Annotated in this window: 62 protein-coding genes and 2 pseudogenes (2 of these 64 cut by a window edge); 43 read left to right on the top strand and 21 right to left on the bottom strand. The window is 68.3% G+C overall.

Annotated features, from left to right (window positions below; all coding sequences use genetic code 11):
• Positions 1-610: the 3' portion of a deoxyribose-phosphate aldolase gene (gene deoC / locus PSR88_RS10590; RefSeq protein WP_009474772.1), read on the top strand. Its footprint begins 56 nt before the window's first position; 610 of the gene's 666 nt are visible here — the last part of the coding sequence; the start codon falls outside the window, past its left edge; it ends in the stop codon at positions 608-610.
• A gap of 12 nt (positions 611-622) precedes the next feature.
• On the opposite strand, the gene PSR88_RS10585 is transcribed toward deoC, so the two are convergent.
• A complete protein-coding gene (locus tag PSR88_RS10585; protein ID WP_016882743.1) occupies positions 623-1,390 on the bottom strand; it encodes a DUF2993 domain-containing protein in 768 nt (255 codons plus the stop codon).
• A 113-nt stretch (positions 1,391-1,503) separates the two neighbouring features.
• On the opposite strand from PSR88_RS10585, the gene PSR88_RS10580 reads away from it, so the two are divergent.
• A complete protein-coding gene (locus tag PSR88_RS10580; RefSeq protein WP_016882744.1) occupies positions 1,504-2,121 on the top strand; it encodes a hypothetical protein in 618 nt (205 codons plus the stop codon).
• A gap of 18 nt (positions 2,122-2,139) precedes the next feature.
• On the opposite strand, the gene PSR88_RS10575 is transcribed toward PSR88_RS10580, so the two are convergent.
• The 4 genes from PSR88_RS10575 to PSR88_RS10560 form a co-directional block, all read right to left on the bottom strand.
• Positions 2,140-3,687 carry a TROVE domain-containing protein gene (locus PSR88_RS10575; RefSeq protein WP_016882745.1) on the bottom strand — a complete coding sequence of 516 codons (1,548 nt, stop codon included), beginning with the start codon at positions 3,685-3,687 and terminating at the stop codon, positions 2,140-2,142.
• Positions 3,688-4,024: 337 nt separating this feature from the next.
• Positions 4,025-4,822: a hypothetical protein gene (locus tag PSR88_RS10570; RefSeq protein WP_009474768.1), complete on the bottom strand. Its 798-nt coding sequence runs from the start codon at positions 4,820-4,822 to the stop codon at positions 4,025-4,027.
• A 21-nt stretch (positions 4,823-4,843) separates the two neighbouring features.
• On the bottom strand, positions 4,844-5,344 hold the full coding sequence (locus PSR88_RS10565; protein ID WP_011594926.1) for a DUF2505 domain-containing protein: 501 nt from the start codon (positions 5,342-5,344) through the stop codon (positions 4,844-4,846).
• 51 nt (positions 5,345-5,395) lie between these two features.
• On the bottom strand, positions 5,396-5,893 hold the full coding sequence (locus PSR88_RS10560; protein ID WP_029539314.1) for a DUF2505 domain-containing protein: 498 nt from the start codon (positions 5,891-5,893) through the stop codon (positions 5,396-5,398).
• A 25-nt stretch (positions 5,894-5,918) separates the two neighbouring features.
• On the opposite strand from PSR88_RS10560, the gene PSR88_RS10555 reads away from it, so the two are divergent.
• Positions 5,919-7,010 (top strand): UDP-N-acetylmuramate dehydrogenase, encoded by a 1,092-nt coding sequence (locus PSR88_RS10555; protein WP_016882747.1) that lies wholly within the window; start codon positions 5,919-5,921, stop codon positions 7,008-7,010.
• 32 nt (positions 7,011-7,042) lie between these two features.
• Positions 7,043-8,227, top strand: a complete 1,185-nt coding sequence (locus tag PSR88_RS10550) for an Ig-like domain-containing protein (protein WP_011594923.1) — start codon at positions 7,043-7,045, stop codon at positions 8,225-8,227.
• 292 nt (positions 8,228-8,519) lie between these two features.
• Here PSR88_RS10550 and PSR88_RS10545 read toward each other — a convergent pair whose 3' ends face one another.
• The 4 genes and pseudogenes from PSR88_RS10545 to PSR88_RS10530 all read right to left on the bottom strand — a co-directional run.
• A complete protein-coding gene (locus PSR88_RS10545; RefSeq protein ID WP_016882748.1) occupies positions 8,520-9,266 on the bottom strand; it encodes an SDR family NAD(P)-dependent oxidoreductase in 747 nt (248 codons plus the stop codon).
• 9 nt (positions 9,267-9,275) lie between these two features.
• Positions 9,276-10,223, bottom strand: coding sequence for a TauD/TfdA dioxygenase family protein (locus tag PSR88_RS10540; protein WP_016882749.1), 948 nt, complete (start codon positions 10,221-10,223; stop codon positions 9,276-9,278).
• An 80-nt stretch (positions 10,224-10,303) separates the two neighbouring features.
• Entirely contained in the window at positions 10,304-10,432 is a 129-nt protein-coding gene (locus tag PSR88_RS10535) for a hypothetical protein (RefSeq protein ID WP_272942754.1), read from the bottom strand.
• A gap of 17 nt (positions 10,433-10,449) precedes the next feature.
• Positions 10,450-10,875: pseudogene (locus PSR88_RS10530) on the bottom strand (MFS transporter); the annotation flags it as partial.
• A gap of 40 nt (positions 10,876-10,915) precedes the next feature.
• On the opposite strand from PSR88_RS10530, the gene PSR88_RS10525 reads away from it, so the two are divergent.
• Together PSR88_RS10525 and PSR88_RS10520 are read left to right on the top strand one after the other, a co-directional pair.
• Positions 10,916-11,083, top strand: coding sequence for a hypothetical protein (locus PSR88_RS10525; RefSeq protein WP_237724094.1), 168 nt, complete (start codon positions 10,916-10,918; stop codon positions 11,081-11,083).
• 631 nt (positions 11,084-11,714) lie between these two features.
• Positions 11,715-12,989 carry an ROK family transcriptional regulator gene (locus tag PSR88_RS10520; RefSeq protein ID WP_009474758.1) on the top strand — a complete coding sequence of 425 codons (1,275 nt, stop codon included), beginning with the start codon at positions 11,715-11,717 and terminating at the stop codon, positions 12,987-12,989.
• 90 nt (positions 12,990-13,079) lie between these two features.
• On the opposite strand, the gene PSR88_RS10515 is transcribed toward PSR88_RS10520, so the two are convergent.
• The gene (locus PSR88_RS10515) at positions 13,080-13,667 is read right to left on the bottom strand and encodes a DUF742 domain-containing protein (RefSeq protein WP_016882754.1); all 588 of its coding nucleotides are present in this window, start codon (positions 13,665-13,667) and stop codon (positions 13,080-13,082) included.
• Between the two features lie 120 nt (positions 13,668-13,787).
• Between PSR88_RS10515 and PSR88_RS10510 the strand changes: the two genes are divergently transcribed.
• Complete coding sequence (locus PSR88_RS10510; protein ID WP_009474756.1) at positions 13,788-14,453, top strand: cysteine hydrolase family protein; 666 nt, start codon at positions 13,788-13,790, stop codon at positions 14,451-14,453.
• On the opposite strand, the pseudogene PSR88_RS10505 reads toward PSR88_RS10510, so the two are convergent.
• A pseudogene (locus PSR88_RS10505) lies at positions 14,446-15,478 on the bottom strand (tocopherol cyclase family protein). The gene PSR88_RS10510 and the pseudogene PSR88_RS10505 sit on opposite strands and share 8 nt — an antisense overlap.
• 3 nt (positions 15,479-15,481) lie before the next feature.
• Positions 15,482-15,886: a PaaI family thioesterase gene (locus PSR88_RS10500; protein ID WP_009474754.1), complete on the bottom strand. Its 405-nt coding sequence runs from the start codon at positions 15,884-15,886 to the stop codon at positions 15,482-15,484.
• A gap of 63 nt (positions 15,887-15,949) precedes the next feature.
• On the opposite strand from PSR88_RS10500, the gene PSR88_RS10495 reads away from it, so the two are divergent.
• The gene (locus PSR88_RS10495; protein WP_016882756.1) at positions 15,950-16,594 is read left to right on the top strand and encodes a hypothetical protein; all 645 of its coding nucleotides are present in this window, start codon (positions 15,950-15,952) and stop codon (positions 16,592-16,594) included.
• Here the strand turns inward: PSR88_RS10495 and PSR88_RS10490 are convergent.
• Entirely contained in the window at positions 16,531-17,304 is a 774-nt protein-coding gene (locus tag PSR88_RS10490) for a PIG-L family deacetylase (RefSeq protein WP_016882757.1), read from the bottom strand. The genes PSR88_RS10495 and PSR88_RS10490 overlap by 64 nt on opposite strands.
• 56 nt (positions 17,305-17,360) lie before the next feature.
• Here PSR88_RS10490 and PSR88_RS10485 point away from each other — a divergent pair, with 56 nt between their 5' ends.
• From PSR88_RS10485 to PSR88_RS10450, 8 genes are all read left to right on the top strand, one after another.
• A complete protein-coding gene (locus PSR88_RS10485; protein ID WP_029539317.1) occupies positions 17,361-18,563 on the top strand; it encodes an MFS transporter in 1,203 nt (400 codons plus the stop codon).
• The gene (locus PSR88_RS10480; RefSeq protein WP_037197065.1) at positions 18,509-19,336 is read left to right on the top strand and encodes an alpha/beta fold hydrolase; all 828 of its coding nucleotides are present in this window, start codon (positions 18,509-18,511) and stop codon (positions 19,334-19,336) included. The genes PSR88_RS10485 and PSR88_RS10480 overlap by 55 nt, the downstream gene beginning before the upstream one ends.
• A 12-nt stretch (positions 19,337-19,348) precedes the next feature.
• Positions 19,349-20,707, top strand: coding sequence for a D-inositol-3-phosphate glycosyltransferase (gene mshA, locus PSR88_RS10475; protein WP_011594914.1), 1,359 nt, complete (start codon positions 19,349-19,351; stop codon positions 20,705-20,707).
• A complete protein-coding gene (locus tag PSR88_RS10470) occupies positions 20,704-21,195 on the top strand; it encodes a YbjN domain-containing protein (RefSeq protein ID WP_009474749.1) in 492 nt (163 codons plus the stop codon). The genes mshA and PSR88_RS10470 overlap by 4 nt, the downstream gene beginning before the upstream one ends.
• Positions 21,196-21,345: 150 nt before the next feature.
• Positions 21,346-22,938 (top strand): AMP-binding protein, encoded by a 1,593-nt coding sequence (locus PSR88_RS10465; protein ID WP_016882759.1) that lies wholly within the window; start codon positions 21,346-21,348, stop codon positions 22,936-22,938.
• 43 nt (positions 22,939-22,981) lie between these two features.
• Positions 22,982-23,737: a phosphoglyceromutase gene (locus PSR88_RS10460; protein ID WP_009474747.1), complete on the top strand. Its 756-nt coding sequence runs from the start codon at positions 22,982-22,984 to the stop codon at positions 23,735-23,737.
• A gap of 149 nt (positions 23,738-23,886) precedes the next feature.
• Positions 23,887-25,080 (top strand): sensor histidine kinase, encoded by a 1,194-nt coding sequence (locus tag PSR88_RS10455; protein ID WP_009474746.1) that lies wholly within the window; start codon positions 23,887-23,889, stop codon positions 25,078-25,080.
• Positions 25,077-25,766 carry a response regulator transcription factor gene (locus PSR88_RS10450; protein WP_005251956.1) on the top strand — a complete coding sequence of 230 codons (690 nt, stop codon included), beginning with the start codon at positions 25,077-25,079 and terminating at the stop codon, positions 25,764-25,766. Before PSR88_RS10455 ends, PSR88_RS10450 begins: the two co-directional genes overlap by 4 nt.
• 86 nt (positions 25,767-25,852) lie before the next feature.
• Here PSR88_RS10450 and PSR88_RS10445 read toward each other — a convergent pair whose 3' ends face one another.
• Together PSR88_RS10445 and PSR88_RS10440 are read right to left on the bottom strand one after the other, a co-directional pair.
• The gene (locus tag PSR88_RS10445) at positions 25,853-26,188 is read right to left on the bottom strand and encodes a hypothetical protein (RefSeq protein WP_011594912.1); all 336 of its coding nucleotides are present in this window, start codon (positions 26,186-26,188) and stop codon (positions 25,853-25,855) included.
• Positions 26,189-26,257: 69 nt separating this feature from the next.
• Positions 26,258-27,043 (bottom strand): hypothetical protein, encoded by a 786-nt coding sequence (locus PSR88_RS10440; protein ID WP_009474744.1) that lies wholly within the window; start codon positions 27,041-27,043, stop codon positions 26,258-26,260.
• A gap of 66 nt (positions 27,044-27,109) precedes the next feature.
• On the opposite strand from PSR88_RS10440, the gene PSR88_RS10435 reads away from it, so the two are divergent.
• The 10 genes from PSR88_RS10435 to PSR88_RS10390 all read left to right on the top strand — a co-directional run bounded on the left by PSR88_RS10435 (position 27,110) and on the right by PSR88_RS10390 (position 35,637).
• Positions 27,110-28,063 carry a Ppx/GppA phosphatase family protein gene (locus PSR88_RS10435; RefSeq protein WP_009474743.1) on the top strand — a complete coding sequence of 318 codons (954 nt, stop codon included), beginning with the start codon at positions 27,110-27,112 and terminating at the stop codon, positions 28,061-28,063.
• The gene (locus PSR88_RS10430) at positions 28,060-29,310 is read left to right on the top strand and encodes a hypothetical protein (protein WP_016882761.1); all 1,251 of its coding nucleotides are present in this window, start codon (positions 28,060-28,062) and stop codon (positions 29,308-29,310) included. The genes PSR88_RS10435 and PSR88_RS10430 overlap by 4 nt, the downstream gene beginning before the upstream one ends.
• 7 nt (positions 29,311-29,317) lie before the next feature.
• Entirely contained in the window at positions 29,318-30,259 is a 942-nt protein-coding gene (locus tag PSR88_RS10425) for a sugar phosphate isomerase/epimerase family protein (RefSeq protein ID WP_011594910.1), read from the top strand.
• A gap of 108 nt (positions 30,260-30,367) precedes the next feature.
• Positions 30,368-31,003: a MerR family transcriptional regulator gene (locus PSR88_RS10420; RefSeq protein ID WP_009474740.1), complete on the top strand. Its 636-nt coding sequence runs from the start codon at positions 30,368-30,370 to the stop codon at positions 31,001-31,003.
• A complete protein-coding gene (locus PSR88_RS10415; RefSeq protein WP_016882762.1) occupies positions 31,000-31,842 on the top strand; it encodes a thioesterase family protein in 843 nt (280 codons plus the stop codon). The genes PSR88_RS10420 and PSR88_RS10415 overlap by 4 nt, the downstream gene beginning before the upstream one ends.
• A 36-nt stretch (positions 31,843-31,878) precedes the next feature.
• A complete protein-coding gene (gene proC, locus PSR88_RS10410; RefSeq protein WP_009474738.1) occupies positions 31,879-32,694 on the top strand; it encodes a pyrroline-5-carboxylate reductase in 816 nt (271 codons plus the stop codon).
• A gap of 125 nt (positions 32,695-32,819) precedes the next feature.
• Positions 32,820-33,056, top strand: coding sequence for a helix-turn-helix domain-containing protein (locus PSR88_RS10405; protein WP_005258384.1), 237 nt, complete (start codon positions 32,820-32,822; stop codon positions 33,054-33,056).
• 220 nt (positions 33,057-33,276) lie between these two features.
• Complete coding sequence (locus PSR88_RS10400; protein WP_003402602.1) at positions 33,277-33,378, top strand: 30S ribosomal protein bS22; 102 nt, start codon at positions 33,277-33,279, stop codon at positions 33,376-33,378.
• Positions 33,379-33,577: 199 nt separating this feature from the next.
• Positions 33,578-34,621 (top strand): NAD-dependent epimerase/dehydratase family protein, encoded by a 1,044-nt coding sequence (locus PSR88_RS10395; RefSeq protein WP_009474737.1) that lies wholly within the window; start codon positions 33,578-33,580, stop codon positions 34,619-34,621.
• Positions 34,618-35,637 carry a lysophospholipid acyltransferase family protein gene (locus PSR88_RS10390; protein ID WP_016882763.1) on the top strand — a complete coding sequence of 340 codons (1,020 nt, stop codon included), beginning with the start codon at positions 34,618-34,620 and terminating at the stop codon, positions 35,635-35,637. Before PSR88_RS10395 ends, PSR88_RS10390 begins: the two co-directional genes overlap by 4 nt.
• 20 nt (positions 35,638-35,657) lie before the next feature.
• Here PSR88_RS10390 and PSR88_RS10385 read toward each other — a convergent pair whose 3' ends face one another.
• Entirely contained in the window at positions 35,658-36,644 is a 987-nt protein-coding gene (locus tag PSR88_RS10385; RefSeq protein ID WP_009474735.1) for an HAD family hydrolase, read from the bottom strand.
• A gap of 178 nt (positions 36,645-36,822) precedes the next feature.
• On the opposite strand from PSR88_RS10385, the gene PSR88_RS10380 reads away from it, so the two are divergent.
• The 9 genes from PSR88_RS10380 to PSR88_RS10340 all read left to right on the top strand — a co-directional run bounded on the left by PSR88_RS10380 (position 36,823) and on the right by PSR88_RS10340 (position 44,874).
• On the top strand, positions 36,823-37,083 hold the full coding sequence (locus PSR88_RS10380) for a glutaredoxin family protein (RefSeq protein WP_016882765.1): 261 nt from the start codon (positions 36,823-36,825) through the stop codon (positions 37,081-37,083).
• 140 nt (positions 37,084-37,223) lie between these two features.
• Positions 37,224-38,078 (top strand): redox-sensing transcriptional repressor Rex, encoded by an 855-nt coding sequence (locus tag PSR88_RS10375; protein ID WP_029539322.1) that lies wholly within the window; start codon positions 37,224-37,226, stop codon positions 38,076-38,078.
• Positions 38,075-39,514, top strand: coding sequence for a glutamyl-tRNA reductase (locus tag PSR88_RS10370; protein WP_016882766.1), 1,440 nt, complete (start codon positions 38,075-38,077; stop codon positions 39,512-39,514). Before PSR88_RS10375 ends, PSR88_RS10370 begins: the two co-directional genes overlap by 4 nt.
• The gene (gene hemC, locus PSR88_RS10365) at positions 39,511-40,476 is read left to right on the top strand and encodes a hydroxymethylbilane synthase (RefSeq protein WP_007300748.1); all 966 of its coding nucleotides are present in this window, start codon (positions 39,511-39,513) and stop codon (positions 40,474-40,476) included. The genes PSR88_RS10370 and hemC overlap by 4 nt, the downstream gene beginning before the upstream one ends.
• A 75-nt stretch (positions 40,477-40,551) precedes the next feature.
• A complete protein-coding gene (locus tag PSR88_RS10360) occupies positions 40,552-42,117 on the top strand; it encodes a uroporphyrinogen-III synthase (protein ID WP_005251986.1) in 1,566 nt (521 codons plus the stop codon).
• Between the two features lie 78 nt (positions 42,118-42,195).
• A complete protein-coding gene (hemB, locus tag PSR88_RS10355) occupies positions 42,196-43,170 on the top strand; it encodes a porphobilinogen synthase (RefSeq protein WP_029539323.1) in 975 nt (324 codons plus the stop codon).
• A gap of 28 nt (positions 43,171-43,198) precedes the next feature.
• Positions 43,199-43,804: a hypothetical protein gene (locus tag PSR88_RS10350; RefSeq protein ID WP_009474729.1), complete on the top strand. Its 606-nt coding sequence runs from the start codon at positions 43,199-43,201 to the stop codon at positions 43,802-43,804.
• Positions 43,805-44,059: 255 nt separating this feature from the next.
• On the top strand, positions 44,060-44,542 hold the full coding sequence (locus PSR88_RS10345; RefSeq protein ID WP_016882767.1) for a hypothetical protein: 483 nt from the start codon (positions 44,060-44,062) through the stop codon (positions 44,540-44,542).
• On the top strand, positions 44,539-44,874 hold the full coding sequence (locus PSR88_RS10340; RefSeq protein ID WP_016882768.1) for a hypothetical protein: 336 nt from the start codon (positions 44,539-44,541) through the stop codon (positions 44,872-44,874). The genes PSR88_RS10345 and PSR88_RS10340 overlap by 4 nt, the downstream gene beginning before the upstream one ends.
• Here PSR88_RS10340 and PSR88_RS10335 read toward each other — a convergent pair.
• On the bottom strand, positions 44,806-46,752 hold the full coding sequence (locus PSR88_RS10335; protein WP_009474726.1) for an acyl-CoA dehydrogenase: 1,947 nt from the start codon (positions 46,750-46,752) through the stop codon (positions 44,806-44,808). The genes PSR88_RS10340 and PSR88_RS10335 overlap by 69 nt on opposite strands.
• Before the next feature lie 60 nt (positions 46,753-46,812).
• Positions 46,813-47,316 carry a hypothetical protein gene (locus PSR88_RS10330; protein WP_011594900.1) on the bottom strand — a complete coding sequence of 168 codons (504 nt, stop codon included), beginning with the start codon at positions 47,314-47,316 and terminating at the stop codon, positions 46,813-46,815.
• 79 nt (positions 47,317-47,395) lie between these two features.
• Here PSR88_RS10330 and PSR88_RS10325 point away from each other — a divergent pair, with 79 nt between their 5' ends.
• A complete protein-coding gene (locus tag PSR88_RS10325; RefSeq protein ID WP_237724095.1) occupies positions 47,396-47,722 on the top strand; it encodes a DUF3099 domain-containing protein in 327 nt (108 codons plus the stop codon).
• A 54-nt stretch (positions 47,723-47,776) separates the two neighbouring features.
• Here the strand turns inward: PSR88_RS10325 and PSR88_RS10320 are convergent, their stop codons facing one another.
• Together PSR88_RS10320 and PSR88_RS10315 are read right to left on the bottom strand one after the other, a co-directional pair.
• Positions 47,777-47,962, bottom strand: coding sequence for a hypothetical protein (locus PSR88_RS10320; protein ID WP_016882770.1), 186 nt, complete (start codon positions 47,960-47,962; stop codon positions 47,777-47,779).
• A gap of 67 nt (positions 47,963-48,029) precedes the next feature.
• Positions 48,030-48,884 carry an alpha/beta fold hydrolase gene (locus PSR88_RS10315; protein ID WP_016882771.1) on the bottom strand — a complete coding sequence of 285 codons (855 nt, stop codon included), beginning with the start codon at positions 48,882-48,884 and terminating at the stop codon, positions 48,030-48,032.
• A 76-nt stretch (positions 48,885-48,960) separates the two neighbouring features.
• Between PSR88_RS10315 and PSR88_RS10310 the strand changes: the two genes are divergently transcribed.
• Positions 48,961-49,419, top strand: a complete 459-nt coding sequence (locus tag PSR88_RS10310; RefSeq protein ID WP_029539324.1) for a MarR family winged helix-turn-helix transcriptional regulator — start codon at positions 48,961-48,963, stop codon at positions 49,417-49,419.
• Here PSR88_RS10310 and PSR88_RS10305 read toward each other — a convergent pair.
• Positions 49,379-49,894 carry an Lrp/AsnC family transcriptional regulator gene (locus PSR88_RS10305; protein WP_009474720.1) on the bottom strand — a complete coding sequence of 172 codons (516 nt, stop codon included), beginning with the start codon at positions 49,892-49,894 and terminating at the stop codon, positions 49,379-49,381. The genes PSR88_RS10310 and PSR88_RS10305 overlap by 41 nt on opposite strands.
• 115 nt (positions 49,895-50,009) lie before the next feature.
• Between PSR88_RS10305 and hppD the strand changes: the two genes are divergently transcribed.
• The 6 genes from hppD to PSR88_RS10275 form a co-directional block, all read left to right on the top strand.
• Positions 50,010-51,218 carry a 4-hydroxyphenylpyruvate dioxygenase gene (gene hppD / locus PSR88_RS10300; RefSeq protein WP_009474719.1) on the top strand — a complete coding sequence of 403 codons (1,209 nt, stop codon included), beginning with the start codon at positions 50,010-50,012 and terminating at the stop codon, positions 51,216-51,218.
• A 33-nt stretch (positions 51,219-51,251) separates the two neighbouring features.
• Positions 51,252-52,016, top strand: a complete 765-nt coding sequence (locus PSR88_RS10295) for an SDR family NAD(P)-dependent oxidoreductase (protein ID WP_016882774.1) — start codon at positions 51,252-51,254, stop codon at positions 52,014-52,016.
• Positions 52,013-52,525, top strand: coding sequence for a VOC family protein (locus tag PSR88_RS10290; RefSeq protein WP_009474717.1), 513 nt, complete (start codon positions 52,013-52,015; stop codon positions 52,523-52,525). Before PSR88_RS10295 ends, PSR88_RS10290 begins: the two co-directional genes overlap by 4 nt.
• A 61-nt stretch (positions 52,526-52,586) precedes the next feature.
• Positions 52,587-53,912, top strand: a complete 1,326-nt coding sequence (hemL, locus tag PSR88_RS10285; RefSeq protein WP_011594894.1) for a glutamate-1-semialdehyde 2,1-aminomutase — start codon at positions 52,587-52,589, stop codon at positions 53,910-53,912.
• A gap of 79 nt (positions 53,913-53,991) precedes the next feature.
• On the top strand, positions 53,992-54,651 hold the full coding sequence (locus PSR88_RS10280; RefSeq protein WP_009474715.1) for a histidine phosphatase family protein: 660 nt from the start codon (positions 53,992-53,994) through the stop codon (positions 54,649-54,651).
• Positions 54,648-55,146: the 5' portion of a TlpA disulfide reductase family protein gene (locus PSR88_RS10275; protein ID WP_016882776.1), read on the top strand. Its footprint extends 101 nt past the window's final position; the window shows 499 of its 600 coding nt (coding positions 1-499); it begins with the start codon at positions 54,648-54,650; its stop codon lies beyond the right edge, outside the window. Before PSR88_RS10280 ends, PSR88_RS10275 begins: the two co-directional genes overlap by 4 nt.

Genomic DNA, 55,146 nt, shown 5'->3' with positions numbered 1-55,146 from the left:
CCTCAAGCCCGAGGCCACCACCGACGACGTGACGGCGCTGATTGCCGAGGCGCGCTCGCTCGGTGTGCTCGCCGTCTGCGTGTCGCCGTCGATGCTGCCGGTCAAGGCGCCGGGTCTGGTGACTGCGGCGGTGGTCGGGTTCCCGTCGGGCAAGCACCACTCGCTGGTCAAGGGGGCCGAGGCCCGGCTCGCCGTGGACCAGGGCGCGCAGGAGATCGACATGGTGATCGACATCGGGGCCGCCGTGGCCGGCGACTTCAACGCGGTGCTGGCCGACGTCCTCACCGTCCGCGAGGCAGTCGGCGACCACACGGTCCTGAAGGTGATCCTCGAGACCGCCGCGCTCAGCGACGAGGCGATCGTGGAAGCGTGCCGGGCCGCCGAGCGGGCCGGGGCGAACTTCGTGAAGACGTCCACCGGATTCCATCCTGCCGGGGGAGCGACCGTGGAGGCGGTGCGGCTGATGGCGCAGACCGTCGGCGGGCGGATCGGCGTGAAGGCGAGCGGCGGGATCCGCACCGCACAGGCCGCGCTCGACATGATCGCGGCCGGTGCGACGCGGCTGGGACTGTCGGGTACCCGTGCCGTCCTGGACGGGCTGCCCGACTGACCCGACGGTCGATCAGACCAGGAGGCCGCAGCTGCTCTGCTGTTCCTGCTGCTGTTGCTGGCTGCCGGCGGCAGGCATCGTGTAGGCGCCACCCTCGAGGGTGATCTCGATGGCGTCGTCGGTGACCTTCAACGACGTCGGCTGCATGCCCAGCGGGTAGGTCTGCAGGCTCGAGGTCAGGGTCTGGACGACCCCGTCCACCAGGTCGGTGGGAAGACCGAAACCGAGGATCTCCGCACCCACCGTCTCCACCTTCACGGTCCCGTTCACGACCTCCGGTTTGACGGTCAGGTCCGCGAGCCCGGCCGGGCCGACGGAGAACCTCAGGGTTCCCGCGCTCGAATCGGCGGTGACACCGCTGATGAGCGAGCCGAACGCCTGCTGCTGCAGCGTCGCGAGGATTCCCGCGGTGGACCAGGTGATGTCCGCGTCGGAACTGCCGATGGTGCCGCTGCTGTCCGCGGTGTTCTCGATCCGGATGTCGTTGACCTGAGCGTGGACCTGCATTCCCTGGGCGGGGCCGAACTTGGTGTCGTCGCTGTCGATGGTGATGTACGGGACGTTCTTGTCGACCGACTGGAGCAGGACCGGCTTCCAGCTCAGGCCCACGTCCACCTGCGAGCCGAGTTGGCTCTCGAACTGGTCTGCCATGCAGGTCTTCACTCTGTTGCGCACGTAGAGTTCGCCGCCGACGAGGACGGCCACGAGCGCGGCGATGACGACAAGAGAGATGACGAGCACACGGTTACTTCGGGGTGCGGAGTTCGTTCGGGCTGCCATTGCAGCGATTCTTCCCGACAACTCTGAACAAATTCTGTGAATGCGCCCGCGGCGGGTCGCCGAGATCCGCAGAAATTGTGATGCGTGCCACAAACGCCCAGTAATCTAGGGGAATGTCCGGATGGTTGGCTCCACGTCCCGGTGACCCGGAGCGCGAAGGTGTCGGTGAAGAGCTGACACGCGTCGCGACGGCTCAGGCGGGTTTTTTCACCACTGCGCAAGTGCTGCGCCTCGGTTTCGCCTCCGACGAGATCGATGAGCGCGTCGCCGACGGCTCGTGGGTCAAGGTCGAGCGAGATCTGTTCCGCTTGAACGATTGCCCGCACTCCGATCTCGAGGAGTTCGCGAAGTGGTGCACCTGGTTCGGTGCCGCCGCCGCGGTCTCCCACCAGAGTGCCGCCGAACTTCACGGCCTCGGGCACCTGTACCCGCGGTTCATCCACCTCTCGACGGTGCTGTCACCGCCTTCGCCGACGCAGCAGCTGGCGCTGCACCGGCGTTCGCTCCGCCCGGAGGACTGCGAGCAGGTCGGCCCCCTGCGCATCACCACGCCGCTGTGCACGGCACTCGACCTCGCGGCGAGCGGCATCTCGCAGGAACTGCTCGACGAGGTGGTCGCCGACGGCGTTGCGATCGGGCGGCTGAATGCGCGCGCATTGCACGGGGAGTGCGGATCCCTGCCGGCGCAGGTGGCGCAGCGCGTCGAACACGCACTGGCCACCTGCACCTGACGGATCACCGCTCCGGGATCAAAACGGCCACTCGCCGTTCCGGGTGCCCTCCAGGAGCGGGATCATCGAGAATCCCGCGTCCGACAGTCCGCCGAACGTGTGGCGGTTCGCGGACCCCGTCGGCCCGTGTCCGTGGCGGTAGCCCGCCACGTTCCACGTGTACACGGGGACGTCGGCCGGGACGTGCCGCGTCGGATCGCCCCACGCCGCCTGCTCGTCGGTGACGATGACGACGCGATCGTGGTCGCGGTAGTGCTTGCGCACCGCCGACGCCGTGTCCGTGCCGCCCAGATCCCCGAAACTGTCGACGACCCGCAGCACCGGCTGGTGCTTGAACGGCACGAACCGGCTGTCCGAGCCGAACTCGACCAGGTTGGCCCGCTCGGCGCGCGCCGCCAGTACGGTGCCGAACACCGCGGCCGCGTCCGCCCGCGTCAGTTCCGACCGCGCCGAGACGCGGCTGTAGAACATCGATCCGGACCGGTCGACGAGCACCAGGGTGCGGCCGGGCAGCGAGGGGACCGCCGACAGCGAAGCCCCGAGTGCACGCTCGAGTGCATGTCCCCACCGCAGGCTCGGCGCGTTCCGGTAGGCCGCGAGGAACCGCATCGGGAGCTGCCGCGACTTCGCGACCTCCCCCGGATCAGCGATCCGGGCCGCTACCTGTTCCGCGACGTGGTCGGGGATCCCGGCCTCGTCGAAGTTCCTCAGGTTGCGAAGAAGCGCCATGTATCCCATGGACGGGATCACCGCCTGCCACGCCGCCGCATCCATCGGTCCCTGCAGCCAGCCGGCGAGCGACTCCCACGTCATGCCGGCCGCGGACAGCCGCTCCGGAGTCCGGAGGACGGCACGCCGGTCCTCCGGCGGGAGTGCCGCCAGCGCCGCCCGTTCCGTGAGCATCCGCAGGCCGATGGGGATCGTGTTCTCGTGTCCCTGCCGGCGGTCGATCGCGTGCCGGAACAGCTCGCCCTGCCACGTCGCCGACGGCGAGGCGTGGGTGAGCTCGAGGACGTCGCCGAAGCGGACGTCCCTCGAGTCGGAATCCCACTTCAGCAGTGAGCGTTCCGAGTACAGGCGGACAGCGGCGTCGGCGACACCGCGCTTGACCGGCTTCGGGATCGAACGACCGTGGTGCGCAATCCAGTAGGCGAGGATCTCACCCGGCTCGTCGGCCCGCTCCAGCGCCGACGAGATCACGGCGCGGTTGCCGCCGTGCAGACCGGCGCCCAGCCGGGCCCGGACGAACTCGGCCGCGGCCACCACCGACGCCGAACGCAGATGTGCGTCGCGGCGCAGCCACCCGATCAGTCGGGCGGTCCACTCCGGGTCCGACAGCGTGACCTCGTGGACGAGCTGGACGAACCGGCCGTCGCGGTCCGGAGCCGACTCGTAGAACGTGTGCTCACCCACCATGTTGGTGACGGCGAGGAGGAACAGCTCGCTCTTCGCGTCGCGGGCGTAGCCGCTGCCGCCCTCGAACGTGCGGCCGGCCGGTTGCGTTTCCGACGTGACGGGGCTCTGTACCTTGGTGCGGCGCAGCGTCTTCAGGTTGAACTTGCTCATGGGTGTTCCTCCTTCCGGGAGGTGTCGGTGCTCGTGGAGTGCGCGCCACCCGAGATCGAGGCGACGACGGGGTGCGGAGTCGAACCGCGTGCTTGCGCACTTCGCCAGAGAAGTATCCGTCGTCTACGCACCGGGTGGCGCGCACGCATGTCGTGCCGAGTTCGGAGTCGGCGGAGGCACGGACGCGCTCTACCACTGAGCTACAGGGACCTGCGTCCCTGACCGGATTCGAACCGGCGACCACGCGATCCACAGTCGAAGTAGCCCTCGCCTGCGCACCGGCACAACATGTTTCGTGACGTGACTCTACGGCGCGCTGTGGGGGATGTCGCGTGAATTAATTCGTGCCGGAACCGGGCGCCACCAGGTGCCACGGAACGGTGAGGATGTTGTCGCGGAGCCGGCGGCGCTGGGGTTGCACGGGAAGTCCCTGCGCGCGCAGCAGTTCGAGGGCGGCCCGCCACCGCACCCGCGGTCCGAACGAGCCGTGCGGCGCCGCGGTGGCCCACGCACGATCCGCTGCCGCGAGGAGGGCGTGGACCGGTTCACCCGGGACGTTGCGATGGATCAGCGCCTTGGGTAGCCGTTCGGCGATGTCCGACGGCTTCTCCACGGCGAACGGATCCCACGCCAGCGTCAGCGACAGCGGGCGGGTGGCGTCGAGCAGCACCCACGCGCAGCGGCGGCCCAACTCGTCACATGTGCCGTCGACGATCAGCCCGCCCGGTGCGAGCCCGGACTGCATCCGCGCCCAGGCAGGCCCGACCGCATCCTCGGGATACTGCCGAAGCACGTTGAACGCGCGGACCAGGACGGGTCGCAGTCCGGAGAGCTCGAACCCGCCGCGGGCGAAACTCACTCCGTTCCTGCTCTCGACCACACGCTCGGGATCGATCTCGAGCCCGACCACCCGGCGGTCGCCGCGCACGGCGGTCAACCGGTCGGCGAGCTCGAACGTGGTGTGCGGCCGTGCGCCGTACCCGAGGTCGACGACGAGCGGGTCGGCGGACGCGTGCAGCGTGCGGCGCACCAGCGCGTCGTGGACGAGCCAGCGGTCGCTGCGTCGCAGCCGATTGATGCCTGTCGTACCCCGGGTGATGACACCGTGAGGCCGCTTCAGCGTCGCTGAAGTCATGGGAAATCCGTGCGGTGGTTGCTAGTGCTGCGACAACCACGTTTCGGTGATCTCGGCCTCGGCGCGGAAGAGGTCGATCAGGTTGACGAGCATTAGCTGTTCGAGCTTCCCGCCGATGAACGGCAGATACACCTTGGCCTCGGACGAGGTGCGGAACGTGCAGCCCGTCTCGGTGGCGAACAGTTTCATGGTGCCCGTGAGGCTGCCCGGGCCTGCGGGGATCGACGCCTCGTACGTGCCCGTGGTCGGCTCACCGAAGGGCGTGTACGACTCCTTGCGCGTGATGACCATGTCCTTCTTCATCACGGTCTGCGCGATCTCGGGAAGTTCCGACCGCGGCAGGATGTGGTGCAGGACGATGTCGATCCCGTCGTCGTTCACCTCGAAGTGCTCGATGTGATTCTCGGAGTACTTCCGCATCTCCTCGATGCGCGCATCCCAGTAGTCACGGTTGGTGAACGCGTTGTACACCTCTTTCGGGGTGTGCTTGTAGCGGGCTGAGTAGTCGATGCGGCGAGCCATGATCGCCAAGGTTACCGGCTGTGACGGAACGCAATGGACACCCGCCCCAGGTCAGCCCTGGAGCCACTGCTCCGTGAACTCCTGCTCCTTCGCGATCAGCCGGAGGACCTCGTCCGCGATCGCGCTCTCGATCTTGCCGCCGATCAGGGGGATCCTGACGTCGGCCTTGCCTTCGACCTGCACTTTCGACCGGGAACCGTCCTCTGTCAGCGTCTGGGTCCCGGAGATCGTCGCAGGCGCACCCACGACCTCGGCCGTGAACGTGCCCTCGGCGTGATCGCCGTCGAGCGTGCCCCACGTCTCCGTGCGCTTGATCACGAGATCGCCGGAACGGACCTTCGAGACGATGCTGGGCAGGTGCTCGGCGGGGATCGACTGCGACATGGCCACCGAGATGGTGCCGGGGCCGGTCGTGACCTCGTCCAGGGTTGCCCCCGGTCCTCCCACCCGGTCGAGACGGTCGCGCCAGTACTGCTCGGTGATCAGGCCCGCATGGACCTGGGCGACGGGAAACGCATAGGACGACGAATGCTCGATGCGGCGACTCACGATCCGCAGGCTACCGTTTGCGGTTGTGTGGGACGTGAGCATTGTCAGTCAACTCGTCGATTCGGGCGCACACGCGACCGAGAACCTCGAACTGTCGGGGATGACCACGCTGCGCGTGGGCGGGCCGGCGCGGATCGTGGCGGAATGCCCGACCACGCAGGTCCTCGTCGACGTGGTGCGTCTCCTCGACGCCGCGCACATCCCGACACTGATCCTCGCCGGCGGCTCCAATCTGGTGGTCGGGGACGACGGATTCGACGGTGTGGTCGTGCGTGTGTGCAACACCACCGTCGGACTGGAGGAGGGATTCGTCACTGCCGAGGCGGGCGCCGAGTGGGATCAGGTGGTCGCGCAGACCGTCGCCGCCGAGCTGGGCGGGCTCGAATGCCTGTCGGGGATTCCCGGGTCGACCGGTGCCACCCCGGTGCAGAACGTGGGCGCGTACGGCGTCGAGGTGGGGTCGATGCTGCGGCGGGTCCACCTCCTCGATCGACGCACCGGTGAGGCGCGCTGGGTCGAACCCGACGCCCTCGGTCTCGGTTACCGCACGAGCGTCCTCAAGCACTCCGACGCCGCCCTGGTGCTGGCCGTGGAACTGACCGTGCACCCCGACGGACTCGGCGAGCCGCTGCGCTACCGCGAACTGGTCTCCGCGCTCGATAGTGCCGAGGGCGACAGGTTGCCGTCGACGCAGGTCCGCGACGCCGTGCTGGACCTGCGGCGGGGCAAGGGCATGGTCCTGGATCCCGACGATCACGACACCTGGAGCGCGGGCTCCTTCTTCACCAACCCCGTCGTGCCCGACGGGGAGTTGGTGAATGTTCTCGCAGCAATCGAGACCCGCCTCGGCGACGTCGCCGTTCCCCGGTACCCGGCCGACGGCGGAACCAAGTTGTCTGCGGGGTGGCTGATCGAGCGGGCCGGCTTCTCGAAGGGGTATCCCGGCGAGAACGCTGTCGCGCGGCTGTCGACCAAGCACACCCTTGCGTTGACCAATCGAGGTGCTGCGAAGAGCGAGGACCTGCTGGCATTGGCTCGCGATGTACGGGACGGCGTCCAGTCGGCGTTCGGTGTCCGGCTCGAACCCGAACCGGTGACGGTGGGCTGCGCGATCTGAGACAGGTCCGTAGCGCAGGTAACCTGTTAGCTGTGCATGAACTGGGTTCTCGGACAAGTCGGTCGCGCGTCGCGTTGATCGCGACGGCGCTGATCGCGTTTCTCGTTGTGCTGACCGGATGCACGGTCGGCTCCGAGTCGGGAACCGCCACCGCGCCGCCCGAACCGGCAGTCGAGGTCACCCAGAATCCGGCGTCGGGCACCGAGGACGTCAATCCGGTGGCGCCGATCTCCGCGACCGCGTCGCAGGGCACGTTCACCGACATCTCCCTCGTCAACGCCGAGGGGCGTGCCGTGCAGGGTGTGCTGTCACCCGACCGGACCACGTTCACCGTCGGGGAGGCGCTGGGCTACGGCGCCACGTACACGTGGAAGGGCACGGCGCTCGGCACGGACGGCAAGTCCGTCGCCGTCGACGGCAGCTTCACCACGGTCGAGCCCGACGAGACGATCGGCGCCACACTCAACATCGCCGACGGTCAGGAAGTCGGCATCGCCGCCCCGATCATCGTCCAGTTCCACGAGTCCGTCGAGGACAAGGCGGCGGTCGAGAAGGCGATGACCGTCACGACCAACCCGCCCACACCCGGCTCGTGGGCGTGGCTGCCCGACGACAACGGGTCGCGCGCGCACTGGCGTCCGCAGAACTACTGGGCACCCGGCACCACCGTGAGCCTCGACGCCCGGCTGTACGGACTGGACTTCGGCGGCGGCGCGTACGGCGCGGAGGATCTGTCGCTGAACTTCACCGTCGGTCGCAGCCAGATCGTGATCGCGAACGCGCCCAGCCACCGCATGCAGGTGGTGCGCGGCGGCGAGACCATCATGGACATCCCCGTCAGCTACGGCGAAGGCAACGAGGCCCGCAACGTCACTCGCAGCGGCATCCATATGGTGACCGAGAAGCACGAGGACTTCCTCATGTCCAACCCGCCGTTCTACGAGAACGTGCGCGAGCGCTGGGCGGTCCGCATCTCCAACAACGGCGAGTTCATCCACGCGAATCCCGAGACCATCGGCGTCCAGGGTTCGTCGAACGTCACCAACGGCTGCATCAACCTGTCCCTCGGGGACGCCCAGCAGTACTTCGGCACCGCGATGTACGGCGATCCCGTCGAGGTGACCGGAACGTCCATCGACCTCTCGGCCGCTGACGGCGACATCTACGACTGGGCCCTCAGCTGGCCCGAATGGCAGTCCATGTCGGCCCTCGCATAGGCGAGCGAACTTTCTTCACAGCCGGTGGAACCGAAACCGGGGCCGCTGCGTCTACCTGAATGAGGACGCGTCGACGGCGCCGTGTTCTCGGTTCACACAACTGTGGGGAGTCGTCCGCTGTCGAGGGGTCGACGGACGACCCCGACAGTCCGTTTCGATCGAAAGTCGCTGATCGGCAGGGGGGGCTGTGGGATGGGATGGATGTTGCTGGGGGTCGTGACGATCGTGGCGGGGCTGTGGACCGTGGTCCTGGTGCTCGAGCACCAGGACCGGCGGACCGCCGCGAACGCGCCTACGTCGTGCGGTGAAAACGCCCGGACGAAGCCTGATCTCGTGGCTTGACGACGATCTGGTCGATATTCACGTGGGAGGGCCGCGACGCGACGAACCCGACGACGTCCGCGATATCCGCGGCGACGAGCGGGGTGATGCCCTCGTAGACCTTGTCGGCACGCTCCTGGTCGCCTTCGAAACGCACCAGCGAGAATTCGGTTTCCACTGCGCCCGGCGCAATTTCGGTGAGACGGACCGGCTTGCCGAGCAGTTCTCCGCGCAGCGTGCGGTGCAGGACGGCCTCCGCGTGCTTGGCGGTCGTGTATCCGGAACCGTTGTCGTACGCCTCGAGCGCGGCCAGCGACGTGATGGTGACGATCAGACCGTCACCCGACTCGATCAACTTCGGCAGCAGCGCCTTGGTGATTCGAAGGGTGCCCAGGACATTGGTCTCCCACATCCACCGCCAGTCGTCGAGATCGGCCTCGGCGACGGTGGCCAGTCCCTTGGCGCCGCCCGCATTGTTCACGAGCACGTCGACCCTCGGCAGTACCGCGCTGAACGCGTCCACGGAATCCTGGTCCGTGACGTCGAGTTCGAGCGCGGTACCGCCGATGTCTTCGGCGATCTTCTCCAGACGATCCAGTCGCCGGGCCCCGATGACCACATGAAATCCCTGCGCGGCCAGGGTGCGGGCGGTGGCTTCTCCGATTCCGGAGCTCGCCCCGGTGACGACGGCGATGCGGGTGTCAGGTGAAAAGGTCATGCCGACATGTTAGGGCTCGTCGATGACGGAGTAGGCACTTGCGTCGCCGGCGACGCTGCGGCTGCGCTCGCCCCGGATGTTGACGGGGACGTCGCCGGCCAGGGTGATGCGGTTGAGTCGCCGGTACTGATCGTCGTAGTCGGCGACGGCGTAGTGCTGAGTGGCACGGTTGTCCCAGATCGCCACGTCGCCCGACTGCCAGTTCCACCGGGTCGTGAACTCGAGCGAGATCGCGTGATCCTGCAGAACCCGGAAGAGCGCCTGCGACTGGGTGCTGCTCAGACCGACCAGGCTCTTGACGAAGTGACCGAGCAGCAGCGTGCGCTCGCCGGTCTCGGGGTGCACCCGCACCACCGGATGCTCCGTCTCGAAGTACGTGGACTGGAACTCGGCGCGGTACTCCTTCGACTTCTCGTCCTGCGTGCGTTCCGCGCTGGTCGCCGCGTAGTCGTAGACGTTGGTGTGCGTCGCCCACAAGTTGTCGGCGAGGACCTTCAGCGGCTCGGGCAGCGCGTTGTAGGCGGCGACACCCGACGCCCAGGTGGTGGATCCGCCGTACGTGGGGAGTTGCACGGCGCGCAGGATCGACGCCTTCGGGATGCGATCGACGAACGTGACGTCGGTGTGCCAGCTGTTGGCCTTGCCGTAGTCGGAGTCGATGGGCAGCACCTTGGTGCCGCGCGACGTGACGGTCGGATGCGCCGTGGTGGGGGAACCCAGAAGCTCCGCGAACTCGTACTGCGAGTCGTCGGTCAGATGTTCCTGGCCACGGAAGAAGATCACCTTGTGCTCGAGCAGGGCCTGGCGGATGAGCGACACGGTGGCGGGGTCGAGGTTGCCGCCGAGCCGGACGCCGTCGATCCGGGCGCCGATGTGGGCACCGAGCTTGACGACGCTCGCCGCGTTCGGGGAACCCTCGGCGTCTGTCACGTGCTCGGGCGCGAAATCGATGGACATGGTGAGCCTTTCGGATACCGGAGACGGTGTGGAGTCCCGTAACCGAACCATCGGGCGGTGTGTCGCCGGAAGGCTTTGCGTCACCCTGATCGCAACGGGCCGCGGACCTTCCGCGTGATCGCGACGACGCAGAGCAGGCTGAGCAGTGTGACCGCGGTGAGGTAGACCGGTCCGACAGCATCGACGCGACGGGGATGACGATCAGCCATACGAACGAGGCGATCAGGGTGAAGACGAGCACGAGTGTCTTGCTCATGCCCAGGACCTTCGTCGAGTAGGACAGCAGGTACGCCATGAAGATGTATCCGACGGTGTTGATGCCGATGAACGCGCCCGCGGCGAGCAGCACTTCGCGCCGGTTCTCCCGCAGGACGGTGACGATCGGCAGTCGTTGATCGCGGTGGGTGCTCTTGACCTTCTCGAAGTGGGGGCTCTCGGTGACGGTGAACCGGATGACGAGCCCCATCAGCACCATCGCGGCGCTGGCCAGGAACGGGACCCGCCAGCCCCAGGAGAGGAATGCGTCCTCGCTGAGGCTCGTCGAGACCCCCAGGAACACGAGGTTGGCCAGGATCAGGCCGCCGGGCACGCCCATCTGCGGGAAGCTCCCGTAGAAGCCTTTCTTGTCGGCGGGGGCGTGCTCGACGGCCATCAGTACCGCGCCGCCCATCAGCATCAGGGACAGCACGAGCATGGATTTGCGTCCGATGCGGTCACCGAAGTGGCCCACCACGACGCCGCCGATCGGCCGTGCGATGAAGCCGACGGAGAACGTCGCGAACGCGGCCAGCGTCCCGGCGATGGAGGAGAAGGACGGGAAGAACAACGGGCCGAACACGATTGCCGCGGCCATGCCGTAGATGAAGTAGTCGTACCACTCGAAGGCGGTCCCGATGAGGCTGGCGCCGGCCACCTTCAGTGGCCGGACGGTGGCCCGGGGTGTCACGGAGATCTGGGTGGAGGTCATGTCGATTTCCTCCGATGGTGCGAACGACTGTTCGGTCAGGATGGCGGTCTCTGCCGTCTGATCAGCGTCATCGCGGAGCCGACCACATCGGCATCCCGCTCCTATAACCGTACGTTCGGTTGGTATCTCGGCGTATTGTGTCGTGAAACACTGTTGCCATCAAGAGTGGTGATGCTCTCCGATGTGCGCCGCAGGCGGCGCCTCGCAATGGCGGGAACTGCGGAAGTGGCGCGGCGCGGAGCCACACGCCGACGCGCCCTCCGATTGGTGAAACCGACCGAAGCTGCTAGTTTCGTGTCATGTCTTCAGGCCAGTCGACCGCTCCGCGGGTCACCTATGTGACGTCCGCGCTGGGCTCGCGGCTGCCCTTGGCGCGGGAACTGTGTTGTCGCTGTCTCAGCATCTGCAGCTAATTCGCGCAGTCTTCTCCTGATCGATCGTCCTCGGTCGTCCCACTCTCGGCCCGGGACGGATGCAGCGTTCGGACGAAGGTGCGCACCGCCTCCGCTTGCAAGGACTGCCACGTGTCTACCCCCACTCTTTCCAGCCCCACCCGGACCGGCTCCGCATCTCGATTCCAGCGGCCCGTGTCCCGTCCCCGTCTCCACATCGTTCCCCCTGAGCTGCGGATCAGCGACGGCCCGGCCGCCGGTGTTCTGCGGGTGGCCCGGTCTCGCGGGCCGCTGTCCAGGGACGTCGCCGCGAAAGCGACCGGCCTGAGCATCGCCACCGTCAACCGTCAGGTGTCGGCGCTCCTCGACCTCGGGCTGCTGCGCGAACGTGGCGACCTCACGCCGTCCGGCGCCATCGGTCGTCCGCGGGTTCCGTTCGAGGTCAACCACGAGCCCTACCTGACAGTGGGCATCCACATCGGCGCGGTCGTGACCAGCATCATCGCCAGTGACCTGCGCGGGAAGGTCCTCGGCGCGGTCGAGGTACCCACCCCGCAGGGAGCGTCCGCCGACGCACTCGCCGGCATCGCACGCAGCGCGCGGGCCTTCGCCTCCCGCTGGCATCGGCGTCGCCCGCTGTGGGCGGGTGTCGCACTCGGCGGTCGCGTCGATCCGCAGACCGGTGTCGTCGACCATCCCCGGCTGGGATGGAAGTCCGCCCAGGTCGGCGCCATCATCGCAACCGGACTCGGGTTGCCCGTCTCCGTCGCGGCGCACGTCGAGGCGATGGCCGCATCCGAACTGCTGCTGAGCCCGGACAGCGAAGACGGTGTCGCGCAAGGCGAAACGGGCCTGTACTTCTACGCCCGCGAGACGGCAGGCATCGCGATCACCATCGACGGCCGCGTTCACACTCCGTCGAGCGGTCCCGGATCGATCGCGCACTTGCCGACGGGCTCGTCGGCGCAGTGCTCGTGCGGTTCACGCGGGTGCCTCGAGGCGACGATCAGCGATCGCGCGGTCATCTCCGCCGCCCTCGATGCGGGCATCCTGGCTGAGTCGAACCAGCGGCCGACGATGAGTGCGCTCTACAAGGCGGCGTCGTCGGGTTCCGTTCCCGCGCACGAACTTCTGGTGGAACGTGCTCAGGTGCTCGGGAAGACGGTCGCCATGCTGCGGGACCTGTTCAACCCGGACCGGGTGATCCTCGGAGGCCAGGCGTTCACCGAGTACCCGGCCGGTATCCCGCACGTCGCCGAGGCCTTCGCGCAGGCATCGTCGCTGGAGCGCAGGGACATTCGCATTTCCGGATTCGGCAACCGGGTGCAGGAGTACGCCTCGACGGTGGTGTCGCTGAGCACCATCTACTCCGATCCGGTCGGAGCGATGCGCCGGACGTCGATCTAGCTCACAGTACTTCGTCAGCCGCACAGGTAATAACCTGTGCGGCTGACGAATTCGTGTGCGTCCGTCCGGGTGCTCGCTCCCCGGCAGGTCTCAGAGTTTGCGCAGCCCGTCGAGGACGCGTTCCATCAGTTTCCGGTCCGGGCCGGTGGACCCGGCCGTCTCGTTCACGGTGACCGCCCCGACCGCCGCGAGGTCGCCGACAAGTACGCGCGCGACCCCGAGCGGGATCGACGCGAGCGACGCGATCTCGGCCACCGACCGCGGTTCGGCGCACAGCGCGAAGACGCGGCGCAGTTCGTCCGGTGCAAGCATTCCGTCTACCACGGTGTCGCCGTCCGCGCGGGCGACGATGACCGCCTCCAGTGGCAGATCGACCCCGGACTCGGTCCGCCCGCCCGTGAGAATGAACGGCCGGACGATGGAGACGGTGCCCTCGGGCGCCACCCACTCGGTGGACTCGACAGCAGGACTGTCGGCCACCTCGGGAGTCCGATCCGCGGGTTCGGACACGGGGCCGACCTGCTCGGGAGCGTCCTCGGCCGGGGCGGGTTCCACCCATTCGGCCGACTGCGGTGGGCTCGGGTCCTGCTCTTTCCTGGCGCTGCGGCGCCGGCCGGCTGATCCGAAGCGCGCCCCTGTCGCGCCGATCAACGGCCAGTTCTCATCGCTCACAGTCATCGGTTGGGACCCTTCTCGCACTACCCCACCCACTCCATGGTCCCAAACTCGCGTTTCGTGTGAACGAACCGGTCCCTGTGATTCCCGCTACAGGGTGTGCGCGAGCGTTAGATTTGCTGCGTGACCCACTGGCGGCAGAACTCGGATCCGTTCCTCGCTCCCGATCTCGGCCGGTCCGCGCTGCTCGTCGTCGACACGCAGGTGGACTTCGTGGACGGCGGGACGGCGCCGATTCCCGGCACGTCGGCGGTGTTGCCCGCGATCGCGCGTCTCGTGGACGCCTACCGGGAGGCCTCGGCCCCGATCGTGCACGTCGTCCGGTTGTACGAGGGCGACGACGTGGACCTGTGCCGGCGCCGCATGATCGCGGCCGGACTCGTCATCGCCAGACCGGGCACCGCGGGCTCCCAGGTGGCGCCGGAGCTGGGGGTGCCACCGCTCGACCCCGAGTCGCTCCTCGGCGGCAGGCTCCAGACCGTATCGCCCACCGAGCACATCCTGTTCAAACCCCGGTGGAGTTCGTTCTACCGCACCGAACTCGACGACCGCCTGCGCCAGTGGCGGGTCGACACCGTGGTGATCGCGGGATGCAACTATCCCAACTGCCCGCGCGCCACGATCTTCGACGCCAGCGAACGCGACTACAAGGTGCTCGTCGCCGCCGATGCGATCTCGGGCGTCGACGCGCGTCACCTGGAGGAGGCTGGGCGAATAGGGGTTCTCCACGCGGAGACCGACGAGATCGTCGAGGCATTGCAGCCACCCGAGCTCGAGGTGATCAGCTGAGCGGCGGCGCCGATGTCGCGTCCGGTGGCGCACCCCGCCTGCGCAGCTCGGCGCGGGCCCGCTCGATACTCGCCGTGTTCCAACGCGGCGAGTGGTGATTCGTCGGCCCAGACGAGCTCACCGCGACGGCGGACCGTCACACTCATCGAGCCGGCGAGGTGCTCGAGGGCTCCGGGGATGTTGCGACGCTCGGCGGGAAGTGGAACCGGCAGCACGTGTGCCGAGCTCAGCGGGGAACCGCCCTCGATTTCGACGCTCCACGTGCGATTGCGGCCCCGCAGCGACCACCGATCGTCCGTGACGTGCGCCCGGACGGGGGAGGTGACCGGGTTGCCGAGGCGGAACACGGTGCCGTCGGGCAGCGCGACGACGACGGCCGTGACCTCGGTGTGCAGCCCGCCCGCGGTGATCTCGCCGCCCGCGAACGCGACACATGCCTGCCGGTCGGCGAAACCCTGAGCCTGGCCCCACCACCAGGATTCGGGGAATCCGCCCTTGCCCCAATTCTTTTCGCCGTAGACCTGGGCACCGTCGAGGTCGATCTCGGTGCCGCCCAGCACGGCCGTTCCCTCGGCCCGGCCGCCGAGTAGCCACGGGTGCCAGTACTGGTTCAGTGCGGGCACGGTCTGGAACACACTCGACCCGCCGAGCCTGCGCCGCGGCCACGGAACCTGGGCGCCGACCCGGACGTCGAGGCGGGCGTCCGGCCCGAGATCCACCCACACGCGGTCGACGGACCCGCGGAACGCGTCGCCTGCGAACGCGCCGAGTCCGGCCGGGTTGGCGTAGCCCTCCGGATGCGCGGCGGTCCGCAGGAACCGGGTGGGATGACCGGCGAGACCGAGCGTCGCCCAGTGCCCGTCCGCGGCCCGGTTGATACCCGCCAGCGCGATGACGACCTGTCCCGTCGCGGGCTGGGTGAACCGCCAGAAATAGCCTTCCATCGCGACGTCGTGCGCGGCGAGGAGGTTGCCGAACGGCAGATCCGCTCCCGTGGCGCGGTACGTCCGCAGCAGTCGCGACATCGGTCAGCTTCCCGGCTGGGGGTGCAGCACCGCCTGCGACTGCGTCACCTGCGCCACGAGATGGTCCTCGTCGTCCCGCAGTTCGGTGACGACGGCGACCGTGGTTCGTCCGGCGTGCAGCGGACGCGCGGTCGCGGTGACGGTGCCCTTGCGGACGCCGCGGGTGAACACCGTGCTCGAACTCGTGGTCGAGGTGGACGCTCCCGCCGGGAGATTGAGAAACGCGCAGACGGCTCCGACGCTGTCGGCAAGCGTCATCAGCGCCCCGCCGTGCATGCCGTTTCCCGCGGTCGTGCGGTGCTGTTCCCACTCGAGGTGCCCGACGACCTCCTCGGGGGCGGCCTTGGTGAGGCGAACCCCGGTGTGCACGGCGAACGGCATGGTCGCGACGAGATCAGGGGGATTCATACCCGTGGATGCTAGGCGCGGAACCAAACCCGCGCAGGCGGTTCGCGGGGCTGGATTGGCGGGATGTCCAGTCTGTCGGAAGCTGCCCGCCGGTCGGGCCGGGCGCGGGGGAGCGCCGCCGCGGTGGTCGGATTCTTCGCCGCAGCCTGGTTCGGCTGGGCCATGGCCGTCAACCTTCCCCGCCCCCTCACCGTGCTCCTCGACGCCGCCATCGTGGTGGCGCTCGTCGTCGCCATGCTGGGAGCGGTACTCGCCGTGCGTAGTCCCGCCGAGAGTTCCGCGTTGGCGGACCGGGAGGTCCGGCGGCGGTACACCCTCGTGGTGGTGGTCGAGTTCGCGGTGATCTGGGCAGGCGCCGCCGTTCTCGGAAACACGAGTCTGTCGGCGTGGATACCGGTCTGGGTGTGCTTCACCGTCGGCGTCCACTTCGTGCCGTTGCCCGGCGTACTCGGCGAGTCGTCGCTGACCGTGCTCGGTGCGCTGCTCGTCGTGGTCGCCGCGGCCGGGCTCGTCGTGGGTCTGACGACCACCGTGGCACCCGGCACGGTGACCGGGATCGGGGCGGGCGGATGCCTCCTCGCCGCAGCCGTCCTCACCTTGGCGGGGAAGAGGTTCTCCGGCAGGAGGACACCCGGCCCGGTCGATCAGAGGGGCAGCGAAGACTCCGCGAGCCCGGCCGGTGCCCCGCGACGGCGGAACCATTCCTGACCGAACGCCGCGCGCAACTGCTCCTCGGGCATCTGCAGGAACGGGCCGAAGTCCCCGATCTGGGTGGCGTGCGCGTGCATCGCGGCGCGCTTGGCGTCCATGGCCGACGTGACGTCCACGACCGTGGTGATCTCGGAGTCCGGCAGACCGAACGTGTCGAGGTCCGGTGGCTGGGTGTTCTCGGACCATTCCGGATTCGCGGCCATGAGTCGCCGGATGTGGTCGCGGCTGACGGCGGCCTCGTAGACGTGCGGCACACCGGCCAGTTCGGCGGCCCGGATGCCCACGTGGTGGACCTGCACATGATCGGGATGGCCGTAGCCGCCGTTGGGGTCGTAGATGGTGATCACGTCGGCGGATTCCTCGACGAGGATCGCGGCCAGCCTGGCGGCGGCCTCCTCGACGTCGACGTTGCAGAACGCCGCGGGGTTCTCGTTCTCCGGCGTTCCCGCCATCCCGGAATCCGCGTAGTGCAGCAGCACCACACGCTGGGCGCCGAGCAGCGACGTCGACTCCTCCAGCTCGCGGCGCCGGCGCTCGGCGAGTGATTCGCCGTCGGTCAGGATCCCGTCGGGGGCCTCGCCGAGCGCCCCGTCCGTCGCGGTGACCACGACGACGCGATGACCGGCGTCGGCGGCCTGACGCATCACGCCGCCCGTCGTGAACACTTCGTCGTCGGGATGGGCGTGGAAACACACCAGGACACTCATGAGCGCAATACTTGCACGTGCTGGAAGTCGCGGCCACGATCTGTGAGGCTCGACGCGTGCTCGGTACCTATTGTCAGATCTTCGCCGCCCCCGGCTCCGCAGCGTTCTCGGCCGCAGGATTCGTTGCGCGCGTACCGATCGCCATGGTCGGCATCGGCATCGTCACGATGCTGTCAGAACTGCGCGGCGACTACGCACTCGCCGGTGCCCTCGCCGCGGTGTTCGCGCTGACCTACGCGTTCATCACCCCGGTCGTGTCCCGGGCGGTCGACCGGTACGGGCAGTCGCGAGTCCTTCCCGTCGCGTCGGGGATCAGCGCGACGTCCATCGCTGCGATGCTGCTGTGTGTCCGGTTCGGGACGCCCGACTGGGTGCTGTTCGTGTGGGCCGTCCCCGCCGGCTGCATGCCCACGATCGGTGCGATGGTGCGCGCCCGCTGGACCGAGCTGTACCGCGGCACGCCACTGCTGCGGACGGCGTTCGCGTTCGAGGCGGTGGTGGACGAACTGTGCTTCATCGCGGGACCCGTGGTCTCTGTCGGATTGTCCGTCACGGTGTTCCCCGAGGCGGGACCGCTCGCGGGCCTCGTCCTGCTGGTGGTCGGCACCCTCGCGCTCGTGGCGCAGCGCGGCACCGAACCGCCCGTGCATTCGGCAACGCACGATGGACGCCCGTCCGTCGTCCGGACGCCCGCCGTGTGGATCCTCGTGGCGGTCATGGTGTCGATGGGCACGATCTTCGGCGTCATCGACGTCGGTGCCATCGCCTTCACCCGAAGCCACGACGCACCCGCCTCCGCCACCGTGGTGCTGGCCCTGTTCGCGGCCGGTTCCGCGGTGGCGGGCATCGTGTTCGGCGCGATCCGGGTGTCGGCGTCGCTCCGGAAACAGCTGATGGTCGCAGTCCTCGCGGTGGCGGTTCTGACGGTTCCGCTGCTTCTCGCCGACAGCATTCCGGCGCTCGCCGTCGCCTACGCGGTGGCGGGGATGACGGTGGCGCCGATCATGATCGTCACGACCGGTCTCGTCGAGCAGATCGTGCCCGCGGCCGCGCTGACCGAGGGCATCACCTGGATCGTCACCGGGCTGGGTGTCGGCGTCGCGGTGGGGTCGGCGCTCGCGGGCCGGATGATCGACGAATTCGGCACGACCGCGGGTTACGCGGTGGCGGCGGTCGCCGCGCTGCTGGCCTCTATGGTGACCCCATGGCTATTCGTGAAACAGTCGGCGTCGACGGAACGCCCCTCGTCTACTCGGTGACCGGTGCCCCCGACGCGCGGACCCTGGTCCTCCTGCACGGTTGGGCGCAATCCTCGAAGTGCTGGGGCCCCGGGGTACTCGACGAACTCGCGGCCCGCCACCGCGTCATCGCCGTCGACCTGCGCGGACACGGCTACTCGGGTGCGCCCGACGCCGGCTACGACGATTCCGCGATCTGGGCCGGGGACGTCGACGCGGTGCTCACGGCCGAAGGCGTCACGTCCGGCGCCGTGCTTCTCGGCTGGTCCTACGGCGGCCTCGTGATCTGCGACTACCTGGCGTCGCACGGCACGTCCGCCGTCGACGGCGTTGTCCTCGTGGGAGCCATCACCAGCATCGGTCGCGGGGAGGCAGGCGGCAAGGTCGGCGCGGCGATGCGCGCGGCGATCCCCGGCGCGATGTCCGAGGAGCCGCGCGAGGCGATCCGCGCGCTGGGCGCCTTCGGCAACGCGCTCACCGGACCGCCGGAAGGCAAGGGCGCACAGTCGCAGGCGCTGTTCGGAGCCAGCCTCGCCACCCCGCCCCGGGTGCGGGCCGCCCTCTTCAACCGCTCCGCGAGTCACGACGACCTGCTCCGGTCGCTCGACGTGCCGGTGCTCGTCCTGCACGGCACCGAGGACTCCGTCGTCGACGTCTCGGCTGGTAGGCACGCTGCAGAACTGATCCCGCAGGCGCGGGCGTCGTTCTGGGAAGGCTGCGATCACGGGCCGTTCGTGGAGGATCCCGACAGGTTCGTGAAGGAGGTCGGCGAGTTCGTCGACAACCTCGGTTAAAGGGGCCGATCGGTGAGGGAGCACTATGGAGTGGTGACGCCCATGCACAACTCGCGCCCCCGCAGGGTGGCCGTCCTCTCGGTCCACACCTCACCGCTGGCGCAGCCCGGTACCGGCGATGCGGGCGGCATGAACGTCTACGTGCTGCAGTCCGCCATCCAGATGGCGCGGCGCGGCGTCGAGGTGGAAATCTTCACCCGGGCCACGTCGTCCGCCGACGCACCGGTCCAGGAAGCGGCGCCGGGGGTCCTCGTCCGCAACGTGGTGGCCGGCCCGTTCGAGGGGCTGGACAAGCAGGATCTGCCCACGCAGCTCTGTGCGTTCGTCGCGGGGGTGCTCCGCGAGGAGGCCCGCCACGAACCGGGTTACTACAACCTGGTGCACTCGCACTACTGGTTGTCGGGGCAGGTCGGCTGGCTCGCCCGCGACCGCTGGGGTGTGCCGCTCGTGCACACCGCGCACACGCTCGCTGCGGTCAAGAATCTGTCGCTGGCCGACGGTGACACTCCCGAACCGGCCGCCCGCCAGATCGGCGAGCAGCAGGTGGTGGCCGAGTCCGACCGGCTCGTGGCCAACACCACCGAGGAATCCGATCAGCTGGTCCGCCACTACGGCGCCGACCCGAACCGGATCGACGTGGTGGCGCCGGGCGCCGATCTGACGCGATACCGGCCGGGCGACCGGGCCGCCGCCCGGGCGAAGCTGGGGCTCGACCCGCGCGAGACCGTCGTGACGTTCGTCGGACGAATCCAGCCGCTCAAGGCGCCCGACGTCCTGCTCCGCGCCGCCGCCGAACTGATCGCCCGAGATCCCGAATCGACACTGCGGGTGCTCGTGGTCGGCGGCCCGTCCGGCTCCGGGCTGGCCCGGCCGGACGCCTTGATCGAACTCGCGTCCTCGCTCGGCATCGCCGCGCGGGTGACGTTCCTCCCGCCGCAGGCGCCCGACCGGCTCGTCGACGTGTACCGGGCTTCAGATCTCGTTGCGGTGCCGAGTTATTCGGAGTCGTTCGGGCTGGTGGCCATCGAGGCGCAAGCCTGCGGCACGCCGGTGATCGCCGCGAACGTGGGGGGTCTCGGTGTCGCCGTCCGGAACGGCGAAACCGGGCTTCTCGTGGACGGGCACCGCACCGAGGACTGGGCGACGGCGCTGCAGTCGCTGGTGTCCGAGCCCGGCAGGCTCGCCGCGCTGGCCGCCGAGGCTCCGCGTCATGCCGAGAATTTCTCCTGGGAACACACCGCCGACGGTCTCCTCGAGAGCTATCGGATGGCGACCGTCAACTACAACTACGGACACGGCCCCAGCGAATTCGCCCCGCGACGTGCGGGCGGATTGTGGAAGCTGCGCAGGGCCGGGGGAGTGCGCGCATGAGCGAGCTGGCCGACGTGATCGAGTCCGCCCTGACCGAACGTGAGATGGACTTCACCAGGAAGGACTCGACGCATTTCATCGTGGAGTTGCCCGGCGAGCGCAAGCTCAAGACCACCACGCTCCTGACCGTCGGCAAGCACGGTCTGCGCGTCGAGGCGTTCGTCTGCCGCAAACCCGACGAGAACTTCGAAGGCGTCTACAAGTACCTGCTGCGGCGCAATCGCCGGCTGTACTCGGTGGCGTACACGATCGACAAGATCGGCGACATCTACCTGGTCGGTCAGATCGCCGAGCACGCGGTGACCGCGGACGAACTGGACCGGATTCTCGGGCAGGTGCTCGAGGCGGCCGACGGCGACTTCAACACCCTCCTCGAGCTCGGATTCGCCGAGTCCATCAAGCGTGAGTGGGAGTGGCGCGTCTCACGCGGGGAGTCGCTGGCGAACCTGAAACCGTTCGAGCATCTCATTGAGGACTCGCAGCCCTGACTGCTGGTCGACCGCCCGCGGACGGGAAATACGCGCGGGTAGAGTTGCGGCGAGCTTGTGACTGTTGTCACAGGTTAGGTACATGTGTCTGATGTTCACAGAAACTTGTACCGACAACTGCTGCTGCAACACTTCGAGGGAGAGGCCCCAGTGAGCTTCAAGAGCCCGTTTCCGGACGTCGAGATTCCGAACCTCAGTGTCTACGATTTCCTCTTCGGCCAGGTCGACCCGGCCGACCTGGACCGGCCCGCGCTGATCGACGGTGCCTCCGGCGCGGTCACCACGTACCGGTCGCTGGTCGCCCAGATCAACGGGGTGGCCGGGGCGCTGGCCGCGCGCGGTCTCGCCGTCGGCGAGGTGGTGGGTCTGCACTCGCCGAACGTTCCGGCGTTCGCGTCGGTGTTCCACGGGATCCTGCGGGCCGGTGGTGTCGCGACCACCATCAACGCCCTCTACACCGCGGAGGACATCGCCAAGCAGCTCACCGACTCGAAGGCGAAGTTCCTGTTCACCGTCTCCCCGCTGCTGCCGCAGGCCAAGGATGCGGCGGCCCGCGTCGGGATCCCGGTGGAGAACGTGATCGTCCTCGACGGCGCCGACGGGCACCCGTCACTGACCGATCTGCTGGCCGAGCGCGCCCCCGCCCCGGAGGTGTCGTTCGATCCGGTCACCCAGCTGGCGGTGCTGCCGTACTCGTCCGGGACCACCGGCCGGCCGAAGGGGGTGATGCTCACCCACCGCAACCTGGTGGCCAACGTGTGTCAGATCAACCCGCGGATGGGCATCGGCGCCGACGACAAGCTCCTGGCGGTGCTGCCGTTCTTCCACATCTACGGCATGACGGTGCTGCTGAACGCCGCCCTGTACAACCGGGCGAGCTTGGTCACGATGCCGAAGTTCGACCTCGTCGAATTCCTGTCGATCGTCTCCGGCCAGAAGTGCACGTATGTGTTCATCGCCCCGCCGGTCGCGGTGGCGTTGGCCAAGCATCCGCTGGTCGACGATTACGACCTGTCGAGTGTGCATTCGATCTTCTCCGGCGCCGCCCCGCTGGATCAGGAACTGGGCAAGGCCGTCGCGAACCGGCTCGGCTGCCGGGTGCGGCAGGGCTACGGGATGTCGGAGATGAGCCCGGTCTCGCATGCGATTCCATTCGACCGTGACGACATCGCCCTGGACTCGGTGGGTCCGTCGATCGCGAACATGGAATGCAAGCTGGTCGACCCGGCCACCGGCGAGGAGGTCGCCTACCCGGCCGACGGGGTCAGCGCACCGGGTGAGTTGTGGTGCAAGGGCCCGAACATCATGGCCGGGTACCTCGGCAACGACGAGGCCACCGCGGAGACCCTGGACGGGGACGGGTACCTGCACACCGGCGACATCGCGACCGTCGACTCCGAGGGGGTGGTGACGATCGTGGACCGGATGAAGGAGCTGATCAAGTACAAGGGCTACCAGGTGCCGCCCGCCGAGCTGGAGGCATTGTTGTTGACGCACCCGCAGATCGCCGACGCCGCCGTCATCGGTGTTCTCGACGACGAGGGTGAGGAGGTGCCGAAGGCGTTCGTCGTCCGCCAGCCCGGTGCCGAATTGGACGAGGCCGCGGTCATCGCGTTCGTCGCCGAGCGGGTGTCGCCGCACAAGAAGGTCCGCAAGGTCGAGTTCATCGACCTGGTGCCGAAGTCCGCCGCGGGCAAGATCCTCCGCAAGGATCTGCGGGCCAGCGAGGCCGGCCGAAGCTGACGGCAGGGGTTCACGGCGCGAGGGTTCCGGGAGGCATGCCAGGATGAACGGCATGAGTACCGGAACCCTTGTGCTGCTCCGCCACGGCGAGAGCGAATGGAATGCGCTCAACTTGTTCACCGGCTGGGTGGACGTCCACCTGACCGATAAGGGCATCGCCGAGGGCAAGCGCGCCGGCGAATTGCTGCTCGAGCACAATCTGCTCCCCGACGTGCTGTACACGTCGCTGCTGCGCCGCGCGATCAGCACCGCCAACATCGCGCTCGACACCGCCGACCGGCACTGGATTCCCGTCATCCGCGACTGGCGTCTCAACGAGCGTCACTACGGCGCCCTGCAGGGGCGCAACAAGGCGCAGGTCAAGGAGAAGTACGGCGACGAGCAGTTCATGCTGTGGCGCCGCAGCTACGACACCCCGCCGCCGCCGATCGAGGCAGGCAGCGAATACAGCCAGGACACCGATCCCCGCTACGCGAACCTCGACAAGGTCCCGCTGACGGAGTGCCTGAAGGACGTCGTCGTCCGCCTGATCCCGTACTGGGAGGACACGATCTCCGCCGACCTGAAGGCCGGCAAGACCGTGCTGATCACCGCGCACGGCAACTCGTTGCGCGCCCTCGTCAAGCACCTCGACGGAATCTCCGACGAGGACATCGCGGGCCTGAACATCCCGACGGGCATCCCGCTGCGCTACGACCTGGACGAGAACCTGAAGCCGCTCAACCCCGGTGGCACGTACCTCGACCCCGAGGCCGCCGCCGCGGGTGCCGCCGCGGTCGCGAACCAGGGCGGGAAGTAACTCGTGCGTCCGGCCGGACGTCCCGTTCGCGGGACGTCCGGCCAACGGCAGGTTAACTGCGGACGAAGACTCCGGTTCCCGCGTGTGACGTGCGCGGAAATGCCTGGACCCTGCGTAACCGGACCGCCGCGCGAACGTACGATTCAGGCGTGAGTGTTGTTCAAGCCGTCTTGCTTGCCATCGTGGGCGGCTTCGTCGGTTACCTCGTCGGTGGCGTGCTGATCCCCATGCTGTCCACCCGGCAGGCGCAGCGGATGGAAGAGAAGTCCGGGCTCACGATGTCGCAGGTGCTCGACCTGATCGTCCTGGCATCCGAGAGCGGCATCGCCGTGGTCGACCAGTTCCACGACGTCGTCCTGTTCAACCCCCGGGCGGAGGAGCTGGGCCTGGTGCGGAACCGGCTCGTCGACGACCGTGCGTGGGTGGCGGCACTCCGGGTCCTCGAAACCGGCGAACCCGTCGAGGTCGACCTGAGTACCAAGAACCCGCAGCGGGGACGGGATCGGATCGCGGTGCGCGGCACCGCACGTCTGCTCAGCAAGGAAGACCACAACTTCGTGGTCCTGTTCGCCGACGACGACTCCGAGCAGGTGCGGATGGAGGCGACCCGCCGCGACTTCGTCGCCAACGTCAGCCACGAACTCAAGACCCCGGTCGGCGCGATGGGTCTGCTGGCGGAGGCGCTCCTCGAATCGGCGGACGACCCCGAGTCGGTCCGGCACTTCGGCGAACGCGTGCTCAGTGAATCCGTCCGGCTCGGCAAGATGGTCACCGAACTGATCGCCCTGTCGCGGCTGCAGGGCGCCGAGAAACTGCCCGACCTCGAGGCCGTCTCCGTCGACGAGGTGGTGGACGAGGCGCTGCAGCGCTGCAAGATCTCCGCGGAAGCCGCCGGGATCGCCGTCACCACGGACCACAGCAGCGGCTACGAGGTGCTCGGCGACCGCGCCCTGCTCGTCACCGCCCTGTCCAATCTGGTCCAGAATGCGATCGCCTATTCCCCGAAGGGCGCCCCGGTGTCGGTGAGCCGGTCGATCCGCGGCGACAACGTGGCGATCTCGGTGACCGACCGCGGCGAAGGCATCGCCAAGGCCGACCAGGAGCGCGTGTTCGAACGTTTCTTCCGCGTCGACAAGGCGCGCGCCCGCGCGACCGGCGGAACGGGACTCGGTCTCGCGATCGTCAAACACGTGGCCGCCAACCACAACGGATCCATCGACCTGTGGAGCAAGCCCGGAACAGGTTCGACGTTTACCCTGCAGATTCCTGCACACATCGAGACAGTGGACGCCGAGAGCGGAAACGTCGGGAAGAGAGAAACCGGTATGGAGGCCAAGCGATGACAAGTGTGCTGATCGTGGAAGACGAGGAGTCACTGGCCGACCCATTGGCATTCCTGTTACGTAAGGAAGGGTTCGAGACGACGATCGTCGGCGACGGACCGTCCGCGCTCGCCGAGTTCGACCGGGCCGGTGCCGACATCGTCCTCCTCGACCTCATGCTGCCCGGCATGAGCGGCACGGACGTCTGCAAGCAACTCCGCAGCCGCTCCGGTGTCCCCGTCATCATGGTGACGGCACGGGACAGCGAGATCGACAAGGTGGTGGGACTCGAACTCGGCGCCGACGACTACGTGACCAAGCCGTACTCGGCGCGGGAACTGATCGCCCGCATCCGCGCGGTGCTGCGCCGCGGCGTCGACAGCGAACTCGACGTCGCGCAGGACTCGGCCGTCCTCGAGGCGGGACCGGTCCGGATGGACGTCGAACGGCACGTGGTCCAGGTGAACGGCGAGGCCGTCACGCTGCCGCTCAAGGAGTTCGACCTCCTCGAGTACCTGCTTCGGAACTCGGGACGGGTGCTCACCCGCGGGCAGCTGATCGACCGGGTGTGGGGGGCGGACTACGTCGGCGACACCAAGACCCTCGACGTGCACGTCAAGCGTCTGCGCTCGAAGATCGAGACCGACCCCGCCAAGCCGGAACACCTCGTCACCGTCCGCGGCCTCGGCTACAAACTGGAGGCGTGAGCGGACGCCGATCCGCCACAGTTGCAGACGAATTCGTCAGCCGCACACGCAATTGCCTGTGCGGCTGACGAATTCGTGGGCATTCGTCAGAACGGGTTGTACACGTACACACCGCGGAACGGCGCCGAGATCACCTGCGTGAGGGCGTGCTCGCGACCCTGGTCGTCGAACTGCCTGCAGTAGACCGCGACATAGTGTCCGTCGCCCTTGCACTCGATGACCCGGCCGGTGCCGTACGGGCTCAGCACGAGCGCCCGGTCACCCTTGTCACCAAAGGCACCCGGATCGAACGGTGCGACGAAGTTCGCCGTCTTGTCGTAGAAGGTGTTCCAATCCGGGGTCGGCTGGGCGGACGCGGCCGGCGCGAGGGCGAGCGTCGCGGCGGCGGTCAACAGGGCACCTGTCAGAATTCGAGCGAACATGATCTCTCCCGTCATGGCTGTGCCCGGAATGGGGCCGTGACGGGTAAATCGACCGATGGGTCTGGTGCGTTACTCGGCGGCCTTCCGCTGAGCGGCCGCGGTGGCGGGGTGCACGGCGACGAGGCCGAGACCGGCCCTGCGCTTGCACATCTTCGCCAACTCCGAGTACGCCGCCTTGCCGAGCAGTTCCGTCAGCTCGGGTGCGTACGACTGCCAGACGGCCTTGACGCCGACGTGGGCGTCGGGGGAGCCGGAGCAGTACCAGTCCAGGTCGGAGCCGCCCTCGCCCCAGCCGCGCCGGTCGTACTCGCTGATGGTGGTCTTGAGGATCTGCTCGCCGTCCGGGCGTTCCACCCACTCCTGGGTGCGGCGGATCGGGAGCTGCCAGCACACGTCGGGCTTGACCTCGAGAGGCTCGATCCCGCGTTTGAGGGCCATCGAGTGGAGCGCACACCCGACGCCGCCCTCGAAGCCGGGACGGTTCAGGAAGATGCAGGCGCCGTGGTAGCGGCGGGTGCGCAGCGCGGGCTCGTCCTCGAGGTCGTCCTCCTCGACGTAACCCTTCTTGCCGAGACCCTTCTCCATGAACTGCCAGTCCTCGGGTGTGAGCATCTTCACTGACGTGTTCAGCTTCTCCAGGTCCTCCTCGTCGGAGAGGAACGCGCCGTGGGAGCAGCAGCCGTCGTCCGGCCGGTCGCCGATGATGCCCTGGCAGGCGGGGGTGCCGAACACGCAGGTCCAGTGGGAGAGCAACCATGTCATGTCCGCGGCGATGATGTGCTCGCTGTTGTCGGGATCGGGAAATTCGACCCATTCGCGAGCGAAGTCGAGGGGTACTTCCGGGCTGGGTGTCATCTTGTGTGAACGCCCTGCTTTACGTGCTGTCACAAAGCCCGACGGTAGACCCAGTACCGTGTCAATGTGCGACTAGGGGTACTCGACGTCGGAAGCAACACCGTCCATCTTCTCGTAGTGGACGCCCACAGGGGCGGCCACCCCACACCGATGAGTTCGACCAAGTCGACTCTGCGGTTGGCGGAGAACACCGACGACCGGGGCGACATCACCTCCCAGGGTGCGGATCGCCTGGTCTCGACGGTGGCAGACTTCGCCAGCATCGCGAAGACGTCGGGGTGCGGTGAGCTGATGGCCTTCGCCACGTCCGCCGTGCGCGACGCCAACAATTCGGACGCCGTGCTCGAGCGGGTACACGCCGAGACCGGGGTGACGCTCGAGGTTCTGTCGGGTGTCGACGAGGCCCGGCTGACTTTCCTCGCCGTGCGCCGCTGGTTCGGGTGGAGCGCGGGCCGCATCCTGAACCTCGACATCGGCGGCGGATCCCTCGAGCTGACGACGGGCGGCGACGAGGACCCGGACGTGGCGCTGTCGCTGCAACTCGGCGCGGGACGGCTCACCCGGGACTGGCTCGAGGCCGACCCGCCGGGCAAGCGCCGCGTGGCGGTGCTGAGGGATTGGCTGGACGCCGAACTGACCGTCCCGTCGAAGGAACTGCGCGCGGCGGGGCAGTGGGATCGGGCCGTCGGCACGTCCAAGACTTTCCGCTCGCTGGCCCGGCTGACGGGCGCGGCGCCGTCCGGCGCCGGCCCGCGGGTCAAGCGCACCCTCACCGCCAGCGGTCTCAGGCAACTCATAGCTTTCATTTCGCGGATGACGGCCTCGGACCGTGCAGAATTGGAAGGGGTGAGCTCCGACAGGTCGCAGCAGATCGTGGCCGGAGCACTCGTTGCGGAGGCCAGCATGAGAGCACTGGGCGTGGAGGAACTGGAAATCTGCCCCTGGGCTCTGCGTGAGGGTTTGATCCTCCGCAAGCTCGATACGGAAATGGGCGGTGAATTGATGGTGGGTGCTCGATGACCGAGGACAGTCAGCAGATCTCTGTGTCAGAGCTGCTCAAACGCAACGGGCAGCAGGTGGAGTCCCGGGGCGGGCGGCGTCGTCGCGGCGTCAAGGGGGGAATCTCCGTTGCCGAGTTGACCGGTGAAATTCCGGTGGTCCGGGATCCATCCGATTCGCGGGCACTCGAACCCGAACCCGAACCGGAACCTGCCGCGCCCGAGCCGCCCCGCGCGTCCGCACCGGCGGCGCCGTCCGCGCGCGCCGACGAGCGCACCGCAGCGTTCAAGGCTCCCGTCGACGACGACGATGACGACGATGACGACGAGCCCATCGCCAGTCGCCCCGCCGGCCGCGGCCGCGGAGTGGTGTCGGGTGGGGCGTCGCGTGATCACCAGGGAACCTGGGTCAGCCGATCCGTCCAGAAGGAACGGCAGGCGCCCGAGGCCGCCGCGCCCGCACCGGCGCCCACCGTGGCCGCCCCGGTCGTGAAGAAGCCGGAGCCCGCCCCGACCGTCGCCGTTCCCCGCGTGAAGCCGGCGCCGAAGCCCGACACCCCGGCCAAGGCCGAACCGGCGGCGAAGTCCGACGCGCCCGCCAAGCCCGAGGCACCGGCGAAAACCGAGGCACCGGCGAAAACCGAGGCACCGGCGAAAACCGGAACCCCCGCGAAGGCGGGTCCCGCCGCGCCGACGAACGCCGCGTCGACGTTCGTGAAGACGCCGAAGCCCGGCGCTCCCGCCACGGCGAAGCCGGAACCCGCACTGCTGTCCGGCTCGACGCTGGCCGGCGACCTGATGCGGCAGTCCCGGGACGCAGACGCGGCGAACGCGGGCGAGGAGACGGAACTCATCGAGGCCGCCACCGACGCCGGGGACACGGAGAAGCACGAGGGCGACACGCAGAAGCCCGAGAGCCCTCGCCGTTCCCGCAAGGAGGCGAAGGCCGAGAAGGCCGAGGCCGCGAAAGCGGAGAAGGCAGGCAAGAAGGACGAGGCAGGCGAGAACTCCACCCGGGAGTGGGCCGTCCTCATCGGTCAGGGCGTCGTAGCCGTCATCGCCGGGGCCCTGCTCTTCAAGGGCTTCGAGAAGCTGTGGGACGTATTTCCGTGGGTCGCGCTGATCCTGGCCCTGCTCGTCATCGTGGGCCTGGTCGCGATGGTCCGCGTCCTTCGTCGCACCGACGACATCACCAGTTTCGTGATCGCCGTCGTGGTCGGGATGATCGTCACTCTGGGGCCGTTAGCCTTCATGCTTGCGTCGGGCTGAGTTGCTCATGGTCGGGGACAGTGGGCACGGGCAGGTTCGACGGTCACCGCGCGGGCGGAAGGTACTGGTGGGCCTGTCGACGGCCTCGGTGTACCCGGAGAACACGGAGGCGGCGTTCCGGTACGCAGCCGATCTGGGATACGACGGCGTCGAACTGATGGTGTGGGCCGAATCGGTCAGCCAGGACGTCGGGGCCGTGGCCGGGCTGGTGCGCAGGTACGCGATTCCGGTTCAGGCGATCCACGCGCCGTGCCTGCTCATCTCGCAGCGGGTGTGGGGCGCCGATCCGGTCGCGAAGCTGGAGCGTTCCGTCCGCACCGCCGAGTCGCTCGGGGCGACGAGTGTCGTGGTGCATCCCCCGTTCCGCTGGCAGCGCCGGTACGCGGAGGGTTTCGCCGATCAGGTGGCCGACCTGGAGCAGCGCAGCGACGTGATCGTCGCGGTGGAGAACATGTTTCCCATGCGCGCGGACGGCTTCTTCGGCAGCAAGGAGCGATCCGCACAGCGGCTCCGGAGGCGGGGCGGACCGGGGGCGGCGCTGTCGGCGTTCAGCCCGTCCTACGACCCCACCGATTCGGGACACGCCCACTACACCCTCGATCTGTCGCACACGGCCACGGCCGGCATGGATGCCATGAAGCTGGCGGAGCGCATGGGGGAGGGCCTCGCGCATCTCCACCTCGCCGACGGCCGGGGCGCGTCGATGGACGAGCACCTCATCCCCGGTCACGGTGCCCAGCCCTGCGCGCAGTTGTGCCGTCATCTCGTCGACACCGGATTCGACGGGCAGGCGGTGATCGAGATCAACACTCAGAACGCCCGGACGCAGCGGGAACGGTCGTCGATGCTGGCGCAGGCGCTGGCCTTCGCCCGTGAGCACCTCGAGCCGGGCCGCGCTGCCTCGGGGTCGCCCCGCAGCCATTCCGGTGGCGATCACGACGACACCTGACAACTCTGCCGCCTTCCTGCTGCGGTAAGCTCGTCGCCATATTGGATAGTCTTAGTATCTAGTGCTGGGGTATCCGAGGTCGAGAGTCGATGAGCCGAAGGAGGGGCCGTGCGCGTTTCCGAGTTGGTCGCCCGTACCGGCGTTCCGCTCGCGACGGTGAAGTACTACCTGCGCGAAGGTCTGCTGATGCCCGGCGAGGCGACGAGCGCCACCCAGGCCCGGTACGGCGAGAAGCACGTCGAGCGACTCGGCCTCGTCAAGGCGCTGGCCGGGGCCGGACTCCCGATTCCGCGCATCCGGGAGATCCTCCGGCTCGTCGACCATCCCGACGGCTCGCTGTTCGAGGTGCTCGGCGAGGCCATCGCGCAACTCCCGCCCTACCTCGACGCCGCCGTCGACGACGGGGACGAGTTCCCGCGGGCACGCGCAGTCCTCGACAGGCTCGGGCAGGTGTACGACCCGCGGTACGTCGCGGTCGGCCAGCTCGAACGTGCGCTCGAGGGGCTCGAAGAGGCCGGCATCCCGATGACCGAGGAGCGGCTCGACGCCTACGGTCGGCACGTGCGCGGGATCGCCGAGATCGACATCGGGCTCATGCCCACCGAATCGGCCGAGGACGCGATCCGCTACGCGGTGCTCGGCACCGCCATCTACGAGCCGGTGATCGCCGCGATGCGCCGGCTCGCACACCAGGACGTCGCGCAGAAGCGCCTCCGGAACCCCGAAGAACAGGATCAGCAGTGAGCTCAACTCCCTTCCGCGACCTCAACGTCCTCACCGCTGCCGGTGACGGGACCTATCAGGCATCGATCGACCCGATCTGGACGATCGGCCCCAAGGTGCACGGCGGCTCGATGATGTCGCTGTGCGCGGCCGCGGCCCGCAGGCGGCTGCTCGACGAGAACAGCGACGCCGAGCTGTCCCGGGTGCAGCCCCTCGCGGTCGGGGCCAACTACCTGTCTGCTCCCGACCCCGGCGAGGTGACGCTGTCGACGACGGTCCGCAAGCAGGGCAAGCAGGTGTCGTTCGTCGACGTGGAGCTGAAGCAGGGCGACCGCGTCGCCGTGCATGCGTCGGTCACGCTCGGCGTCCCCGACGCCGGGGAGCCGCAGTACAGCGGAGACCACGCCCTGTCCCAGCTCCCGGTGGAACCGCCCGCCGACGCCGTCGTGCTCACGGCCGACCATCCGATGGCGAAGATCGTTCACGTGTCGCAGGGCTGCGACATGCGGGTGGACGGGACGTCGGCGCACTTCCTCACCGGCAACCAGGGCGAACCCGAGGTGCGCATGTGGGTGCGACCGCGCGCGGGCGACGAGGACGATCCCGACACGGCGGCCCTGTTCGCGATCATGACCGGAGACATCAGCGCCCCCGTGACGATGAACCGCGGCATGTTCGGCTGGGCGCCCACGGTGCAGCTGACCACGTACCTGCGTAGGCAGCCGGCGCCGGGGTGGCTGCGCGTGATGGCCAGCAGCACGGTGCTCGGCGGTGCGTGGTTCGAGGAGGATCACACCGTGCTCGACTCGACCGGGGCGATCGTCGTGCAGAGCCGGCAGTTGGCGATGATCCCCCGCTAGGAAGGCGCCGCGGAGCGTCGTGGCAGGCTGTTCGGCATGACGAGAATTGCGGTAATCGGAGGCGGCAAGATCGGCGAGGCCCTCATCTCGGGGCTTCTGCAGGCAGGTCACGCCGTCAAGGATCTGGTGGTGGCCGAGCAGCATCCGGCGCGCGCCGACGAGCTGGCCGCGGCGTACGCGGTGCGGGTCACCACCCCCTCCGACGCCGCGGAAGGCGCCGACGTCATCGTGATCGCCGTCAAGCCGGGCGACGTCGAGGCCGCGCTCACCGAGGTGTCCAAGGTGGAACTCGACGGCGAGCGCGAGCAGCTGCTCGTGTCGCTCGCTGCCGGTATCCCCACTGCCTTCTACGAGACGAGACTGCCCGCCGGGTTCCCGGTGGTCCGGGTCATGCCCAACACGCCCATGCTGGTCGGTGAGGGCGTCAGTGTGCTCGCCCCCGGCAGGCATGTGAAGAAGGAGCACCTCGAACTGGTGCGCGGCGTCCTGTCGTCGGTCGGCAAGGTCGTCGTCGTCCCCGAATCGCAGATCGACGCCGTCACCGCCGTCTCCGGCTCCGGTCCTGCCTATTTCTTCCTGGTCGCCGAGGCCATGATCGACGCGGGCGTCGGGCTGGGACTGACCCGGGCGACCGCTTCCGAACTGGTCGTGCAGACCATGGTCGGCTCCGCGGCGATGCTCGACAGGTCGGGGGAGAGTGCGACCGAACTCCGTGCCGCCGTGACCTCGCCCGGCGGAACCACCGCGGCCGCGATCCGCCGGCTGGAGGGAAACGGGCTCCGAACAGCCTTTTTCGACGCTCTCGAAGCCGCGAAGATTCGTTCCGCCGAACTCGGTACGTCGACCGAATGAATATTCGATTGCCCACACCCGTCGCAGTAACCCCATCCGTCCCGCTAAGCTCGAAGTAGCACGTGCGTGTCTGTTCCGCCGGAGGGGAAGCCGGCGGCGCGAGACGTGCCGGAGGTAAGTGGTTGATGACGTCTGCAAAAAAGCCGTCCAAGGGCTCGGCCCCGGACGGACAACCGGCCCTGGCCGGAACGCAATTTCTCACCGTCGCCGAGGTAGCGACGCTGATGAGAGTGTCCAAGATGACTGTGTATCGGTTGGTGCACAGCGGCGAACTGCCCGCCGTCCGTGTGGGCCGCTCGTTCAGAGTGCATGCGAAAGCAGTGCACGACTACCTCGAAACCTCGTACTTCGACGCCGGTTGACCGATCGGCACGAAGAGGGTCATCTCGGTTTCGCCGGTAACGGTGCGACCTAGTTTTCAGAGAGCGGACCCGCACCGGTACGATTAGCGACTGTCGTACCAGCCAGCTGGTGTCGTAAGGCGCTGAGCTAGTTAAAACGAGGCCCAGGCGCCAGAGCGGCGCAGGCGTACGTGACCGGCGTGCGCAGGAACGCTAGAGAAGAACGTGAGGGACACCCGCTATGGGTTCAGTGATCAAGAAGCGACGCAAGCGCATGTCGAAGAAGAAGCACCGCAAGCTGCTTCGCCGCACCCGAGTGCAGCGCAGGAAACTCGGTAAGTAAAAGAGTTGCGTCTGGATGCCCGTCACCTCCGGTGGCGGGCATCCGTCGTTTCCACGGCGCCCTCCGCGTAGTGGGCGACCGACCAATTGTCGTTGTGCGGAGCGCCATCCCCCTCCTGCACGTATCGTTGACGTCACTCGCTACGTGATCGGGGGTTCTAGTGGTTGTGAGTGACGGAGACAGTACTACGCGGACGGCGGTGCCGCGCGTCGTGCTGGTCACTGGGGCAAGCAGGTTTCTGGGTGGGTACCTGGTCACCCGGCTCGCTCAGAATCCGGACATCGAGCGGGTCATCGCGGTGGACGCGGTCTCGCCGAGCAAGGACATGTTGCGCCGCATGGGCCGCGCCGAGTTCGTGCGCGCCGACATCCGGAATCCTTTGATCGGCAAGGTCATTCGCAATGCCGAGGTCGATACCGTCGTGCACGCCTCGACGCTGGCGCGCCCGCCGAAGTCGGGCAGTCGCGCGGCCATGAAGGACATGAACGTCATCGGTGCGATGCAGTTGTTCGCCGTCTGCCAGAAGGCGCCGACCGTCCGGAAGGTAGTGCTGCGCTCGGCCTCCGTGGTGTACGGCTGCAGCGCCAAGGACCCCGCCAAGTTCACCGAGGAGATGAGCGCCCGGCGGCGTCCCGCGGGCGCCTACGCACGGGACTGCATCGAGATCGAGGGTTATCTGCGGGGAATGGGGCGCAGGCGCCCCGACATCGCCGTGTCGATTCTCCGCCTCGCACCGCTGGTCGGGCCTCGCCTCAACGCGACCGTCGCGCAGTACCTCACCTCACCGGTGGTGCCGACCATCCTCGGACGCGACGCACGCCTGCAGGTGCTACACGAGGAAGACGCGCTCGCCGCACTGGAACGGGCCACGGTGTCGGGCCCGGCGGGCACCTTCAACGTCGCCGGCGACGGCGTGGTCATGATGTCCCAGGCCATCCGCCGCGCCGGGCGGATCGAGGTCCCGATGCCGTTCGGGTTGTTCCGCAACGTCGGACGTGCGCTGATGGGTCCGGTGATGCGGTCGTACACCACCGAGCAACTCGAGTACTTCCACTTCGGTTGCGGACTCGACACCACCCGCATGCGAAGCGAACTATCCTTCGAGCCACGGTGGACCTCGATGCAGGCGCTCGACGACTTCGCTCGCGCGGCAGGCGTCAAGGCGATCATCAAGAACGAATGGGTCGACGCAGCAGAAAACGCACTACTCGCTCTTACCGGCACGGCGAAAGGGGAGAGGTGAACGAAGTGGCGAAGGTCATTCCGCTGCACGGTGCGACAGCCGCGCGCGGGGCCGCTATCGGACGTTCGAGGCGTGAGCAGAGCGAGAGCCGACATCCGTCCGCAATGCCTCCACCCGCCGTGATCACCCCACCCGAGCCCGTCACCGAGACTTCGGCCGTCGACGCCGTCCGCAACGCCCTGGCCGAGCAGATCGTCAACACCGCCGAGTTCGTGCGACGCCGGCTGTCGGGCGACTATCACGTCGACGACTTCGGCTACGACCCGCACTTCGCCGAGAACGTGTGGCTCCCCATCCTGCGGCCACTGTTCGACAAGTGGTTCCGCGTCGAGGTCAGCGGTCTGGAGAACATCCCGTCGACCGGTGGCGCGCTGGTGGTCGCCAACCATGCCGGTGTCCTGCCCATCGACGGTCTGATGACGTCCGTCGCCGTCCACGACCATCACCCCGCGCATCGCCCGCTGCGGATGCTGGCCGCCGACCTGGCCTTCGAGATGCCACTGGTCGGCGGGGTCGCCCGCAAGGCCGGGCACACCCTCGCGTGCCACCCGGACGCCGTGCGCCTCCTGCAGGACGGCGAGGTCGCCGCCGTGTTCCCCGAAGGTTTCAAGGGCATCGGCAAACCGTTCAGCGAACGCTACAAGCTGCAGAGGTTCGGCCGCGGCGGCTTCGTGTCCGCCGCCATGCGGACCGGTGCGCCCATCATTCCGTGCTCGATCGTCGGATCCGAGGAGATCTACCCGAAGATCGGCGAACTCGGGACGCTCGCCCGGCTGCTGGGAATGCCGTACTTCCCGGTGACCCCGCTGTTCCCGCACTTCGGACCGCTCGGCCTCGTCCCGCTGCCGTCGAAGTGGTACATCGAGTTCGGCAAGCCGATCGTCACCGACACCTACGACGCGGCGGCGGCTGACGACCCGATGGAACTGTTCGAGGTCACCGACCACGTCCGGGAGACCATCCAGCAGACGCTGTACCGGCTCCTCGCGAAACGCCGGAACGTGTTCCTCGGCTGAATCGCTGACCGCCGCGCGGCTCAGGCCGCCTGTTCGCGGCGGCGCGCGACGATCGCGGCGAGTGCGCCGCCGGCAGCGCCGAGGAGCAGCGCCGTGGGGACGCCGATCTTGGCGGCCTTGCGTCCGGTCCGGAAGTCTCGGATCTCCCAGCCCCGGTTCTTGGCGAGCTCGCGCAGATCGGTGTCGGGGTTGATCGCGACGGCCGTGCCGACCAGCGACAGCATCGGCACGTCGTTGTGGCTGTCCGAGTACGCGGTGCAGCGCTTGAGGTTGAGCCCCTCGCGGACGGCCAGGGCGCGCACGGCGTGCGCCTTGCCGAGGCCGTGCAGGATGTCGCCGACCAGACGTCCCGTGAACATCCCGTCCTCGCTCTCGGCCACCGTGCCGAGGGCACCGGTGAGGCCGAGGCGCTTCGCGATGACCTGGGCCAGCTCCACCGGGGTCGCGGTGACCAGCCACACCTGCTGCCCGGCGTCGAGATGCATCTGCGCCAGCGCGCGGGTGCCGGGCCAGATCTTGTCGGCGATCACCTCGTCGTAGATCTCCTCACCGAGCCGGGCGAGCTCGGCCGTCGACCGTCCGGAGACGAACGAGAGGGCCTTCTCCCGGCCGGAGGCGACGTCGTCGCTGCTCTCCTTGCCGGTGACGCGGAACTTGATCTGCTTCCACGCGAAGTCGACGAGGTCGGACGTCTTCAGGTACTTGCGGGCGGCGAGTCCGCGGGCGAAGTGGATGATCGAGGCGCCCTGGACCATCGTGTTGTCGACGTCGAAGAACGCGGCCGCCGTGAGGTCGAGGGGAACGTCGTGTTCCACCAGCTCGGTTTCCTCGCCGGACGCGACTTGGAGTGCGAGGGCCGCATCGGCACTCGCCTCACCTGCGACATTGGCACGTACCTCGGCTTCGCTGGGTCCCAGCGGATTCCTGAACTGGCGTCGGCCCGGGAGGATGATCCCCGCCAGACCTGAACCGAAACCCGTGCCGTTCGGTAGTGATCGCGCAGGCACTCGCACCTCCCGTATCGCAGAAGCCTCTGGGAGCAGCCTATCCCCCGAATCGGGGACGGGGCGGGTGGATGGCCGCGCTGAGGGAACTGTGTGACGTTCATCTCGGAGCCGATTGGCGTCTGTGGACTCCGAAACGGCACAGTGACTCCACCGGAGGCGTCGAAAGGAAGTGACGAGGATGAGCACGGGCGGACACGAGGTGACGCTTCTCACGAGGGCGGGGTGCGGTGCGTGCGCGCCGGCCCGCGAGCTGCTGCTGGTTCTGTGCGAGGAGTTCGGGCTGGAACTGACGTGCACAGACGTCGACGAGGCGGCGGCAACGGACCCCGAATTGCGGGCCGAATTCGGCGACCGATTGCCGGTGGTATTGCTCGACGGACGTGAGCACAGTTACTGGGAGGTCGACGAAGAGCGCCTTCGCTCGGATTTACGCAAGTAAGGGAACCCTAAAAGTGGGATCTTCCGATGCCGTGCAGGTAGGACCGCATGTCGCGCAGTCGCAGCGACTTTGTGCATGGGTTCACAAGCAGTTACCGTGGTGTGAACAATTCCCCGGAGCATCGTGAAGAACGGCATCGAATGCCGGTCGGACGAGGAGCCAACGACGTGACCGAAACGCACCAGACGCATGGGTCTGTGGCCCCTGGCGTCACGGGGGCGGTCGGGCAGTCGATGGTCGGGTCTCCGGCCCCCTCGGTCGCCGGCGCGGCTCCGCTCCCCGAATCGCGGGACATCCCCCAGGCTACGGTGACGCGCCTCGCGACGTACCTGCGGGTCCTCGGAGTGCTGACGGAACGCGGCACGATCATCGTCTCGAGCGAGGAACTCGCCGCCGCTTCCGGTGTCGGCTCCGCGAAGCTCCGCAAGGACCTTTCCTTCCTGGGGCCGAACGGTGTGCGCGGCGTCGGCTACGACGTGACGCGCCTGCGGGCCCGCATCGAACGCGCACTCGGCCTGGACCGCGGACACAAGGTGGTGCTCGTCGGCGTCGGAAACCTCGGCCAGGCGCTCGCCGGCTACGGCGGCTTCGGCCGTCGCGGGTTCTCCATGGTCGGTCTGTTCGACAGCGACCCGGCGCGGGTCGGTGCGCCGGTGGGCGACCTCACCGTGCGGCACGTCGACGAACTCGAGCAGGCCTGCGCCGAACTCGAGGCCACCATCGGCGTCATCTCGACGCCCGACGAGGCGGCGCAGGAAGTCGCCGACCGCTTGGTGCGCGCCGGACTGCGGTGCATCCTCAGCTTCTCGCCGACTTCGCTCGACGTCCCCGATCACGTCGAGATGCGCCGCGTCGACCTCGCGGTCGAAATGCAGGTCCTCTCGTTCAACAGCGCACGCAATACGGAGTCGGTCCCCACCGCTCCCCGCGTCCGCATCGGACATTCGGCTGTCCCGTCCACCGCACCAAGAAACGGATCAGTGATCGCGCCGTGAGTGTTCTGCTTGTCGGGGTCTCGCACAGGACGGCCCCGGTGCCGGTTCTCGAGCGGGTGGCTGTCACCGACACCGATCGCCCGAAGTTGACGGACAAGCTTCTGGCGTCGTCGCACATCTCGGAGGCGATGATCGTCTCCACCTGCAACCGGGTGGAGATCTACGCCGTCGTCGATGCGTTCCACGGTGCGCTGGCCGAGGTCGGCGAATTGCTCGCCGACCATTCCGGACTGGATCTCACCGATCTGCACCGGCACGCGTACGTGCGCTACAGCGAGGCTGCGGCGGAGCACCTGTTCGCCGTGGCCAGCGGCCTCGACTCGATGGTGATCGGCGAGCAGCAGATCCTGGGGCAGATCAGGACCGCCTACGCGTCGTCCGACGCGCAGCAGGCCGCGGGCCGCACGCTGCACGAACTCGCCCAGCAGGCGCTGCGCGTCGGCAAGCGGGTGCATTCGGAGACCGGCATCGATTCGGCGGGCGCCTCCGTCGTGTCCGTGGCCCTCGACCGGGCCGCCGGCATCGTCGGCGACGGCGGACTGACCGGACGCACCGCCGTCGTGGTCGGTGCCGGATCCATGGGCGGCCTGTCGGTCGCACACCTCACCCGTGCCGGGATCGGCCGCATAGTCGTCGTGAACCGCACCAAGGAGCGCGCGGAACACCTCGCCGACACGGCCCGGTCCAACGGCGTCGAGGCGGAAGCCCTCGAACTGAGCGAACTCCCGGCCGCGATGGCCCAGGCGGATGTCCTCGTGACCTGTACCGGCGCGGTCGGCGCCGTCGTCACGCTCGCGGACACCCACCGCGCGCTGGCACAGCCCGGCCGCGACGCCGAACGCCCCCTCGTCATCTGCGACCTCGGTCTGCCCCGCGACGTCGAGCCCGCAGTGTCGGGTCTGCCCGGGGTCACCGTCCTCGACATGGAATCGCTGCAGCGCGATCCCGCCGCAGGCGCCGCCGCATCCGACGCCGACGCCGCCCGGACGATCGTCGCCGCCGAACTCGCCAACTACCTCGCCGGCCAGCGGCTGGCGGAGGTCACGCCGACCGTCACCGCCCTGCGCCAGCGCGCTGCGGACGTGGTCGAGGCGGAGTTGATGCGACTGGATTCGCGTCTGCCCGGACTCGACGACCCCGAGCGCGACGAGGTCGCACGCACCGTGCGGCGAGTGGTCGACAAGCTCCTCCACGCGCCCACCGTCCGGGTGAAGCAGCTCGCCTCCGCACCCGGTGGCGACTCCTACGCCGCCGCCCTGCGCGAGCTGTTCGAACTCAGCCCCGGATCCGTCGAGGCCGTCGCCAAGCCCACCGACCTCGGCGGCGCCACCGACCTGAGCGCCATCGACATCACGGACGGTTTCATCGCCGGCCAGGACCCGCGCCTGCGCCGCTTCGTCACAGACGACAACCATGGGAAGGAATCGCAGGCATGAGCGCCGTCGGCACCCGTACGCTGCGGATCGGAACCCGTGGGAGTGAGCTCGCGACCACCCAGGCCGGGACCGTGCGCGACGCACTGATCTCGGCCGGACACGACGCCGAGCTCGTCATCATCAAGACCAAGGGCGACCAGTCCATGGAATCGGTGGAGAAGATCGGCGTCGGCGTCTTCACCGCCGAACTCCGGGAAGCGCTCGCCGACGGCCGCGTCGACGTGGCCGTCCACTCCTACAAGGACCTGCCGACCGCCCCCGACGAACGGTTCACCATCGCCGCCATTCCGCCGCGCGAGGATCCCCGCGACGCGCTCGTGGCCCGCGACGGACTGGTCCTCGGTGAACTGCCCGCCGGTTCGAAGGTCGGCACGTCCGCACCGCGGCGCACGTCGCAGCTCCGGGCGCTGGGCCTCGGCCTCGACATCCGTCCGCTGCGCGGCAACCTGCAGCGGCGCCTCGGCAAGGTCGAGTCCGGCGAACTCGACGCCGTCGTCCTGGCCCGCGCGGGCCTGGCGCGGATCGGACGTCTGGACCTGATCACCGAGTCCATCGAACCGGTCCAGATGCTGCCCGCACCCGCACAGGGCGCGCTCGCCGTCGAATGCCTGTCCGCGAACACGGCACTCGTCGCGATCCTGTCGGAGCTCGACGACCCGAACAGCCGCGCCGCCGTCACCGCGGAACGCGCACTGCTCGCCGAGCTCGAGGCCGGCTGCACCGCGCCCGTCGGCGCCATCGCCGAGGTCGTCGAATCACTCGACGACGACGGCCGCATCTTCGACGAACTGTCCGTCCGGGGCTGCGCCGCAGCCATCGACGGTTCCGACGTCATACGCACGGGGGCCGTGGGCTCCCCGGAGAACGCCGAAGAACTCGGCCGCTCCGTCGCGCGTGAGCTTCTCGAGCTCGGTGCGCGGGAGCTGATGAATGTCACCGAGGCCGGTGATGCCGATGTTTGATGTGCGAAGGCCGACTGATCGGCCGATCCGCTTCCTGTACCCATCTCGACACATGATCGCACTGGAGAATTACCGATGAGCCGAGTCCGTAAGAACACCCCCGGACGAATCCTGTTCGTGGGATCCGGACCGGGCGATCCGGCACTGCTCACCGTGCACGCACGGGACGTCCTTGCCGCAGCAACCCTCGCCTTCACCGACCCCGACGTCGACAAGGGCGTCACGGTCCTGGTGGGCACCGACCTGGGCGTCGACGCCGAGACCGGTGAGCCGCTCGCCGAGGTCCGTCCCGCGCTGGGTGAGCCGGCGGAGGTAGCGAAGACCCTCGTCCACGAGGCGAGGAACGGCCACGACGTCGTGCGTCTGGTGTCCGGCGACCCGCTGACCACCGACTCCGTGATCGCCGAGGTCACCGCCGTCGCCCGTACCCAGGTGCAGTTCGAGGTCCTGCCGGGCCTGCCGTCCGCGTCCGCCGTCCCCTCCTACGCCGGTATGGCACTGGGATCGGGGCACACCGAGGCCGACGTCCGCGGCGAGGTCGACTGGGCCGCCCTGGCCGCCGCACCCGGACCGCTGGTCCTGCACGCCACGTCGGGTCACCTCGCCGAGACGGCGAGCGCCCTCGTCGAGCACGGCCTGGCTCCGCAGACCCCGGCCGCCATCACGGTCCGCGGCACCACCCGGCAGCAGCGCACCGTCGAGGCCACGCTCGCGACCCTGAACGAGGCCGGTTCCGAACTGGTCGGTTCGCTGGTCGTGACGGTCGGCAAGGTCGTCGCCCAGCGCAACAAGATGTCCTGGTGGGAGTCGCGCGCACTGTACGGCTGGAAGGTCCTGGTGCCGCGCACCAAGGATCAGGCAGGCGAGATGAGCGACCGCCTCGTCACGCACGGCGCCATCCCGATCGAGGTGCCCACCATCGCCGTCGAGCCGCCCCGCAGCCCGGCGCAGATGGAACGGTCCGTCAAGGGCCTCGTCGACGGCCGCTACCAGTGGGTGGTCTTCACCTCCACCAACGCGGTGCGTGCGGTGTGGGAGAAGTTCGAGGAATTCGGGCTCGACGCCCGCGCGTTCTCCGGCGTCAAGATCGCCTGCATCGGCGAGGCCACGGCCGCCAAGGTCCGCTCGTTCGGAATCAACCCCGAACTCGTGCCCTCCGGTGAGCAGTCGAGCGAAGGCCTGCTGGCCGAATTCGCCCCCTACGACGACGTGTTCGACCCGGTCAACCGCGTTCTGCTGCCCCGCGCCGACATCGCCACCGAGACGCTGGCCGAGGGCCTGCGCGAACGTGGCTGGGAAATCGACGACGTCACCGCGTACCGCACCGTCCGGGCCGCGCCGCCGCCGGCCGAGACCCGCGAAATGATCAAGACCGGTGGGTTCGACGCCGTCTGCTTCACCTCGTCCTCGACCGTCCGCAACCTCGTCGGCATCGCCGGAAAGCCGCACGCGCGCACCCTCGTCGCCTGCATCGGTCCGAAGACCGCCGAGACGGCCATCGAGTTCGGCCTGCGCGTGGACGTGCAGCCGGAGACCGCTCAGGTCGGCCCGCTGGTGGAGGCTCTCGCCGAGCACGCCGCGCGCCTGCGTGCCGAGGGCGCACTGCCCCCGCCGCGCAAGAAGTCCCGCGCTCGGCGATAGGCGCTACGCGCCCGTGAGTGGTTGAGGAGTCCAGACACTCCTCAACCACTCACGGGCCCGACGAAGGAGGGCATGTCCTTGTTCCCGACCCACCGGCCGCGACGGCTCCGCCGGACACCGGCCCTGCGTCGTCTCGTCGCCGAGACTTCGCTCGAGCCACGGCATCTCGTGTTGCCGATGTTCGTGGCGGACGGTATCGACGAGCCTCGTGAGATCTCGTCGATGCCCGGCGTCTTCCAGCACACGCCCGACTCGCTGCGTCGGGCGGCGACGGAAGCGGTCGAGGCGGGACTCGGTGGACTCATGCTCTTCGGGGTGCCCCGTCCCGACGACAAGGACGCCGAGGGGTCCGGCGCGTCAGACCCGGACGGTATCCTGAACCGCGGATTGCGCTGGCTCGCAGACGAAGTCGGCGATGCGACGGTGATCATGGCGGACACCTGCCTGGACGAGTTCACCGACCATGGTCACTGCGGCGTTCTCGACGAGAGCGGTGCTGTCGACAACGACCTCACGCTGCAGCGGTACGTCGAGATGGCGGTCGCGCAGGCCGAGGCCGGTGCGCATCTGCTCGGTCCGAGCGGAATGATGGACGGCCAGGTCGCCGCCATCCGCAAGGCCCTCGACGACGCGGACTACACCGACGTCGGGCAGCTCGCGTACTCGGCGAAGTACGCGTCGGCGTTCTACGGCCCGTTCCGGGAAGCCGTCGGTTCGTCGTTGCAGGGTGATCGCCGTACCTATCAACAGGATTCGGCCAATCGCCGGGAATCGCTGCGGGAGGTGGACCTCGACATCGACGAGGGCGCCGACATGGTGATGGTGAAGCCGGCGATGTCCTACCTGGACGTCCTGCGTGAGACGGCGGACCGCTCTCCCGTCCCCGTTGCGGCGTATCAGATCTCGGGCGAGTACTCGATGATCACGGCCGCCGCGCAGAACGGCTGGATCGACCGGGACGCCGCGATCCTCGAATCGCTGACCAGTATCCGCCGCGCAGGCGCGGACGTCGTGCTGACGTACTGGGCGACCGAAGCGGCCGGCTGGTTGTGATCGTCTCGTCGGCGGATACGGTAGTGCCATGACCCAGCAGTGGCCACCGACACCGCCGCACCAGGCTCCGCAGCAGCAGAGCCCGTCTCCGCACGATTTCCCGTACCCCCCGCCGGTGCCGCAGCCGAAGCCCGAACGCCCGGCACCGGTCGATGTGGGCACGGCGGCCCAGTTGCTGTGGGCGGTGGCCGGGCTCGGTCTGATCCAGGCACTGGCCGCGATGGTTCTGGTGGTGGGGGAGAAGTCGACGTTCGTCGACGAACTGATGAACAACCCCAGCGTCACATCCGGAGAGGTCGACATGAGCCGCGACAGCGTGGAGTCCCTCTTCTACGTGGGTATCGGGTTCACGGTCGTCCTCATCCTGATCCTCACCGGGCTGTTCCTCCTGTTCGTGCACTTCATGCGCAAGGGCCGGAACTGGGCCAGGATGCTGCTCACCATCGCGTGCGTGATGATGGTGGTGTGGACCGTCCCGGTGCTCTTCGGCATCGGATCCGACGGAAGCGGCACCGCGCTCGCTCTCGGCGGCGTGCAGATCCTCCAGGCCGTGGTGGCCGTCGGAGCCGTCGTGCTGATGCACCGCAAGGATTCCAACAGCTACTTCCTGAGGTTGCCCCCCTCCGACGAGTAGCTTCGATTTGCTCGTGAAATATAAAGATGTACCGTGAAGTACGTCACAAGGGCAGACCGCAGACTTCATTTCGACCGAAGGACTTTTCTCCATGCGCGCTGACGATCGAGCACACGGGTCTCGTAAAGAAGCACTGATGTTCGCCATCATCGTGGCCTTCGTGCTGCTGACTCTGTTGCTCGTCGTGATCCCGGGCGCCCTCTCCTGACGTGCCCCACGTTTTCCTCGCGGGCCACGATGTCGCAGGATGAGCGTGTGAGCGAACCAGCCGTCCTGTTCAGTGAGCCCGGCGCCCGCTGGCGGATGGTGGCGTTCGGCCCGGTCTTCTGCCTGATCGCCCTGATCATCGAACTACTGACCGGCCCGGTGGTGCACTGGTTCGCGCTGTCGCTGTTCGCGGTGCTGCTCAGCGGTTTCGTCTACGTGCAGGTGGTGGCCGCCCGTAGGCATGCCAGCGTCGAACTCACGACGTCGTCGTTGCGGCAGGGCACCGAAGACCTGCCGATCACCGAGATCCTGAAGATCATGCCCCCCGCCGACCCGGAGTCGTACGAGCAGCAGCCGTGGGAAACCGCCCGGAGTCTGGGGGAGTTGTCCACGGTTCCCCGCCGGCGGACGGGCATTGGGCTGCGACTGCGGGGCGGCGCCCTGGTACAGGCGTGGGCGAAGGACGACGAGGCACTGCGCGCGCAGCTCGAATCGCTGCTCGCGAAGTCGGCGGGCGGGTCGGCGGAATGAACCGCCGGACCGCGGTGGTGGCAGCGGAGTGGATCGGCGCCGTGGCCGGTGTCGTGGCCGCGGTGTGGTGCTGGAACCACGCCCAGGTCACATCGGAGTTCGGTCCCGTGGCGCCGGGTGCACCGTCCTTCGACGGAACCGAGTACTCGGGGTCGTGGATCGCCGTCGCCGCCGGCCTGGTGACGGTCGCGGGGTTGCTGGTGATCGACTCGGTGCGCCGGCTCCGGTCCGGCTCGGCGGGCGAACCCGCCGAGCCGTCCTCGTCACCGGAAGATCTGGGTCTTGCGGACGGTGTCGGTCCCGGGACCGTCGAGCATCGCGGAGCCGAGTAGCGCCTCGGGAACCCCGAGTCCCTCGATCAACGTCTGCGCGTGCGGCCGCAGCGACCGGCAGCGCTCGTTGATTCCCCGCTGCACCGCCTTCGACCGCTCCACCGACAGCTGCCGGTGCTCCATGAACCACGCCTTGTCTTCCTCGATCACGCTCAGCGCGTAGAGGTCGCAGACATCGCTCAGCAGGTCGCGGGCGTCGTCGTCCTCGCATTCGTCGATGCCGGCGACGAACGCCTCGAGCACGATCCGGTCGATGTGCGCCTGCGCGGCATGCAGCACGTGATCCTGCACGAAATTGAAGGCGTCGAACGGGTTCTCCTCGCGCTTCTGCGCACCCTGGAGGCGACGGGCGGCGGTCGCGAGCAGGTACTGCTCGCGGTCCTCGAACATCGTCAGCTGGGTGCCGCGGTTGAAGAGGCTGCCGTCCTCCTCGTTGTCCTGCCTCGTGTCGAGGATCGTCTGGATGATCTGTTGCGCGGCGGTGCGCTTCTTGACGACGTCGGAGACCGTGGTGGCAGCGAAGCGCATCCATTCGACGGGGCTCATGCCGCGCACCTCGTCCGCGTAGGACGTGAGCAGTTCCTTGGCCACGAGCTGCGTCAGGACGTGGTTGTCGCCCTCGAACGTGGTGAACACATCCGTGTCGGCCTTGAGTGCCGTGAGGCGGTTCTCGGCCATGTACCCGGCGCCGCCACACGCTTCACGGGCCTCCTGGATCGCACGAGTGGCGTGCCAGGTGTTCGCAACCTTGAGCCCGGCGGCGCGGCCCTCGAGCTCACGCTGTTCCTGGGGGTCGGCGTCGGCGCTGCTCTGGATTTCGTGCATCTTGGCGACGAGCTCGTTCTGGGCGAACTGCAGAGCGTAGGAGCGTGCGATCAACGGGAACAGCCTGCGCTGGTGGACGAGGTAGTCCATGAGCAGCACCTCGTCCTCGGCCTGCGGGGCATTGAACTGCCTGCGCTGCAACGCATATCGGGTGGCGATCGACAATGCGACGCGGGCTGCGGCGCCTGCGGACCCGCCCACCGTGACGCGTCCCCGCACGAGAGTGCCCACCATCGTGAAGAATCGGCGGTTCGCGTTGTCGATCGGTGAGGTGTACGTGCCGTCGGGTTCGACGTCGGCGTACTTGTTGAGCAGGTTCTCCCGCGGAATTCTGACCTGGTCGAACGTGATCCGGCCGTTGTCGACGCCGGGAAGTCCGCCCTTGTAACCACAGTCCGACGTGTGGACGCCGGGGAGGTCGTTGCCGTCCTCGTCCCGGATCGGCACCACGAAGCAGTGCACGCCCTGCGACTCGCCGCCCGTGATCAACTGCGCGAACACGGCCGCCATCGTCGCGTGCTGCGCCGCCCCGCCGATGTAGTCCTTGCGCGAGGACGGCGTGGGGGAGTGGATGACGAATTCGCCCGCGTCCGCGTCGTACGTCGCGGTGGTCTCGAGCGCCTGCACGTCGCTGCCGTGACCCGTCTCGGTCATCGCGAAACAACCCAGCAGATCCAGGTCGACGAGACGCTTCACGTACGCCTCGTGATGGCGCGCCGTACCGAGGTTCTCGATCGCGCCACCGAACAGTCCCCACTGCACGCCGGCCTTCACCATCAGGGACAGATCCGACATCGCGAGCATCTCGATGCTCGTGACTGCGGCGCCCGCGTCACCGGTGCCGCCGTGGTCTTTCGCGAATCCGTCGGCGGCGTAGCCGTTGCTCGCGAGCAGACGCAACTGCGCCAGCGTCTTGGCGCGGGCCTCGTCGAGGTCGGGGGTGTAGTGCGGTGCGAAGTCGGGGGAGCCGGACAATTCCGCCCTGACGCGCTCGCGTACCTCCCGCCAGCGTCCGTCGAGTGTGCTTCTCAGGTGGTCAGCTTTGGTGGCCATGACTCGACACTAGCCGTCGCTCCGAGGCGCGTGATGTCGGTCGAGGAACAGGTCCGGCGATCAGGGCACATCGAACGTGCCGAAGCCCGGGAGCAACGACTGTGGGTACTCGGCCGGCGCCGTCGTGCTGACGACGATTCGTCCGGCGCCGGTGGCCACATCGACCTCCGGGCGAGGCGAGTCGGTCGAGCCGACGGTGCCGATGGGAATCGTGGCCGCGCCACTCGCTCCGGTGTTCACGTTCAGCCAGTGCACCCGCACCGCGTTCGCCCGCATGGAATTGCCCGGGCCGGGTATGCAGGTCTGCTGCGCACTGATCGAGTTCAGGAGGTAGCACTCGCTCACGGTCCGCAACAGAACGACTCCGGGAGCACGACCCGTGACTGCCTCGACCGTGAAGTAGGCGGCCAGAACCGGGCTCATGCCGATGGGCGGAACCTGCAGGGTGGTCACGCGCTCACCCGGCGGGGGAGCGTCGGGGGCTGCGGCTGCGATGCCCGTGCCGGTCATGGCGACCGCCGTTGCGATACCGATACCTCCGAGAAGCATTCGTACTCTACGCATCTGCGATCACCTTCCTCTGGCCGACCGTAACATCGGCGATGGGCGTTGCACTCTGTAATGTCCTGGGTATTCCGGTGTGGTGAACTTTTCCCGCATACTTCGCGCCGCCGTCACGGGCCCGGCCTTCCGGTGGACCTCCGCACCGAGTGGCACCGCCCGCCACCCGATCAGTATCACCACGGCATCGGTGTCACTCGAACAACAGCATCGGGTACGGGTGCGCAAGTACGTGATCGTGGCGTCGTTCAGGTTTCTCGCTTTCCTGCTGTCCGCGGTGGTCTACGGTCTGTCCGGCAACCCGTGGGTGGCTGTGGCGATCATCGGTGTGTCGCTGCCCCTGCCGTGGCTCGTTGCCCTGATCGTCGACGACCTGCCGCCGTGGGAGAAGGACGAGTCGCACGGGTAGTGGGTGAGGTCCGGGATCGAGTGGCCGCTCGTCACCGGCGGCCCGCCGACGTTGTCAGAACGGCAATCCCATGAACAGTCCACCCACGACCATGACGACGAAGCCGGCCGCGATCGCCAGTGGATCTCCGCTCAGAAGCCCGGCCTGAAGCCAATGGCCGATCCCGGCGGCCAGATCAGCCGATCCCGCGACTACCTCCCCAGTGTGTTCGATCTTGTTCAGCGGATGCTCTCGGTCCATCGGCGCCGAGAGCCGATTCGTTAGCCGGGCGGCCTTCGATGCCGGAACCAGGAGTGGACCAGTCGAGTCAGGCCGACGTGCTGATCATCGCGAGATATCCCACGGGGTCGCGCCAGAAGGCGGTGATCAGGTCGGTGAGTGCGGCCGGGTCGGCGATCAGTGGTGTGATGTGGCCGGCGCCGTCCACCGTGGTGGCCCCGGCGTGCGGCATCGTCGCCGCGGCGGCCCGTGCCTGCTCGAGGGAGATCATCGTGTCTGCGCGGGGGACGACCATCAGCGTCGGCGCCTCGATCCGGGGGAGGAGAGGGTCGAGGCCCTTGCGGTGCAGCATGATCGACTCCATCGCCTGGTGCATGCCGCGTCGTGGTACCTGCCGGAAGGTCCTGGCGACGGCCTGGAACTGTTGCGGGTGGGTTCGTGAAAGCTCCTTGCCGAGAAGGACGTTCATCACCGCGGTAGTGAGCGGTGGAATCGGCCCGGCGATGCGGTAGGCCCACACCATCGGCACGATCCTGGCGCGTTCCCTGCGCGTGAGGGCTTGGGTCGGTGTCCCGATGGTGACCAGGGTGCGGCACCGGTCGGGAGTGTGGGCGGCCGCGACGAGCCCGACGTGTCCACCCCAGGCATTGCCCACCCAGTCGGCGGGCTCGATGACGCCGAGCACGTCGAGGACGGTGATCGCCGCCTCCGCGCACTCCTCCATCGTGAACCGCCGCTGTACGGCGGTGCTCGCTCCGCGGCCGGGTCCGTCGATCGATATCACTTGCCGGTGCCCGACCAGGTGGCTGCGCAGAGGCGCCCACGTCGTCGAGTCGACGAAAAGGCTGTGCCAGAGCACGGTCGGCGGTCCGCTGCCGGTGACGTGGACGGCGAGGCTCCCGACGCTCGTCGGGACGGTCCGGGTGATCGATTGTGTGTCCATGGGATGCCCCAGGTGCGTGTGCTCGAGTATTGCTTCGGAAACCGAAACTTCGGTAACCGTCGTATTCTCCTGTGTCATGGAACGGTCAAGGGGTCTGCCGTCCGATCGCCCTGCGGTGGGGCAGTTGCTGGTTCGTTTGCTGCACGAGTTCCGCCGGGAGTTGAGCGAGCCGATGGCAGAACGCGGTTACGGCGACATCCGCCCGCCGCATCTGCAGATCTTCGGCAACATCGGCTGGGACGGGCGTCGGTTGACGGAGATCGCCTCCCGTGCCGAACTGAGTTTGTCCGCCGCGTCCGAACTGATCAACGATCTCGAGGATCTCGGGTACGTCGAGCGGGTTCCGGACGCAACGGACCGGCGGGCGAAACTGGTCGTCCCGACCGCGCGGGGACGGCGGGCGCTGCAGGACGCCGCCGTGCGGGTCGCCGAGATCGAGCACCGCTGGGGCGGCATCGTCGGCCACGACCGGTTCGACGACGCCTGCTACGTGCTCAGTTCACTGCTGGACGAGCTGAGTCCCGAGGATCGCTGACTGTGGGCGGAGGAACCGCCGCCCGGACGAGCTGCTCGTGACGCAGGGCGATCTGGGTCTGCGTCGCGATGACGGTCGACGAGCGAAGGACGTTGTGCCCGTCCACGATCGAGTTGATCACCCGCTGCAGGTCGGCGTGGGTGCGCGCCACCACACGGACCAGGACGTCGCCGGCTCCGGTGATCGTGTGCGCCTCGAGAACTTCGGGGATGGCGGTCAAATGCTCGACGACCGCGGCGTGCCCGTTGCCCTGGGCGATCTCGAGGGTGGCGAACGCGACCACCGGAAACCCCAGTGCCTCCGGGTCGAGGGTCGGTGCCGAACTGGTGATCACGCCGGTGCGTTCGAGCCGGTCGAGACGCGCCTGAACGGTGCCGCGCGCCACGCCCAGGCGTCTCGACGCCTCGAGCACGCCGACTTTCGGCTCGGCATGCAGCAGGTCGAGTAGCGCGGCGTCGAGGCTATCGATACTCATGGCGTCCCTGGTCAATATGTAGGGTCGATCCGTCTTTTGATCCAGCAAACTGTACAGATTGAACAGCGTCAAGAGGCACCGTTGCGCAGTGCTGTGTGCTGGATCACAGTGAGGTATGACTACCGCCGACATTCGCCTGACGCCCCGCGAGGTGGCCGCACATCTGGAGACCGACGAGCTCCGGCAGTTGGTCGGGCTCGTCGAACACGACGACGCGTCGGATCCGTTTCCCGTGGTCGCGATGGATGCCGTGGTGTTCGTGTGCGGCAACGCGACGCAGAGCACGCAGTACTTCGTCTCCACGTGGGGCATGACCCTCGTCGCCTACGCCGGGCCGGAGACCGGTCAGCGCTCGCACAAGTCCTTCGTCCTCGAGTCGGGGTCGGCACGGTTCGTGCTGCACGGCGCCGTCGATCCGAAGAGCCCGCTCGCGGACCATCACCGGGCGCACGGCGACGGCGTGGTGGACCTGGCGATGGAAGTTCTCGACGTCGACCGCTGCATCGCGCATGCACGCTCGCAGGGGGCCACCATTCTCGAGGAGCCGCGCGACGTCACGGATCAGTTCGGCACCGTGCGGCTCGCGGCGATCGCCACGTACGGCAGCACCCGGCACACCATCGTCGACCGAAGCCGGTACGACGGCCCCTACCTCCCCGGATTCGTCGCGCGCTCCAGCGGTTTCGCGGCGCGACCGGGTAAACCCCCGCGATTGTTCCAGGCGCTCGACCACGCCGTCGGCAACGTCGAGATGGGCCGGATGGATCACTGGGTCCGGTTCTACAACCGCGTCATGGGCTTCACGAACATGGCCGAATTCGTCGGCGACGACATCGCCACGGAGTACTCGGCGCTGATGTCGAAGGTCGTGGCGAACGGCAATCACCGGGTGAAGTTCCCGCTCAACGAACCCGCGGTGGGAAAGAAGAAGTCGCAGATCGACGAATATCTCGAGTTCTACGGTGAGCCGGGCTGCCAGCATCTGGCCCTCGCGACCGGAGACATCCTCGCGACGGTGGACGCGTTGCGGGCCGAGGGTGTCGAATTCCTGAACACACCCGACGCGTACTACGAGGACCCACAGCTGCGCGCCCGGATCGGCAGGGTGCGGGTGCCGGTGGAGGAACTGCAGAAGCGCGGAATCCTCGTCGACCGCGACGAGGACGGATACCTCCTGCAGATCTTCACCAAACCGCTCGGCGACCGGCCGACCGTGTTCTTCGAGGTGATCGAACGGCACGGTTCGCTCGGGTTCGGGGCGGGTAACTTCCAGGCCCTGTTCGAATCCATCGAGCGTGAGCAGGCGGCGCGCGGCAATCTGTGAACCTCCGATCGGCACGCAGTGCATCATCGACTGATGGATGACAGGGATCGGGGAACGTTCGCAGGGAAAGTCGCTCTCGTCACCGGGGCCTCCTCGGGGCTCGGGCACGCCGTGGCCCGGCTCCTCACCGAGCGGGGAGCCCGCGTCTTCGGGGTCGCGCGGGACGGGGATGCGCTGCGGCAGGCCATGATCGAGATCGCCGGACCGGAGGCCGCGGGGCACTGTGCGCCGGCGGACGTGGCGTCGCCGGAAGCATGCAGCGTGGCCGTGGCAGCCTGCGTCGCCGGGCTCGGCGGTCTCGACGTCCTGATCAACGTCGCCGGTTCGCACACCCTCCGGCACACCGCTGACGTCACGGACGAGGACTGGGCACACGATCTCGCCGTGAACCTGAACGGGCCGTTCTACCTGTCACGGGCAGCACTGCCGCATCTGCTCGAACGCGGAGGCAACATCGTCAACGTCGCGTCCGTCGCCGGATTGCAGGGGCAGGCGTACTCGGCCGGCTACTGCGCCGCCAAACACGGACTGGTGGGTCTCACCCGCGCGATGGCACTCGAGTTCACCGGCACACCGCTGCGGATCAACGCCGTCTGCCCGGGCGGGATGATGACGCCGCAGGTCTCGAATTTCGCCTTCCCCGACGGCGTCGATTTCGAGCTCGTCCTGAAGTCGGCCTCCCCGCGAGGGCTGATGGAACCAGAGGACGTAGCGAAGACGGTGGCCTTCCTCGCATCCGACGACGCGTCCGCCATCCACGGCGCCGTGTACTCGGTGGACAACGGGAAGATGGCATGAGCCTCGTCGCAGGCCCGATCTTCCAGATCTGCTGGGTCGTCGACGACATCGAGTCGGCGGAGCGGTACTTCACCGATCAGCTCGGCGTCGCGCGATGGTTGCGGCTCCCGGACGTGCACTTCGGACCCGAGCACTGCACGTACCGCGGGCAGCCCGCCGACTACGTGGTCCACGTGTCGCTCGGATACGCAGGCGGACAGCAGCTCGAGCTGATCCAGCCGGTGTCGGGACGCAACCTCTACACAGAACAACTGGAGACGAGCGGTCCCGGCGTCCATCATGTGGCCTGGGTCCCCGACGACTTCGAGGCCACCCTCGCCGAGGCCGGGTGCCGGGGACTGCCGGTGGTGCAGCGGGGCCGGTTCGAGGGCGTCGGGATGGAGTTCGCGTACCTCGAGGGCGGCCCGCTCGGCGGATACGTGGAACTGATGAAACTCTCCGAGGAGATGCGCGCGATGTTCGCCTCGCTCGTCCCGGAACCACCCGGTGCGGCGGATCGGGCAGAGTGATCCTGGCCACCCACTACACCCTGTCGTTGGCAAATTCGACAGAACTGGGACACTGGAGGCCGTGACTGTTTCCTCCGGTGACCCCGACGTGCACGCATCCCGCTCCGCCCAGCTCTTCGAGAGGGCTGATCTGGTCATTCCCGGCGGCGTCAACTCCCCGGTGCGAGCCTTCCACTCGGTCGGCGGCACCCCGCGGTTCATCAAGGAAGCGTCCGGTTACACGCTCACCGACGTCGACGGCAACGACTACGTCGACCTCATCTGCTCCTGGGGACCGATGATCCTCGGGCACGCGCACCCCGCCGTCGTCGAGGCCGTGCAGAAGGCGGCCGCCACCGGCCTGTCGTTCGGCGCGCCCACCGAGGGCGAGATCGAACTGGCCGAGGAGATCGTCGGCCGGGTCGCGCCGGTGGAGAAGGTGCGCCTGGTCAACTCCGGCACCGAAGCCACCATGAGCGCCGTCCGCCTGGCCCGCGGATTCACCGGCCGAACCAAGGTCCTCAAGTTCTCCGGCTGCTACCACGGACACGTCGACGCCCTGCTGGCCGATGCCGGTTCGGGGCTCGCCACGTTCGGCCTCCCGACATCACCCGGCGTGACGGGCGCGCAGGCCGAGGACACCATCGTCGTTCCTTACAACGACCTCGACGCCGTCGCCCAGGCCTTCGCCGCGAACGAGGGCCGGATCGCGTGCGTCATCACCGAGGCCGCCGCCGGCAACATGGGCGCAGTGGCGCCGCAGCCCGGATTCAACGAGGGCCTGCGGAAGCTGACCAGCGACAACGGCGCGCTGCTCATCATGGACGAGGTGATGACCGGATTCCGCGTCAGCTCCGCCGGCTGGTTCGGACTCGACGGCGTCGCCGGTGACCTCTACACGTTCGGCAAGGTGATGAGCGGCGGTCTGCCCGCCGCCGCATTCGGTGGCCGCGCCGACGTCATGGCCCATCTCGCCCCGGCCGGACCCGTCTACCAGGCGGGCACCCTGTCCGGGAACCCCGTCGCCGTCGCCGCCGGGCTCGCCAGCCTGCGCGCCGCGGACCAGGGCGTGTACGACGCACTCGAGCGCAACAGCGCCACGCTGCGGACCCTGCTGTCCGACGCGCTGACCGCCGAGAGCGTGCCGCACCGGGTGCAGACCGCAGGCACGATGCTCAGCGTGTTCTTCAGCGAAGACCCGGTGACCAACTACGCCGAGGCCAAGGCCGCCCAGACCTGGCGCTTCCCCGCGTTCTTCCACGGGCTGCTCTCGCGCGGGGTGTACCCGCCGCCGAGCGCATTCGAGGCGTGGTTCGTCTCCGCCGCCATGGACGACAGAGCCTTCTCGATCATCGCCGACGCCCTGCCGCACGCCGCGAAGGCCGCCGCCGCGGCCGTCCAGCCCTGACGTGACGTCTCCCCTCGCGGCCGGCAGCCTTGCCGCCGACACCCACCCGCCCTCCCGTCCCGACCCGAGGAACCGCAACGTGACCGAAGCCGATCATCCCGACCACACACAGACCCGCACCATCGTGCACGTGCTCCGGCACGGCGAGGTGCACAACCCGCGGGGAATCCTCTACGGCAGGCTCCCCGGGTTCCGGCTGTCGGTGACGGGTGAGGCGCAGGCCCGCGCGGTGGCGTCGGTACTGGCCAAGCACGACATCACCCACGTGGTGTCCTCGCCGCTGCAGCGGGCGCAGGAGACGGCTGCCCCGATCGCCGACGCACACGGCGTCGAGCTCGCGACCGACGAGAACCTCATCGAGGCGGGCAACGAATTCGAGGGCCTCAAGGTGTCCGTCGGCGACGGCGCGCTGTCTCGCCCCCGGCACTGGTGGAAACTCCGCGACCCGTTCACCCCGTCGTGGGGCGAGCCGTACCTGCAGATCGCGCACCGCATGCTGGCCGCCGTCAACAGCGCCCGCGTGTCGGCGGTGGGTCACGAGGCCGTCGTCGTCAGCCACCAACTCCCCGTCTGGACCCTCCGCCGGTTCCTGCAGGGGGAGCGGCTGTGGCACGACCCGCGGCACCGTCAGTGCGGTCTCGCGTCGCTGACCTCCCTCGTCTACGAGGGCGACACCCTCATCGACATCGTGTACTCGGAGCCCGCGGGCGCGTCGGATCCGAGGGTGACCGGGGCATGAGTCGGGGGCGCTTCGCCGGGCTTCTCGCGGTGATCTGTACGGCCGCGGTGTCGCTGACGGCGTGTGCGTCCGGCGACGACGCCGTGGCCCAGGGCGGCACGTTCGACTTCGTGTCGCCGGGCGGGCAGACGGAGATCTTCTACGACCCGCCTGCCGACCGCGGCACCATCGGCACGGTGTCCGGACCCGACCTGATGACCGAGGGCAAGACCACCTCGCTCGACGATTTCGAGGGGCAGGTGGTTGTCCTCAACGTGTGGGGGCAGTGGTGCGGCCCGTGCCGGGGTGAGGCGAACGACCTCGAGCAGGTGTACGAGGAGACCAAGGATCAGGGAGTGTCGTTCCTCGGGATCAACGTGCGGGACAACCAGCAGGACAAGGCGCAGGACTTCGTGATCGACAACAAGGTGTCGTATTCGTCGATCTACGACCCCGCCATGCGGACGATGATCGCGCTGGGGCAGAACTACCCCACGAGCGTCATCCCCACCACGA

Source organism: Rhodococcus sp. DK176 (assembly GCF_038447315.2).
Classification (GTDB): Bacteria; Actinomycetota; Actinomycetes; order Mycobacteriales; family Mycobacteriaceae; genus Rhodococcus_F; species Rhodococcus_F jostii_A.
The sequence above is the reverse complement of the archived record's forward strand: the minus strand, read 5'-3'. Positions and strand labels throughout refer to the sequence as shown.

Coding starts and splice junctions, on each gene's coding strand:
- PSR88_RS10585 (WP_016882743.1), bottom strand. CDS start 1,390: ATGGCAGCCCGAACGAACTCCGCACCCCGAAGTAACCGTGTGCTCGTC.
- PSR88_RS10580 (WP_016882744.1), top strand. CDS start 1,504: ATGTCCGGATGGTTGGCTCCACGTCCCGGTGACCCGGAGCGCGAAGGT.
- PSR88_RS10575 (WP_016882745.1), bottom strand. CDS start 3,687: ATGAGCAAGTTCAACCTGAAGACGCTGCGCCGCACCAAGGTACAGAGC.
- PSR88_RS10570 (WP_009474768.1), bottom strand. CDS start 4,822: ATGACTTCAGCGACGCTGAAGCGGCCTCACGGTGTCATCACCCGGGGT.
- PSR88_RS10565 (WP_011594926.1), bottom strand. CDS start 5,344: ATGGCTCGCCGCATCGACTACTCAGCCCGCTACAAGCACACCCCGAAA.
- PSR88_RS10545 (WP_016882748.1), bottom strand. CDS start 9,266: ATGACCTTTTCACCTGACACCCGCATCGCCGTCGTCACCGGGGCGAGC.
- PSR88_RS10540 (WP_016882749.1), bottom strand. CDS start 10,223: ATGTCCATCGATTTCGCGCCCGAGCACGTGACAGACGCCGAGGGTTCC.
- PSR88_RS10535 (WP_272942754.1), bottom strand. CDS start 10,432: ATGGCTGATCGTCATCCCCGTCGCGTCGATGCTGTCGGACCGGTCTAC.
- PSR88_RS10525 (WP_237724094.1), top strand. CDS start 10,916: ATGGATTTGCGTCCGATGCGGTCACCGAAGTGGCCCACCACGACGCCG.
- PSR88_RS10515 (WP_016882754.1), bottom strand. CDS start 13,667: ATGACTGTGAGCGATGAGAACTGGCCGTTGATCGGCGCGACAGGGGCG.
- PSR88_RS10500 (WP_009474754.1), bottom strand. CDS start 15,886: ATGAATCCCCCTGATCTCGTCGCGACCATGCCGTTCGCCGTGCACACC.
- PSR88_RS10495 (WP_016882756.1), top strand. CDS start 15,950: ATGTCCAGTCTGTCGGAAGCTGCCCGCCGGTCGGGCCGGGCGCGGGGG.
- PSR88_RS10490 (WP_016882757.1), bottom strand. CDS start 17,304: ATGAGTGTCCTGGTGTGTTTCCACGCCCATCCCGACGACGAAGTGTTC.
- PSR88_RS10480 (WP_037197065.1), top strand. CDS start 18,509: ATGGCTATTCGTGAAACAGTCGGCGTCGACGGAACGCCCCTCGTCTAC.
- PSR88_RS10470 (WP_009474749.1), top strand. CDS start 20,704: ATGAGCGAGCTGGCCGACGTGATCGAGTCCGCCCTGACCGAACGTGAG.
- PSR88_RS10460 (WP_009474747.1), top strand. CDS start 22,982: ATGAACGGCATGAGTACCGGAACCCTTGTGCTGCTCCGCCACGGCGAG.
- PSR88_RS10450 (WP_005251956.1), top strand. CDS start 25,077: ATGACAAGTGTGCTGATCGTGGAAGACGAGGAGTCACTGGCCGACCCA.
- PSR88_RS10445 (WP_011594912.1), bottom strand. CDS start 26,188: ATGTTCGCTCGAATTCTGACAGGTGCCCTGTTGACCGCCGCCGCGACG.
- PSR88_RS10440 (WP_009474744.1), bottom strand. CDS start 27,043: ATGACACCCAGCCCGGAAGTACCCCTCGACTTCGCTCGCGAATGGGTC.
- PSR88_RS10430 (WP_016882761.1), top strand. CDS start 28,060: ATGACCGAGGACAGTCAGCAGATCTCTGTGTCAGAGCTGCTCAAACGC.
- PSR88_RS10425 (WP_011594910.1), top strand. CDS start 29,318: ATGGTCGGGGACAGTGGGCACGGGCAGGTTCGACGGTCACCGCGCGGG.
- proC (WP_009474738.1), top strand. CDS start 31,879: ATGACGAGAATTGCGGTAATCGGAGGCGGCAAGATCGGCGAGGCCCTC.
- PSR88_RS10405 (WP_005258384.1), top strand. CDS start 32,820: ATGACGTCTGCAAAAAAGCCGTCCAAGGGCTCGGCCCCGGACGGACAA.
- PSR88_RS10400 (WP_003402602.1), top strand. CDS start 33,277: ATGGGTTCAGTGATCAAGAAGCGACGCAAGCGCATGTCGAAGAAGAAG.
- PSR88_RS10380 (WP_016882765.1), top strand. CDS start 36,823: ATGAGCACGGGCGGACACGAGGTGACGCTTCTCACGAGGGCGGGGTGC.
- PSR88_RS10375 (WP_029539322.1), top strand. CDS start 37,224: ATGCCGGTCGGACGAGGAGCCAACGACGTGACCGAAACGCACCAGACG.
- hemC (WP_007300748.1), top strand. CDS start 39,511: ATGAGCGCCGTCGGCACCCGTACGCTGCGGATCGGAACCCGTGGGAGT.
- PSR88_RS10360 (WP_005251986.1), top strand. CDS start 40,552: ATGAGCCGAGTCCGTAAGAACACCCCCGGACGAATCCTGTTCGTGGGA.
- PSR88_RS10350 (WP_009474729.1), top strand. CDS start 43,199: ATGACCCAGCAGTGGCCACCGACACCGCCGCACCAGGCTCCGCAGCAG.
- PSR88_RS10340 (WP_016882768.1), top strand. CDS start 44,539: ATGAACCGCCGGACCGCGGTGGTGGCAGCGGAGTGGATCGGCGCCGTG.
- PSR88_RS10335 (WP_009474726.1), bottom strand. CDS start 46,752: ATGGCCACCAAAGCTGACCACCTGAGAAGCACACTCGACGGACGCTGG.
- PSR88_RS10330 (WP_011594900.1), bottom strand. CDS start 47,316: ATGCGTAGAGTACGAATGCTTCTCGGAGGTATCGGTATCGCAACGGCG.
- PSR88_RS10320 (WP_016882770.1), bottom strand. CDS start 47,962: ATGGACCGAGAGCATCCGCTGAACAAGATCGAACACACTGGGGAGGTA.
- PSR88_RS10315 (WP_016882771.1), bottom strand. CDS start 48,884: ATGGACACACAATCGATCACCCGGACCGTCCCGACGAGCGTCGGGAGC.
- PSR88_RS10310 (WP_029539324.1), top strand. CDS start 48,961: ATGGAACGGTCAAGGGGTCTGCCGTCCGATCGCCCTGCGGTGGGGCAG.
- PSR88_RS10305 (WP_009474720.1), bottom strand. CDS start 49,894: ATGAGTATCGATAGCCTCGACGCCGCGCTACTCGACCTGCTGCATGCC.
- hppD (WP_009474719.1), top strand. CDS start 50,010: ATGACTACCGCCGACATTCGCCTGACGCCCCGCGAGGTGGCCGCACAT.
- PSR88_RS10295 (WP_016882774.1), top strand. CDS start 51,252: ATGGATGACAGGGATCGGGGAACGTTCGCAGGGAAAGTCGCTCTCGTC.
- PSR88_RS10290 (WP_009474717.1), top strand. CDS start 52,013: ATGAGCCTCGTCGCAGGCCCGATCTTCCAGATCTGCTGGGTCGTCGAC.